This is a genomic window from Pseudomonas sp. FFUP_PS_473 (assembly GCF_002858665.1).
In the GTDB taxonomy this organism is placed as follows: domain Bacteria; phylum Pseudomonadota; class Gammaproteobacteria; order Pseudomonadales; family Pseudomonadaceae; genus Aquipseudomonas; species Aquipseudomonas defluvii.
In genome coordinates this window covers 55,876-96,707 of sequence record NZ_PJQQ01000021.1, presented here as the reverse complement: position 1 = coordinate 96,707, position 40,832 = coordinate 55,876, and the positions used below count along the sequence as shown (strand labels likewise).

Genomic DNA, 40,832 nt, shown 5'->3' with positions numbered 1-40,832 from the left:
TGCAGCTGTCTCCAGTAGAGTATGAGAAACGCTATTTCCTGAGCTTGGAGAGTGTCTAGAAAACCAGGGGCGATTCAATACAAGTCGAACGTGGTGAGTTTTAACAGGACAGACCGTGATCAGCGTGTACAGACAAGGGTCTTCGATTCGTCGGCTACCGAGACTGAGCGCACCCTACTGAGGCAGATCACCCAACCGGATGAGAACGCTCCGGTCAAAGCGCCTCGTCGTAAACCGCTTCCAAAGGCGACCGACGAAGACCTAGCACTAGCCTTCCATCGATACGTGGACTCACAGTCCCCGTCCTCACCTAAAAAGCCGAAGTAGCATGGCTGGTTTGGCTTTCAAATCAATGACCATCACGGAAGAAGTCATCCCTGGAAGCGAGGCCGAAGTCATCCTCGGGCTGCTGCGGATCACCTTCAAACATGTTGGCTGTGCGCCGCTCTTGCTTGAGGTAAGCGATGGTTTGGAAGAAGCAAGGTTCACATAGGTGTACCTCATAGCGCTCTCCGTCATGCAGTGCACCAAAGCCCCAGTGCGCCTGGAGCACCCCATACTGCAGGCTGCCGTTTTCCAAACGTGTGGAGGAGCCGCATACGTCGCAGCTCACGTCGACCACCGCTTCTGTTTCTACACGACCAGTGATTTTCATCATGAAGCCTCTGCCAACGTTGGGACAAATGATTACGCCAGAGTTGGGCCTTGGAGAGCATCAATATGCGCCGTATCGGTATTCCTGCGGCGAGAGTCGGCCGCCTGGGCCGAATAGCAAGTGGGAGGTATAACGCTCCAGAAAAGCTATGGCTTCCTTCTGAACGCATCCCTCGTAGTAGGCTCGCCGGGCTAGCGGAACTGTGGCCCGATTTTTCAGGCACAGCTTCACCAACTCTGATAACAAATAACCGCGAACGTCATATCGAGCATCAACCGCCTTGATCACCGTCGAATAGCAATCATGGAAGACGGGTCGCCAGTTACGATCGTTGCGGGGAGCTGGTTGACTGCTCATCTTTGATCCCCTGAGACACTATCCATCGGGCGCGTCACGGTATGCAATCTGAAGCCGTTCATCTAATCACACGTCTTCCTCTTGGCTTTTTCTTTGCCGCAGCTAGCACCCATTCTGGGGCGGATGACAGCAAGGCTTTGGGGGCGATACCGCCCAGAGACGAATTTTCTGATTGGAACCAAGCCGCCATAGACCACTCGTCCATGCGAGTCGAGAGAACGGACAATACGTCGCAAAGGCTGCTGATCGGTTGATAGCCGTTGCTACCGTCCAAAGCATAAGCGGGGAAGAAGTCGACCTTCCCAGGTCGAAGCGAGAAGATCTGACCATCAGCCAGTAGCTGGTCGGGGTCAACTCCACCCCCTGGGGTGGAGGTAGATGCGAGCTGAAGCCATTGCTTGCCTGATATCCAGTCTCCGCTTTGGAAGACCCTGGAGCGGATGAGCCCGGCTGAAACGCCACTCTTCAGGATGGATTGAGGCACCGACTCTGCGGGGAGAAAGCAGTCGATGATGAGATCTAGCGCTTCCTGGGGGTATTCATCCAGCCGCCACTCGAATAGATCGTTGTACATCTGCAGGCCACCAAGGTAAGCATCGATCGTCCGGTCTGAATTGGCTTCAATCGACAGGGTAGCAACCAAAGCGACCTTGCTTTTATTCAGGGCGGTTGAAGGCTCATGTCGGGTCTGGATGTGAGCAAAGGGAGTGGTCATATGCACCTCCCGCGATGGGGCTAGAGATAGCTGTAGGTCGGGTAGCTGAAATCCATTGGAGGTTTACTAGAGCGGTAGCAGCAGTATGCGGCACCCTGCGCTCTACGCTTGGTTTTCCGATCAAACGCGAGTGCTTTAGCTGGGATGTGCGGCCGTTACCGTGTTTACTGCAAGGGAGTCCCCGCTGCGGGGCTGAGGTGTGTCCAATGAGCAATTTGCAAAGAGCTGCTGAGGCTTTGCGCAGGTCCAAGAGGGTCGTTTTTTTCACGGGTGCTGGCATCTCTGCTGACAGCGGAATTCCGACCTTCCGCGACAAGCTGACAGGCCTCTGGGCGAAGCATGACCCTCAGCGTCTCGAAACAGCGGACGCCTTTCGCAAAAATCCAGCTCTCGTCTGGAGCTGGTATCTTTGGCGCCGGCAGCAGGTTGGCCAGGCCAAACCTAACTTGGCTCATCTATCTATTCCACGGATAGCTGATGCTGGCTGGAACGTATCTGTCGTTACCCAGAATATTGATGATCTGCATGAACGAGCCGGCTCCAGTTCGGTGATACACCTTCATGGCCGCTTGATGGACGTGAAATGCTTCGGATGCCACCGGCCAGCAGAGTTATCACCAGATCAACTGGCGGTTCCCCCGGCGGGACAGATGATCGAGCCTCCGCGGTGCACTCGATGCAACGGGAGGTTGCGCCCTGGGGTGGTCTGGTTCAGAGAGAATCTTCCAGAGGATGCGTGGCGTTCAGCAGTAAGGCTTGTGGAAGCCTGTGACTTGCTGATTTCGGTGGGTACATCTGGCGTAGTCATGCCGGCAGCCGGTATTCCAGATATGGCTCTGGCGGCCGGGGCAACCGTGATCCATGTGAACCTTGACGACGTGGGGATGGACGGGGCGGAAGAGATAATGCTCGTTGGGCCTGCAGGGGTGGTATTACCCGCTTTGCTTCAAGCCGCAGGAGTTGCAGGTCCGTTGCAGCTTGATGGTTTTACTTAAGGAGCCAAGCCAGCTCTCCAATCCGCAGATGCTGTGCACATTTTTTTGCACATATCTCACGCCACGATACCCCAGTAGATTCAGGCTTTTCGCAGCCTTTGCATAGGTGAGTCGCGATGGATTTCTACACATCTCAATGAGGAAACCTAAGCTCCGTTTTCCACGTATTCCTCCGCTACAGAACGCTTTTCTGCGGTGTGTCCCCTGACATTCGCTTTTCAGGGCGAGCTATGGGGGCCACTCAAGACGGCTATCTTTTGCCTGGCACCAATGAAAAGGCCCTCAATATTGAGGGCCTTAAATTCAATGCGGATCCGTCACGCGGGCATTTTTTGCAGCTGTCGAACTCGATCATGGACCACAAATTTAATGATTCCTTTGACATCGTTGGTGCAGTTTTCAAAGGCAAGGCGCGATACCACCTGGCGACCCTCCTTCAGAATCAGCGCCCCGATCAACTCGTCGACGAAGGACTGAGTGACATCGTTCCCAGCGAAATCTATGACAACGCTCTCACCACTGCTGAGCGAGCGTTCGATTTCGGTACGGTAGGGGATCGCTGAAGCTCGCATTCCGTACGTTCGGATAGAACTATCCCTACTTAATCGAATTTGAGTTTGCATGTCGTAACCCCTTGTATTGCATAATCCTTTTTTGCAGCCCGAGAGTTTCAGTTGACGCTGAATCTCCCATTTACCGCTCCTTGCATGATCGACTCTAGCCCTCGAGCTATCAAAAAGCCAGAGCTAGCGGAAATTCAGATCTAGGTCGAGATCGTCGTCAACCTGTCCTGCATCGTCCTTCGGCAGCAAGTCACTGATCGAAATGGTGGGCAGCAGCTCACGGGTACAGCTAAACGCGATCGATACACCATTCCACAGCGCATCATGCAGCTCCTGAGACTGCCGACGCTTTGTGTCATGTATGCCATTGCCGCTCACGATGATCAAACCACCGCCCGCCGCGTCTGCAATTTTTGCGGTAGTTGTTAACCCGATACCTTGGTTCTCGCTACCCAGGATCTGGGCCATCGCACCCCGGTTGCAGCTCACTCGCGGTTTGAGTGCCGCCTCGATCGCGTGCAAATGCGTGCGGTCATGAAGCTCAGGGTGATTCCTCAGTGTCGCGAGAAACCCACACCCATTATCGACGATGGCCATGCGTACAAGGTTCAATTTTGGATAAAACTGACAGGTCAGCCAAACGGCGGCGTCACCACGTCCCTCTCTGCGGGCGTGAGTAAGCGAGTTTTCCAATAGCTCCTTGAGCGAATACTCCAGAGGGCCCCGGTAGGAGTCAAACTCATTCCGTCCCGTGTGCTCGTCGACTGGGGCATCCGGGTCCGATTGAGTCAACCTTCCCGTAATAGCTCTAGCGAGGCGAGAGGCTGCAGCCTCTGCTTGATGGTGTTCGCTGATTTTGGTGATTTCCACCAACGAGGTGCTTCGGTCGTTTCGACGTCCTACCCCCGATAGATCTACACCCTCTACATCAATGTCCTTGAAAAAATCCATCCTGGCCAGGTAGGAGGTCAGGTCTCTGCTCAAAAACTGCATCGAAACTCGCTTCTGGACCAACTGGTTTTCAAACAACGCTCGCAGCGTGGCCATCCCTAACGGATCGATATACGAGAGGTTGCTAGCGTCTAAAACGATGTCACCAGGGCAGTTAATGATTTCTGCGCACACAGAAAACAGGTCATGGGGCGATCTTGAGCCAAGCCCCCAAGGAAGAACGATCGCGTTTTCAATATCGATGGCCTGCATGCAATTCCCTGGCAACGGAGCTAACCCTTTCGGATAGATATAGGGCTCGATAGTAGCCCATTGCCTGCCGGGTAAGCACTCACCTATTTTTTGACGAGTAGTGCCGGCATAGAATTGGCGCGCGGCAGTAGCGGCCTGTGGATGGTGGATCGCGCTCGCCTTGGGCTCAACACGCACGAAGAAAACACGGCCAACGCCCTGCCACGGGTCAGCCATTCAAGCAAAGATGGCCAGATCAAAGCCTTGTGCGAGAGCACTGGAGCAGGTTTGTGAGTCCGCCGAGCAGTTTCATCTCCGACGTCTGCTGTGGGCAAAGGCAAAGCTGGAAGGGGAACAGCGAAGAGTGACCCGATCAGCGCTGTACCGCACCGCATGTATCAGGTCTGGGGCTTGAGCTGTTAGATCGCATAAGGCTACCTTGGCCGGCAACTGGAGAACGAACTGCACCTCGTCTTCCAATGCGTTGGCGTGGAAGTAACTGAGGAAGTACTCGCTTTGACGGAACTGGTCAGAAGCGATCTCCTCCAGGCGTTACAGCCCACTGGGCAGGCCTTCCTGACAGGCCTGGTAGAAGGGGTCGAGCAAGTATAGGCCGTCCAGGCAGGAAAGCATGGACGGCGTTCCCCACCGGGAGCCGGCGTCGTACTCCTCCAGCGGCTTGGGCACTCCCTCGCCGGGGTACAAGGCAGCCAGCGCATTGTCGAAGGGCAACCACTGGTGCAGCAGCAGGATCAGCAACCTCCAGAAATGATCTATGCCATGACGCTACACCACAACAATAATCGACACGCTTACAGGAGCATTGATTGGCGTCACAGCTGTTCAAGGAGATGTTGTCTAGGCTGGACAATACGGCAGCGGCCGATATTTCCCACCCAGCTTGGGAGTTGATCATGACGGAGCCCATCGCCGTGGTACAGATCTGGCAATACCTTTTTGGCGGACTAAAGGCGGTATTGCACTGATCATGCTGGCCATATTTGGCCTGTTTTATGTGGCTCGTGCACTATGGCCACCTGTCACAGGCACTACAGTTATTTAATTTTGTTGCTCTGTCCGCTGACGCAACTCTTCGGGCACAACCATGGCGGGTATTCTCACCAGAAGGGTGAAAACTCGTCCAAACCGGACAACAAAGGGAACTACTTCATGCACACCGAATCGTGCCAGCATGACCATGACCATGACCATGACCACTCGCACCCGCATGAGCAACCGGATGGTAGTCAGCGCGATTTGGTATGCGGTATGACGGTGCCACCGGATAGTCGCTACTTCGAGCTATACGAGGGAAGGACATACCGCTTCTGCAGTGAAAAGTGCCTGACGAAATTCCGCGCAGCGCCTGTGCATTATCTTAGCCCTCCCCAGGACCAAGAACACGCGGGCCATCTCCACTCGGCTGCCCCGCAGCCAAGCAACGCGGCGGACGCCGAATACACTTGCCCGATGCATCCCCAAATCCGCCAGCGTGGGCCGGGCAGTTGCCCAATCTGTGGCATGGCCCTAGAGCCGGTAATACCGGAGCTTGAGGAAGACGAGAACCCGGAACTCAAGGACTTCTCCCGCCGCTTCTGGTGGACCTTGCCCCTGACGGTCATCGTGACCGTGTTGGCCATGACTGCCCACCAACTCCAATTGCTGCATGGTGCCACACAGAATTGGGTGGAGTTGATTCTGGCCACTCCCGTGACACTATGGGCTGGCTGGCCGTTTTTCGTGCGTGGGGTCGCATCGATTCGTAATCGCAGCCCGAATATGTGGACCCTGATAGGTTTGGGAACGGCTGCGGCGTACCTATACAGCGTTGCGGCCACAGTGTTCCCGCAGGTTTTCCCGACGACTTTCATGCAGGATGGCCGCATCGGTGTCTACTTCGAAGCGGCTGCAGTCATCATCTCATTAACGTTGCTCGGCCAAATGCTCGAGCTCAAGGCGCGCTCACAAACCTCCGCCGCCATCAAGTCGCTCCTGGGTCTTGCCCCCAAGACGGCCCGTCGCATCGGGGCCGATGGTCAGGAGGAAGATATTCCGCTCACCCACGTGCATACGGGCGACCACCTGCGCGTTCGCCCTGGCGAGAAGGTGCCGGTCGACGGGGTGGTCCTGGAAGGCGAAAGTGCTATCGATGAATCCATGCTGACAGGCGAGCCCGTGCCAGTGATGAAGAAAGCTGGGGATGCACTCATCGGTGCCACGCTGAATACCCACGGCAGCCTTGTGATGGCGGCGCAGAAGGTCGGCGCCGAGACAGTGCTCTCGCAAATCGTGCAGATGGTCGCGCGGGCTCAGCGCTCGAAAGCCCCGATGCAGCGGATGGCGGACACCGTGGCCGGCTATTTCGTCATGGGGGTGATTCTGGTCGCGCTGGTCACGCTCTTCGGCTGGGGGCTTTTCGGACCGGAGCCTGGCTGGGTCTTCGGCCTGATCAATGCGGTCGCGGTCCTGATCATTGCCTGCCCCTGCGCGCTCGGCCTAGCCACTCCCATGTCGATCATGGTCGCTACCGGGAAGGCTGCCAGCAGTGGCGTGCTCTTCCGAGACGCCAGTGCTATCGAGAACCTCTGCAAGATCGACACGCTGATCGTCGACAAGACCGGGACCCTCACCGAGGGCCGGCCAGTGTTTCATAGCGTGGTCGGTACCGGGCAGTTCATGCCACCCGAAGTCTTGCGCCTTGCCGCCAGCCTGGACCAAGGCAGCGAGCATCCGCTGGCACATGCGATTGTCGATCATGCGCGAGCGCATGGACACAGCTTGTCCAAGCCAGAGGCGTTTGAGTCGGGCTCTGGGATCGGTGTACGTGGCCAGGTGAACGGCAAACGGCTGCAGCTTGGCAACACGACCTTGATGGAAGAGGCTGGCCTCGACACCAGTCCGTTGCGAGACCGCGCCGAGCAGCTGCGTCTGGAAGGCATGAGTATCATGTACTTGGCCGTCGATGGCGTGCTCGCTGGCCTGCTAGCGGTGTCCGATCCGGTCAAACCCACCTCCAAGGAGGCGGTAACCCGGCTACAGGCAGAAGATGTGAAGGTCATCATGGCCACCGGCGACGGCCTGACTACGGCACGTGCGGTCGCGAAACAACTCGGCATCGAGGAAGTCCACGGAGAAGTGAAACCCGAGGACAAGGAGCAACTGGTGGCGCTCCTGCAGGGCGATAAGCGCCGGGTTGCCATGGCAGGAGATGGGATCAACGATGCCCCTGCGCTGGCCCGGGCTGATGTCGGGATCGCCATGGGAACTGGCACCGATGTTGCCATGAACAGCTCCCAGTTGACGCTGGTCAAGGGCGACCTGATGGGCATCCTGCGGGCCAGAACACTATCCGTGGCCACGGTGAAGAACATGCGTCAAAACTTGGGCTTCGCATTCTTCTACAACGCTATGGGCATACCGCTGGCGGCAGGTTTGTTCTACCCGCTTACCGGCCATCTATTGTCACCGATGATTGCGGCATTGGCCATGAGCGTAAGTTCGGCTTCCGTGGTATTCAACGCACTGCGGCTGAAGCGCGTAGTCACAGACTGAAATGGGCACACCGCAACCTATGAGAGGAAGTTCCGCCATCAGCGTTTCAACGCCTGATCCATATGACTGACTGTCTAGGGCTTTGGCCTTAGCGGGTATGTCCGCGAGTTCGGCGCCAATCTGGTCCTGATGGAGGACATCGGGCAACTGCGACGTCCGCCATCTTCTGCCAAGATCGTAAGGGACAATTGTGATGCAGCAGGGGCCGCCGCCAGAGGAGTTGGACAAGATTTCAGGGCGAAGATAAATCCTTTGACCGGGCCTTGACCTTGTCATCGTGTCAAGGTTGAAGCTGTAAATGCGGCGAGAAAAGCCGTACCAGCATGAGAGGCCCGCTATGTTCGTTTTGGAAGTTTCCGGTATGGGATGTGGCAGTTGTGTCAACAAGATCACCAAGGCCATCCAGGCTGCCGATGGCGACGCGAAGGTGATCGTTGATCGTGCTGCCGGTACAGTGAGTGTCCAAAGCAACATCGAGGCGGAACGCGTCGGTGCACTGGTCCAGGCGCTTGGTTACCCAACCAAAGTCAGTCGCTAAGTCTCGTTACCGCTCAGATGGCAAGCCGCCGTGCCATGTTTCATGGCGCGGTTTCTTCATATACAGCCTGATGTCGACTGACTCCGGGTCGGGATAGCCAGCAATACTCCCCAAGAAATGGACGGCCTTCGATCACCCAGTGCCGAGTCAAGCTGTGGACGTTGACGCTGATCAAGAAAATGCTTCGCGATTGGTGTTTATCTTGAGTAAATGTATAGGCCAGCCTGGCTCACATACCCCGGCCCCTCGTTGGAGCTCATTCACAATGATGACTGCCAAGCGGTTTAGTTCTATGGCCTTGGGGATATCCCTGCTCATCCCTCTGGGGCTGGTCATGGCAAACCCTACGGGTAACGTCTACACGGCCAATGAACGGTCCGCTTCCATTAGCCAGGTAAATCTTGCGACAGGTGATGTGAGCACGGTCGCCTTGCCGATCGCACCCCACAACCTACAGGTTTCGCCCGACGGCAGCTTGCTTCTGGTTGTTGGAGTGGCTGGACATGCGGGGCATTCGAGCGGTGAAAAGCCCGGTGGGCAGTTGCTGGTGTTCAGTACCAGCGCGCTGGACAGGCCACCGTTCAGCTTCCCGGCAGGCGATCACCCGGCTCATGTGGTCACCGACGTCACCGGGCTGCGAGCTTTTGTGACCGATTCCGCTGCCAACCAGGTGCGAGTATTTGACCTTGAGCAGCGAATCGAGTTGCCCGGTATTCCAACTGGGCGTTATCCCCATGGGCTGCGCTTGAGCCCTGATGGCCGGACACTCTATATCGCGAACATGAAGAGCGACAGCGTATCGCTTATCGATGTCGTCACACTCAAAGAAACCGCGCAGATTCCCGTGGGCAAAGGCCCTGTCCAGGTCGGCTTTGCCCCTGACGGTCGCCTGGCATTCGTCTCGCTCAGTGCGACAAATCAGCTTGGCATCATCGACACGGCCAGACGCAAGGTGATCAGCAAGGTTGATGTCGGCCGCACGCCAATCCAGATGATGGCCACCGTTGACGGTCGCCAGGTCTATGTCGCGAATCAGGGCAGTGGCCAGAATCCGGACGACCGAGTCTCCATCGTAGATCTCCAGACGCGTAGCAGCCTGGGCACCGTGACCACCGGCAAGGGTGCCCATGGTGTGGCCATCAGCAGCGACGGCGCTTATGTGTTTGTCAGCAATATTGAAGCGGGCACCGTATCTGTCATCGATACGAGCAGCCGAAAGGTCGTTGCTACCCATAAGGTTGGCGCCGGGCCAAACGGGATCAGCTTCGAGCCGCCGAGTGCCCAATAATAGCCCGTCGGTGTACAACCCGAGCACGACGCGAAAAATGAGCATTCACGCCGGCGCAGTAATTTGCTTGTCGTGCCAGGTGAGGCCTAGCGCCCAGACCAAGGCATCCGGCTTTAAAACAGTGCTAAGGAGATGATGATGAACAACGTTCGAAATTTACTGATCGGACTTTGTTTGGCCGCAGCGTCCGTGGGCGCCATGGCGCAAAACACCGATGAACACTCGACACATCACCCGGCCGATGCGCCAAGCGCGGCGGCTACCGAGAAGACGCCTTCTCAGCCAATGGACAAAGGGCAAATGGCGGCGATGGACCAGCAAATGAAGGCCATGCAAGCCATGCACGAAAAGATGGCTGCAGCCAAAACGCCGGAAGCCCGTCAGGCGTTGATGGCCGAGCATATGGCGCTGATGAAAAATGGCATGGCCATGATGAAGTCCATGGAGGGTGGCATGCCTGAAATGGGGGGCATGCATGGCGGCATGGGCGGGGATATGGCCGCCCGCCACCAGATGATGGAAAAGCGCATGGACATGATGGAGTCGATGATGCAGATGATGATGGACCGCATGCCATCTGCTGCATCGAAGTAACCCATCTCCTTTCCCAGGAGTCGCTATGAACCCTCACTTCGATGAAAACGGCTCACCACACAGTTTCTGGCGTTCACGCTATGCAATCGGCCTGGTGGTAATCGGTGGGATCGCCGTCTACTTCCTGCTCACCGAGCACCTTGCCCATGTCGTTGGAGCCCTGCCTTATCTGTTGTTGCTCGCCTGTCCGCTGATGCATGTCTTCATGCATCGAGGACATGGGGGACACCATCACCAGGGCCAGAGCAAACCGGCCCCCTCCGATAAGGCTGATATCCATAAGCCGGGAGATCCATCATGAATCATGGTGAAAGCGCGTATGGCCTCTGGTCGCTGGTTTTCATCAACTCCGCGATCTTCATCATGTTTGCCTTCAGTTTCTTCAAGCCGGCAACGGCGAGAGACTGGAGGAGCTTCGGTGCATTCTCGGCCTTCATCGTTGCCCTGTTTGTGGAAATGTATGGCTTCCCCCTGACGATCTATCTGTTGTCAGGCTGGTTGCAGGCCAGGTTCCCCAACCTCGATCTGCTTTCCCACGAATCCGGCCATCTGTGGTCGACGTTGCTCGGTGACCAGGGCAACCCACACTTCAGTGTTTTGCACATTGCCAGTTACCTATTCCTGGGTTTCGGCTTCTATTTGCTTTCTGCCGCCTGGAACGTGCTATATCACGCGCAACGCCGCCGTTCACTTGCAACGGTCGGGCCCTATGGCTGGATCAGACATCCGCAGTACGTGGCATTTGTGCTGATTCTTCTGGGCTTTCTCCTTCAGTGGCCGACGCTGCTGACGCTGGCAATGTTCCCGGTGTTGCTGGTGATGTACGGGCGTTTGGCGGTTTCCGAAGAGCGGGAAATGCACAAGCAGTTTGGCGCTGCCTACGAAGCTTATACCCGCGTTACGCCTAGGTTCGTTCCGCACCTGCGCGAAAGGTTGGGTGGGGGTCATAGAGGCTGAAGCGTAGGACGAAGGAGCTACATGCCAGGAGGGTTTCAGCGGCAGTGTTTCTAGCGGGAATAGGGTATCCAAAGTCTGTTTGCTCGGATAACACTCTGAGTTGTCGCGGGTTTTCTTGTCGACAAGCTCGGTGGAATCCTTGTTGGCGTTCGGATAACTCAGGCAGTTGGATGACTTTGCGATGCCCTGTCCGCTTTCGACCCATATAGATCGTGATGCACGAAGATCTCTGCTCAAACGTCAGCTACTACTCTGATCTGAATGCATCCCGGCTACAGAGCGCAAAGACCAACTAGCGTCCCGAGGCACAGAGCTGAAGGCGGCGCGGTCAGGAATTGCGGCAGCACTTTTTCCAAAGTTTGGCTAAATGACCCTGCCTATCAGCTCTAATAGGCAGGGTTAGAAGTCAATCCGTCACTGCTTGCGAATGCCTACGATCGTCGCTGTGCCCCCATTCATTCGGAAATCGAAGCTGACCTTGTCGCCTACCTTGAGTCCCTTGAGTTGCTGCTCGGTAGCGCTGAAGCCCATGGTCATTGCCGGCCATTTCAGGGCTGATACTGGTCCATGCGCCAAGGTAACTTTACCTGGTTCCAAAGCTTTGATGGTTCCCTCAGCCGATGCAGTCGGAGCCGCCTGGCTGCCTTGGGTCTCGTTGCCTTCCATGGGCATATTCTTCATATCCGTGCCATACATGTCTTGGGCCTGCACCGCCGCCGCAACGGCGAACACCAGGCCAGCGCTGATCAGTAGCTTCTTCATCGGGTTACTCCTGTTTGGGGGTTATCGTGTACAGCGAGTCCGCGGCGCCTGACGAGCCAGTAAGCCGCAGGGATTACAAATAGTGAGAGCAAAGGCGCGGTGAGCATGCCGCCGACCATGGGTACAGCGATCCGGCTCATGACTTCGCTGCCGGTACCGCTACTCCAGAGGATTGGCATCAAGCCTGCGACGATCACTGCTACGGTCATGGCTTTGGGGCGGATGCGCTGCACGGCCCCTTCGCGGATAGCATCCAGAAGCGCAGGTTGCCCCTGCGTACCGTTGCCGTTTCGTTCAGTCCAGGCATTGTTGAGGTAGATCAGCATGATGACTCCAAACTCTGCTGCGACCCCAGCCAAGGCGATAAAACCGACACCCGTGGCCACCGACAGGTTGTAGCCCATCATGTACAGCAGCCATACGCCGCCGGTTAGCGCAAATGGCAAGGTAGCCATGATCAGCAGCGCTTCACCGAGGCGGCCAAACGTGAGGTAGAGAAGGACGAAAATAATGGCCAGCGTCGCCGGTACTACCCATGCTAAGCGCGCATTGGCGCGCTCCAGGTATTCGAACTGCCCGGAATAGCTCAAGCTTATGCCAGGATCGAGCTTCACCTGCTGATCGACTAGCCGGCGCAGGTCGGCAACGACGGAGGACAGGTCCCGTCTCCGCACGTCGATATACACCCAGCCCGAGGGGCGCGCGTTTTCACTCTTGAGCATGGGTGGACCGTCCGCAATACGCACCCGTGCCACGGTTCCCAGTGTGATTCGCCCCCCTTGGCTGGTGTAAATCGGTAGCTGCCGCAGGGCATCAACAGAGTCACGCCACTCCCGTGGGTACCGAACACTGATGGGATATCGCGCCAGGCCTTCTACGGTTTCGCCGATGTTTTCGCCCCCAACGGCGCCGGCAACAATCGCTTGGACATCAGCAATGTTCAGGCCGTAACGCGCTGCGAATTGGCGGTCGATATCCAGATCGATGTAGCGTCCACCGGTTAATCGCTCGGCGAGGGCGGAAGTCACCCCTGGAACCGTTTTGGCCACCTTCTCGATAGCCAGAGTCACCCGGTCGATCTCATTCAAATTGCTGCCGGCAACCTTTACGCCGATCGGGCTTTTGATACCGGTTGCGAGCATGTCGATACGGTTTCGAATCGGTGGGATCCAGATATTGGTTAGCCCAGGTACCTGCACGGTACGGTCCAGCTCTTCGATCAGCTTCTCAGTGGTCATCCCTGCTCGCCACTGATCCTTCGGTTTAAGTCGGACAGTCGTCTCGAACATCTCCAGCGGGGCCGGGTCGGTCGCTGATTCAGCCCGGCCCGCTTTACCGAAGACACTGGCGACCTCCGGTACCGTTCGGATCAGCCGGTCCGTACGTTGCAAAAGCTCAGAGGCTTTCTGCGCCGAAAGACCTGGCAGGGCAGTCGGCATGTACAGCAAATCGCCTTCATCCAGTGGCGGCAAGAATTCGCCGCCGAGCTGGCTCAGGGGCCAGACACTGCTGAGCAAAATCAACAGTGCACCCGCCAACGTGAGCTTTGGCCGGCGTAGAACGATCTCCAATGCTGGGCGATAGAGCCGTATCAGGGTTCGATTGAGTGGGTTGCGCTCTTCTGCCGGTAAACGACCCCGAATCCAGTACCCCATCAGCACGGGTACCAGGGTAACCGAAAGGCCCGCTGCTGCTGCCATTGCATAAGTCTTGGTGAATGCGAGGGGCGCAAACAGCCTTCCCTCCTGAGCCTGCAAGGTGAATACCGGTATGAAGGACAGCGTAATGATCATGAGGCTGAAGAACAGCGCAGGCCCGACCTCGACTGCTGCCTCAGTCATCACTTTCCAATGATCTTCGCCACGCAACGACTTTCCAGGGTGCCACGTATGCCAAGCCTCAACCCGTTTGTGCGCGTTCTCAATCATCACCACAGCGGCGTCCACCATCGCACCGATTGCAATGGCTATGCCCCCAAGCGACATGATGTTGGCGTTGATGCCCTGGTGGCGCATGACGATCAGGGCAATGAGGACACCAACCGGAAGCGAGACGATGGCGACCAACGATGAGCGCAGATGCCAAAGAAATGCAGCGCACACCAGTGCGACCACGATGAACTCTTCAATCAGCTTCTGGCTCAGATTTTCCACAGCACGATCGATCAACTGGCTACGGTCGTAGGTAGTGACCAGCTCGACCCCGGCAGGCAGGCTTTTTTCCAGCGATTCAAGCTTGGATTTGACGTGAGCGATGGCATCTTTCGCATTCTTGCCACTGCGCAGAATTACTACGCCGCCCACCGCTTCGCCCTGTCCATCAAGCTCGCCGATGCCGCGACGTGCCTCAGGGCCCAGCTGTACAGTGGCTACATCGCCCAGTGTTACGGGTATACCCTTCGCAGCCAGGCGCAGGGGAATGGCTCGGAAATCATCGAGTGACTTCAGATAGCCGGAAGCCCTTACCATGAACTCAGCTTCGCCTTGTTCGAGCACGCCGCCACCGGTTTCCTGATTGGCCTTGGCGATGGCGTCCGAAACCTCAACTTGAGTGATTCCCAAGCTGGCCATGCGCAGCGGATCGAGCACTACCTGGTACTGCTTGACCATCCCGCCTATCGTCGCCACTTCGGCAACGTCCGGAAGAGTTTTCAACTCGAAGCGCAGGAACCAGTCCTGAAGGCTGCGCAGCTGTGCCAGGTCATGGGTACCACTGCGGTCCACCAGCGCATACTGGTAGATCCAGCCTACACCAGTGGCATCGGGTCCGAGCACTGGCTTAGCGGACGCCGGTAATCGAGACTGAACCTGGCTTAGGTATTCGAGCACCCTGGACCGCGCCCAATAGAGATCTGTGCCGTCCTCAAACAACACATATACGAAGCTGTCTCCAAATGCTGAAAAGCCCCGCACTGTCTTGGCTCCGGGTACGGAAAGCATTGTGGTGGTCAGGGGATATGTCACCTGATTTTCCACGATCTGCGGTGCCTGCCCTGGGTAGGAGGTGCGGATAATCACCTGCACATCTGACAGGTCAGGCAACGCGTCGATCGGCAAACTTCGCAGAGAGAAAACGCCCCAAGCTACGGCAAACAGTGTTGCCAGCAGGACCAGGACGCGGTTGCCAACCGACCAACGAATCAGGTTCGCGATCATGGCTGGTTCTCCTGCTGGGTTATTTGCTCGATGACCATGCCTTCATCGCGCTCGCGCACTCCAAACCGGATGCGTTCGCCAACCTTGAGTCCGGCAATCAAGCGGGGATCTGCCACAGGGAAAGTCATCGTCATACCAGGCATGCCCAGCGTCACGAACGGTCCATGAGCGATGGTCAGCTGATTACCTTCTATTTGAACGATGCGCCCATTGGCCTGATGTAGAGCCGGCTGTACAGGTTGCGCAAGTGGAGCATCGCCAGCAGTAACGGCCTCGATACCTTTCAAGCTCGCTTCGGAGTCCAGCAGAAACTGCCCGGACGCCACAACGCGCTGGCCCGCCTGAAGGCCTCGCAGCACGACCACCTGGCCAGCACTTTCCTGGCCGAGCACTACTTCCACCGGCCGGAATCGACCTCCGTCTTCTGACACCATTACGAGATCGCGTTTCCCCGTCCGAATGATCGCCTCGGCTGGCACCAGTAGGCTGTCATCCTGTTGCCCGGACGGATGGAGGGAAACCTGCGCGGTCATGCCTGGGCGCAACCGGCCGCCGGGGTTGGGCAGTTCTATACGAAGCCGCAAGGTGCGGCTTTGCAGATCCGCATCAGCCAGCAATGCGGTCAGCTTGCCGGGAACAGGTTCGCCTGGGAACGCTGCCAGATTCGCCTGCACTGCCTGTCCTTCCTGTAGGCCTTGGGCTTGCGCTTCAGGTACTGCGGCCTCAAGCCAGACGTTCGCGATACCATTGATCTTCGCCAACGTTGCACCCGGTGTCATTGTCATGCCTGGCCGCAATTCCAGAGCCTGAAGGACGCCTGCTGTTGGGGCCAAGAGCGTTACCGAATTCTGGACCCTTCCCGTACGGTCAATCCGGTTGATAAGATCGGCAGGCATACCCGCCAGCAGTAGTCGTTGCCGAGCTGCAGCGCGCAATTCATTGTCCCCAGATCGCTGAAGCGCCAGGTACTCTTCCTGCAAGCCCGCCCATTCAGGCGTCAACACATCTGCCAATGGGGCGCCCTTGGCAACCACGTCGCCTGTAGCGCGGCCATAGGTGCGTTCGACGTAGCCACCGGTACGAGCCTGCAGAACGCTAAAATCCCGCTCATCGAAGGTAAGCACGCCGCTCACCTGGAGGGTTCGAGCAAGCTGCCCTTTCGCTACGGTAGCCAGACGGACCCCCAGGTTTTGTTGGAGCCCCTGTGAAACTTGAACTGCGGGGCTCACCTCAGCAGCGGTGCTTTCCTGGTACTTCGGCACCAGTGGCATGTCCATGAAGGGCGACTTGCCCGGTGCTGGAAAGTGCTGCTGGGGGTACATCGGGTCATACCAATACAGCACCTTCTGTAGCGTTTCAGGGGAGGCAGTGGACACCTGCCCACGCTTTGCTAGCTGATAGCCAACGCCACCGCCGATAGCCAACGCGGCCAATACCACAAGGCTGATAGTTGAATTTCTCATGCGCGCACCTCTCCATACGCGAAGTGCAGCCGTGCAGCTGTCGCGGCCAACTGTCCTTGCAGATCGATGTCTTGCAGTCGTGTTTCAACCCGCTGACGTCGAGCGGTGAGAACCTCACTTAAGGGTGATTTACCGGCTCGATAGTCAGCAAGGGCGAGGCGGACTCGATCCTCCGCTAGCGGTAACAATGTTTCACGGCTGCGCTGCACTGCTCGCTGCAATCGCTGGTAATCCGCAAGATCTGTCTCCAGCTGCGCTTTATGCTCACGCAATGCCGCTTCCTGTTCGTCCTCCAGTTGCCGGACTTGTGCGCGACGTGCCGCGATCATCGGGTCCTGCCGTGAGCCAGCGAACAAGGGCAGTTGGAAACTTACCTGCAGGCTCACCATATTGCTGAATTCAGGCCCGCGCCGCTGGTAATCCACCTGCCACCCCCAGTCCGACTTCTTTTCTGCCAAGGCTTGGTGCACTTGAGCTTGTGCTTCCCGCGTAAGGGCGTTGTAGGTCGCCAATTCTGGATGTGCATGTATAGCGTGTAGATAGTCCGGCGCGCTCACTGGCCAGCGCGGAAATGCTTGAGCTTGCGGATCAGCATCCTCTCCAATCCATCGCTTGAGTGCAGCCCGTGCCTGAGCGGCCTGTGTGAGCAGAACATCTTTTTGCTCATCGAGTTGCGCAGCTTCCTGGTCAGGAGCAAGTGCGTCGGCCGTCGCGCCGGTACCGCCGGCCAGGCGTGCGCGGATTGCTGCGGCCAACAGACGGTTTTCTTTGTAGAAGTCCTCAAACTGCTGCAGTTTCCGTTGAACGGTGTACGCCGCGACCCAAGCTTGGGCTGTGGCAGCACGCACTTTTAAGCGCTCGAACACCGCCTCTGCATCGGCTCGCTCAACGCTCGCTCGTGCCGTCTCAACTCGTGCCTCCCGCTTGTCCCGGTTTGGTACTTCCTGGGAGAGGCCGACAACCTGCATCGTCATGAAATCGCGGTTCATGCTCCAACGATCACTGCCGTCAACAGGAAGGTTCTGCACTCCTAGGTTGAGACGTGGATCAGGCAGCTCGCCTGCTGGGATCACAGCGTGTCGAGCGGCCGTCATTTGCTCTTGCCTGGCCTGGAGGATGGGGGCATTGCGTTCGGCAAGTTGAAGCGCTTCCTCCAGAGACAACGGTGTAGCCTGAGCCGGTAACGTCGACAACAGGCTGATCAGAGCGGCCAGACATGCCATCCCTAATCGGTAACGTGGGGGAGTCATGGAAATGATTCCTCAAAAAATCAGCGCGCAAGCGCATGCCATCATCCGGCTGCAAAACAGGACGATGGGGTGAATTTAAGAGGTAATCAGGCGCGGGGTGGCCGCCAAGGGTCAGGAGGCGCCCTGTTTACGAGGCTCACCGCATAGGTATCTACTGGCCTAGGCGCAGAATAGGTGAGCGTGGGGTTAATTATTTCGACCTGAACTGTGCTCGCGGTTCTACACTCCTGGCCCACTTTGCAGGCTTTGGAGTGGTCGGCAGCTGATCCTGGATCAGTATCCTGGCAACAATCGTGATCCATCCCCGCCATCATCTCCATCCCCATGGTTTGCATGGGGCATGGTTCAATGGCTGAGTCGACTCCCGCCATGCCGTTGAGAGGAAGCGATGCGATTAGAAGCAGGATGGTGAACAGTCGTAGGAGCCGGTTCATGATGGCCGAGTATAGGTTACACGCATGAAATGAGCATTAAGCCGTTTGAGGCTTGGAAGTGGATTGTTTGGCGTGCGGCAGAACGATGTGAAAACTCGTCACGCCGTCAGCGGAGGTACACCAAATTCGCCCACCATGAGCCTCGATGATCGAACGCGTTATGGCCAGACCCAAGCCGGCGTTGCTTGGGCTTCCTTCCCGCCTTGCAGGGTCAGCGCGATAGAACCGGTCGAAGATTTTGTTGATATGTTCCGGATCAATCGTGGCCCCATTGTTCTGGACGGACAGGTTCACTTGATCAGCCGCCTCGACAATCCGGACGGCGATATCGTGGCCTTCGGGGGTATAGCGCAAAGCGTTGGATAGAATGTTGGAAACCGCCCGGTCAATCATTAGCCGGTCACCACGGATCGTACCTTCGCCTTGAAGGGCAAGCCGAATGCTTCGGTCTTCGGCTGCAAGCTGGTAGTACTCAATCAGTCTGGACACTAGCCCGACCAGATCGATATCAACCTGCTCGGGGATGATCAAGCCGTTATCAGCTTTTGCCAGGAACAGCATGTCATCGATCATGCGCGACATGCGCTTGAGGTCTTCAAGATTGGAGTAGAGGTTGTCTTCGTAGGCATCGAGGTCGCGTTTTTTGGTCAGAACGACTTCGGTATGCGTCAGAAGATTACTTACCGGAGTCCGCAGCTCATGTGCGATGTCGGCTGAGAAGTTTGATAGCCGGACGAACGCGTCTTCCAGGCGTGCAAGCATTCCGTTGAAGGAGAGGATCAGCTCCTGCAATTCAAGCGGCACGGGCTCCAATGGAATTCGCTCGCGAAGGGACCGGGCAGACATGGATGTCGCCACCTTGGTGATCTGCCCAACCGGCCGAAGACCGCTCTTGGCCACGATCCACCCCAATCCTGCACTAACCAGAGCGCTGATGACCAAGCCAATGCCGAACCACCATTGCAGCGTCTTGAAAAAGTGGGCATGGCTGGTGACATCCAGCATCAACATGACTGTTACCGGCGCCTGCGCCTGCGCTATAGCCAGTTGAGAGGTAATCCCCCGGAAGTTCCGCGAGTCGATTTGCCAGTCCCAAACGGCGCCAGAAGAGGCCTGCTTAAAGCGCTCAGGGATGCGGGATGCCTTGGAGTCCGAGAACAGGACAGTACCGTCAGCATCAAGAATCTCCGCAGAAAGGTCCTGATGAGCCCCCAACAAAGCACGCAGTTGAGGCTCCTGATCCTCAAGTTCATCACGTGCTGCTGAAAGTGAAAGGATGTGCCGGGTGGATTCGAGTTTCTCGGCCAGGGCTTGCTCATCCAGCATCTGGAAATGGTGCTGACTGAGCATGTAGAAGCTCACGCCGGCAACGACCAATACGGCGATGACCGCGAACATGAACATGAGGGTAAGGCGTTTAACGAGCGACGATTGGGCGCGCATTACTCGGGAACATCCATCAGATAGCCCATGCCACGAACTGTATGTATGAGCTTGGGGGCGAAATCGTCATCAATCTTGGCCCGCAACCTACGAACAGCAACCTCGATCACGTTAGTGTCGCTGTCGAAGTTCATATCCCACACCTGCGATGCGATCAGGGACTTCGGCAGTACCTCGCCGCGTCGGCGCATGAGTAGTTCCAGTAAGGAGAACTCCTTGGCTGTGAGGTCGATCCGCTTGCCATTTCGGGTGGCCCGGCGCTTAAGCAGGTCTACCTCCAGGTCAGCCATCTTCATAGTGGTCTGAGCATAGCCACTGCTGCCTCTTCGCAGCAAAGTGCGCACACGCGCTAGCAGTTCCGAGAATGCAAAGGGTTTGACCAGGTAATCGTCAGCCCCGAGTTCTAACCCTTTCACGCGATCGTCCACGCCATCACGGGCCGTCAAAAACAAGACTGGGACCTCTTTCCCTGCCGCACGTACCATCCGCAGCACCTCCCAGCCGTCTAGCCCCGGCATCATTACATCAAGAATCAGCAGGTCATACGCCTCGCTCAAAGCGTATTGCAGCGCGTCGGTCCCTGTGACCACACGATCGACGGTAAAGCCTGCCTCCGTCAGCCCTTGCTGCAGGTAGGCCCCGATTTTTGGCTCATCTTCGGCTACGAGTAATTTCATCTGCTGCGCCCCCTTGGATGCCCTTCAGTGTGCAGCAAAAAAGGCACCCAACCAGAAGCTGACGGAAAAGTAATGTCGGGCTCAGCTTGCTGACAGTGCCGGGTAGCTAGCTTGAGCACTGTGAACGGCGCCAATCAGGCGAAACTGACCCTTAGAGGAAACGCAAATGAACATGATCAAAGCGATTGTGATGGTAGTCACCTTCGGCATGGCGAGCCTCGCCCTGGCTGAAGGCGGCGCGGATCGCACCTTCGCCAGGATGGAAGCTGCACGTGCATCTTCCATGCAGGCTTACCAGGTTGCTCAGGAGAAAAAAGCAGAGGCTCCTGTTACCGCCCAAAGCCAAAAGCACCCCGGCCACGAGAGCTGCTGAGCTTAGCTTACAGAAATGTAATCACCCCGGAATCTGAACTATGTCAGCTTTCGGGGTATTGCCTCCCGCAATCCTTGTGCTTTGGCGAAAGTCTACGAGGCTTGGGGGAGCTCAATTGAAACCAGATGGCTGCGGATCCCGCAGTCTGGATATCAGCGATCTACCTGATTGGACGCAACGGCATGCAAAGCAAAACCACGAGACGTTCATTCGTCAAAGGCCTGGCTGCTACCGGACTACTGGGTGGGCTGGGCATGTGGCGCGCGCCGGTCTGGGCCGTAACCAGCCCTGGCCAGCCTAACGTACTGACCGGCACCGATTTTGACCTGTACATCGGGGAGCTCCCGGTGAACATTACCGGGGCAGCTCGAACGGCGATGGCCATCAACGGTTCGCTGCCAGGACCAATACTCCGTTGGCGCGAAGGCGACACGGTCACGCTACGGGTTCGCAACCGCTTGAAGCAGGACACGTCCATCCACTGGCACGGCATCATCCTGCCGGCGAATATGGACGGCGTGCCGGGTCTAAGCTTCCATGGCATCGCTCCCGACGGCATGTACGAGTACAAGTTCAAGGTCCACCAGAACGGCACCTACTGGTACCACAGCCATTCGGGCTTCCAGGAGCAGGTCGGTGTTTACGGTGCGCTGGTGATTGATGCCAAGGATCCAGAGCCTTTCACCTACGATCGTGACTATGTCGTCATGCTGAGTGATTGGACCGACGAAGACCCGGCGCGGGTTATGTCCAAGCTCAAAAAACAGTCGGACTATTACAACTTCCACAAGCGCACCGTTGGCGACTTCGTCGACGACGTGAGCGAGAAAGGTTGGTCTGCTGCTGTGGCCGATCGAAAGATGTGGGCCGAGATGAAGATGAGCCCAACCGATCTCGCTGACGTGAGCGGGCACACCTACACCTACCTCATGAACGGCCAGGCGCCAAATGGGAACTGGACGGGAATCTTCAAGCCAGGGGAGAAAATCCGGCTTCGCTTTATCAATGGCTCGGCGATGACCTATTTCGACGTGCGGATCCCCGGCTTGAAAATGACGGTTGTCGCAGCCGACGGTCAGTACGTTAAGCCAGTGTCGATCGATGAATTCCGGATTGCCGTTGCTGAAACCTACGATGTCATTGTCGAGCCTGAAAACGAGCAGGCTTACACCATCTTTGCTCAATCCATGGATCGCACCGGCTATTCAAGGGGTACCTTGGCTGTCCGTGAGGGCCTGCAGGCACCGGTGCCGGCTGTAGATCCAAGGCCTCTCATCTCCATGAGTGATATGGGGATGGACCACGGCAGCATGGGTGGCATGGATCACGGCAGCATGGCCGGTATGGACCACAGCAAGATGGCTGGCATGGACCACGGCAGCATGGCCGGTATGGACCATAGCAAGATGGCTGGCATGGACCACGGCAGCATGGCCGGTATGGACCATAGCAAGATGGCTGGCATGGACCACGGCAACATGACCGGTATGGACCAAAGCAATATGGCCGCCAGCGGTGCCATGCAGAACCATCCCGCCTCCGAAACAAACAACCCTCTGGTCGATATGCAGACCATGACCCCTACGCCAAAGCTGAGCGATCCGGGGATCGGGCTTCGCGATAACGGGCGTCGGGTTCTCACGTATTCGGATTTGCGTAGCACCTTCATCGACCCTGACGGCCGGGAACCTGGCCGGACAATCGAACTGCACCTTACCGGGCATATGGAAAAGTTCGCTTGGTCCTTCGATGGGATCAAGTTTTCTGACGCAGAGCCGCTGCGGCTCAAGTACGGCGAGCGCCTGCGTATTACCTTGGTCAACGACACCATGATGACTCACCCCATCCATCTGCACGGCATGTGGAGTGACCTGGAGGATGAGGACGGCAATTTCATGGTGCGAAAACACACGATCGATATGCCGCCTGGCTCGAAACGAAGCTATCGCGTAACCGCAGATGCACTCGGGCGCTGGGCCTATCACTGTCACCTCATGTACCACATGGAGATGGGCATGTTCCGAGAAGTCCGCGTGGACGAATGAACTGGAGATACGAGATGAGCAAACCAATGAAACGAAGCGCCTTTTTCCTCTCTGCCGCGATGGTTGGCCTGCTCGCGGTGTACGCCCCGTCTTCCTGGTCCAGTGACAACCATGATCAGCACTCTCAAAAGTCGTCCAACGCGGCGCAATCGAACGGCTCGAAGAGCAAGCAAGCCCAGGGCATGAACCATGAAGGCATGGATCACGGCTCCATGAAAGGCATGGATCATGGCTCTATGGAGGGCATGGATCATGGTTCCATGGAAGGAATGGATCACAGCAAAATGATGGAATCGCATGGCAGCGACAAAGCTAAGGCAGGGAAAAATGGCCAATAGCGTTGCACGACCATCGCTGCTGGCATTCGCCGTTTCTTTAGGTGTGCTGGGCGTTTCGCCCAGCTTCGCCGCTGAAATGGATCATTCCGGAATGGACCACTCGGCAATGGGCCACGGTGCCATGCAGATGGACCACGCCTCATCACAGGCTGCGATGCCGGGCATGGACCACAGCCAGATGGGCGCGAGCAAGCAACCCACGCAACCTGCACCCGTTGATCACAGCAAAATGGGCCATGGCCAGCCCAAAGCGAAACCCGCCTCGATGGACCACAGCAAGATGGACCATGGAAGCATGAAAGGCATGGATCACGGGTCCATGGAAGGCATGGATCATGGCGCGATGGGTCATTCCACGATGGGAAACGGGAACGCTGATTCGCCGACCCCGACCAGCCGTACGCCAATCCCGGTGCTGACTGATGCCGACCGGCAGGCTGCCTTCCCCCCGCTTGACGGGCACAAAATGGATGACAGCGGGTTCAACAGCTTTTTCTTGCTAGACCAACTGGAATACCAAGATGCCGATGAAGGTAGCACGCTTGCTTGGGATGCATCCGGCTGGGTGGGCGGCGATATCAATAGGCTCTGGATTCGCTCGGAAGGTGAACGAACCAATGGTGTGACTGAAGATGCTGAGCTGCAGCTCCTCTATGGCCGCTCGGTAAGCCCGTGGTGGGATGTTGTCGCCGGCGTCCGGCAGGATTTCAAACCGGAGGATCCGCAGACCTGGGCTGCGTTCGGTATTCAGGGCCTGGCCCTGTATGACTTCGAAGCTGAAGCCACCGCCTTTATCGGCGAGAACGGTCAAACCGCTGCCCGTCTGGAGGGCGAGTACGACATCTTGCTAACCAATCGTTTAATTCTTCAGCCAACCGCTGAGGCCAACTTTTATGGCAAGAACGACCCGGAACGCGGCGTCGGCTCTGGCCTGGCAAACACCGAAGTCGGGCTGCGGTTACGGTACGAGATTGTTCGCCAGTTCGCGCCATACATAGGTGTCACCTGGAGCCGTTCCTACGGCAAAACCGCCGATTTCATTCGGGATGAAGGCGGGGACGTGGACGAAGCTCGTTTTGTGGCCGGTATTCGGATGTGGTTTTGAGAACTCAACATGAAAAAAACAATTACAACGCTGGTGGCGGCAGGTGCTGTTACTAGCGCAGCAGTGCTAGGTGCTGCTTACTTCGGTCTCGTGAACGTTGGTGCGGACGACCCACACTTCCCCGCTGTGCATGCGTTTTTGGCCATGGCGCGGGATCGCTCGATTGAAGTCCGAGCAAGCGACATTGAGGTGCCAAACCTTAAAGATCCTGCTCTCATCCAAGCAGGGGCAGGCAACTACAACGCCATGTGTATCGGTTGCCACCTCGCGCCAGGGGTGGAGAAAACTGAACTCAGCCAAGCCCTATACCCATCCCCACCAAACCTCACCGAGATAGGTGTAAGCGGTGACCCTGCTGCTGCGTTTTGGACCATCAAGCACGGTATCAAAGCGACAGGCATGCCAGCCTGGGGTAAGAGCATGGACGACCAGTACATCTGGGGAATCGTCGCGTTCCTGGACCAGCTACCGCAACTCAATGCTGAGCAGTACCAGATGATGGTCGCTTCCAGTGGTGGTCACCAACATGGCGGTGGCGAAAGCGATATGCATAACCATGAAGGCCAACACGGTGGTGCGAAATCAGGTCATGGAAATCATGATGATTCCGCAGCAAACGGCGTGGCTGAGGAAAGTCATGATCATGGCAGTTCGCATTCGGAGTCTTCATCAGTAGCGGAGCACCACGGTGAACACGAGTCCGGCGAGGCGCACTCGGACCACCACACAGGTTCTACTCCCAAAACCCATGTGCACAAAGACGGGAAGGAGCACACTCATGACAAGTAAGCGCCGCTTCCTCGGTTTAAGTACCGCAGCGTCACTTCTAATCGCCTCAGCCGCCTTTGCTGCGGAGCCCCTGACTATCGATGTGCACCGGGACGCTAATTGCGGTTGCTGTAAGAAATGGATAGCGCACTTGGAGGCAAACGGCTTCAAGGTCGTCGACCACGTTGAAACGGACATGAGGGCGGTGAAGCAAGAGCTAGGAGTAGCTCCGAGGCTGGCTTCGTGTCACACCGCGGTTATCGATGGCAAGTTTGTGGAAGGTCACGTCCCCGCAGCCCAGGTGCAGGAGCTCATAAAGCGCAACGACCTGGCAGGCGTCGCGGTACCTGGCATGCCCGCTGGCTCACCAGGTATGGAGGTTGATGGCATGAAACACGCCTATCAAGTCATCGGCCTCACCAAGAGTGGGGACGATCAAGTAGTTGCCAGTTATCCTGACACGTAATGCAAGATGCCCCGGGGGAAGGGCTTCTGCCGGCCAGCCGACCAGCTGCAGCGCTGGTCGTGGTCAGCTTACTCCAAGACTTACCCTGTCCCTTCGGTCAGTTTTGACCTCTACAGTTAATTCCAGCAGAGCGATATTCGAGGATTTTCAACTCACCTGTTGAGTCCTCGTAATTCATCTGTGTCGGCATCACGTCGCAGCTACCTTTGAGCGAAGTCATACTGATAACTCTCGCCACATCCAGTTTCATTCCGTAGCGATAATGGATCACTTCAGGTGGTTTTTTTCCATTGGCAGCGGCGTAGGCACGCATTGCTTGCTCATTTGCCTGAATCATCTTTCCGTGTAAGCGATCAGATCCTCCTTCAGCTAAAGCGGATGAGGAGGCGATTACGAGCATGAGGGCGGCAATGCTTTTAGCGGTGTTCATTTCTGTTACTCCATGAAGACATGAGTGAAGCTTACCGACTGGGAGCTGTCATCCACGTGATCCAGGAATTACATGTTTGTAAGCAGGCTATCGATAATGATGGCTCTGAATACACGTGAAAGCCGCGTCGTTTCAGGCTGCGACAGTTTTAATTCTCTAGCGAATCAGTCTGAACCGGCGTTTTGGGTGATTGCGACAGTTTTGCGTTTCCTCTCCAAATGGCTGCAGGCCGCGAAAGACGGGACCCTCTAGCGACAGTTTTAATTCTCTAAATCCACCACCCGCAGAAAATTTCGTCACGCCCCAGAATGGGAATTTGCATTCGGGGCGCACCACGATTCATCTCGTGCCAGAAGCCGCCTGCAGTGCAATCAATTGGCGAGCCAAGACTCGACTACCTCAGCGCCATACTCGTTTTTCCAGGCCTTAAGCGTACGCTGATTACCACCCTTGGTCTCAACAACCTCTCCGCTGTGTGGATTCTTGTAGACCTTCACTTCGCGTGGTTTCCGAGAGGTTTTTGGGGCCATATCAGTGGAAGCCACCGCTTGCGGATCGAGGATCAGCACCACTTGGCGCAGGCCGTAGCCATACTCGTTGAGCAAACTGCGCAGCTTCGTTTCAAATTCCATTTCCTGCTTCAGGGCAGAGTCATTTTTCAGCGCTTCCAGCTCCGCCAGTTGGGCTGCGAGCTGTTGTTCGAGCAGGCGGAATTCAGCGAGACGGGACATAAGATTCTCCAAAATGGGTTCGATGATTTTAGCAATCAAGAAAGAAAGCGTGCTAACTATCTTGATCCCACATGCCTGAATCGGCAATCACGAGGCTGAGCGATCGGTGTGGATAAAAACGTGATGGCTTCAGGATCGTCGATCTGGGCGGCTTCACTTGCGAGGTAATCGATCAGCTTTTTGCTTCTTACCCAAACGTACTGCCGGCAAGCCGCGTTTGGAATGGATGGCCCCGCAACGGGGCGAAACCTGGCCTCCCAAAGGTGCTTGAACGCCTCCCTGGTCGACTTCCCCAAATACACCGCAATCTCCGGTCCCAAGATATAGCCACGCCTGAATCTGTCGATGGCTTGAGGCTTAACCATCAATTGCGTACGCCGGCCTCGTTCGACAGCAGTGCTCCATAGCAGACCCAGTCGAACGAACGCGTATGCGCATTGTTCTTTGACGCCTAACAGCGCAGCAGCCTTGACTACCGACAGGCCGGGAAAGACCGGACTCTTGTTCTCAGCTCGGGCTTGTTGCCACGCTGCAAAATCTTGCGGCTTGAGTAACCACGCCCCTACCGCAACCGAGCCATTCTCAGCTGGGCCGTAAGCGCGAAGTTCACCTGCACGTATTGCCTGAACCAACTCGACCAACCCACCCCCCTTGGGCAGAGAATGCTTGGCCAAGTAGTTGATCGACACCAGGCTCTGGTCAGAGCTGGTAGGCAGCTTCTCATCAATCAATTCGTTGATCGAGCGGCAGTCAATCAGCCACCTTTCGCCTGGGCGCGGTTCTCCACCAAAGAACTGGAGGGTACCACCAGCTAGCAGCTGCCTAACCCGATTGCGACAGAGGCTTAGCAAAGTCGAGGTTTCTTTCATATCAGCCACGCCCTGGAGATGCTGCGAGATTGCCTTCAAATGATCCAGGTCCACGACCGTAAAGACTCGATCTTCATGGACCTTCTCCCGATAGGCGATTTGTCCCTCCTGATGAAGGCGTTTTATGACTGATACCCCGAGACCACAAGCTTCAGCAGCAGAATCGAACGACACCCAACGATGTCTCTCAATCGTCTCCTCACTCAAATTGCGATTTCGCTTCGCTAACGGTGCTTCCCACGCATGCTGCAGAAATGATTCGAACTCTCGACGAAGAAAGTCAAAACAAGAGTCATCCAGATCACGGTGGATGTCGTGGTATATCGGGCCGAACGATCTGCTGAGCGTCCAATGTTCGTTATCGGAATGGACTGCCTTGAGGCCACTCAGCAGTTCTCTGAATGCGAGAGGCCAGTTCATGAGAACCACGCCCGCCGCGTTTGCCATAAGCCGCGATATCTCTAGCGAACCCGAATCAGCAACCTTCAGCGGCTGGGTTCTTTCCGTAGGCAAACTTCTGACAGCGAGACGCGATGACAACTCGTGAAACTGTTCGTAGGTGAGGGCCGCCAATCCCGCGTCAGCTGGCAACGAGTCGGCGTAAAACCTATCTTCAAAGCCAGAGGTGAGCCAGGCGGCCGTATCACTCGCCGGCGCGATCTCAAAATTGGTCCCACTCAATGAGGTGCCACACGCTTGGCAACTATTCGCACTCATTGCGCTTGGATCGGTTTCCTTCAGACAGTTGGGGCACCGCCCGTGGAGTTCAGTGCCGTGGACAGAACACGTCGTAACCAGGGTCAAGCCCCAGCTTTCTCTCCAATAACCGGCTTCGCCCAAACAGATCGGACAGTAACGAGCGTGATGAGTCGTCCATAACTTGACCCCCTTGGGCCTTGGATCACGAAACTCAGCAGATACCGCAGGCCAGCTCAGTGGTCCTTCCATCATCTGCAGCCAGTCCGCAACATCGGTCTCGTCGGCTCGTGCAAAGGCGGTGAGCAGTTCCTTTCTGGGTAATCCGTTGGCTTTCGCCAGGCGCTGCAGGTACCCCAAAAGACTTTCGTCTTGGTGTGGTCGTGGGTTGATTAAAAGACCAAACATTCCTACACATCCATGAAATCGAAGACATAAAAATCAGGGGAGTAGAGCCGGGCCGATAAGCCCGGCCCTTGGCCGTCAGGTACTGCTCTCTTCGAACGTCTCAAACGGCTCCCGCTTCCCGAACAGAGGCTGGAAATTGAAGCTCGCACTGAAGGGGTTTCGATCCTCGGTGGCGTAGCTCCAAACCTCGTCTTCAAAAGCCTGGGCCAGCACAGGAAGTTCAATCCCGACAAGGTCCTGGACTTGAACCAGCCAAACAGCCCTGTCCACAATCTTGATGAGGTAGTCGATCAATCCATAGGAAGCCAGGTAGAAGCGTTTAATCATCGCTGGCTCTACAAAACTGATGGTTTGAACAGGCAGTTCGCCCTCGATTGCCTGCAACAACATCACGAAATGAAGAGACGTATTAGCGGAGAAGGTGAAGCGATCGTATGCCACCGTGGCCGAAAACCTGCGTCGCAGTTGCTCGTTTGCTAGCAGGAGATTTTCGGTGCGCTTCAGCCCAATCAGAACAAACGCGATACTGGTTTCATTCATCAGACTCTTGATCCAGTCTGCTGCCTCATACGCACCATTACGACGATAATCGACCAGGTGCTGCGCCTCATCGAGGACCAACATCTCCACGCCAAGGTTCTTCAGCAGCAGGACTACTCGCGCAAATTTAACCTCTGCCGAATGTCCTCGTGCCTCTGCGAAGGGATCCTTCAGCTCTGCCAAAATGGCTGCTGCCAGGTTCTTTTTGGTTGGAGACGAAGGCATCTCGACGAACAGAACTGTCCGCTTCTGTGGGTCATGGCTCTCCAATTCCTCCAATGACCGAATGTACTCCTTGACCAATGTGCTCTTGCCCACTCCGCTTGGACCTTGGATCAGCAACCCTTTACTTGCTCTGGTACGCCGACTATCGCCGTGGATATCGCCTAGTCGCGTCAACGCTCGCTCGACTTGAGGGCTGTGAATAAAACGATCGCGGAGCGTAAAGCTGTATTCACCATGCTCGTAGCATTCGTACAGATTGATGGCGTTCATGGCTTAGAACTCCCAGCAGGGCGACGAACCGAGACCTTGAAGGCTGCTGGCGGAATGTTAGGAATAGAGTCACCGGTCCATTCCACTTCAGCGAGTACCTTGGGTGGAGGCGTGCTTTCGGTCACTCGACCCTCCTTGTCGATTTTCGCTATGGCAGCTGCGCGTCGTTTTCTGAGCGTCTGCGAACGGCGGGCCTCGTCTGCATCTTCCATAATTTCCTGGTAGCACCTGTGCGTAGCCTCGAAGCTAGGCTGCTCATTATATTTTTCTCGCAGCGCTTTCTCGGCAGCCTTCCACACCTCCCTGCTCTTACCGGCCATTCGCTCATCTTTGGCGGGCACTTTGAAGAACAAGTTTCTGAAGCGGTCGTGAACCCAAACGTGCCCGGCTTCGTCTCGATAGCGGACGTTTACCTTTTCTCCGTCTGCCAAACGCATACGGAGCTCAGCAAGTTCCGTAGAGTGGTAGCCCACTTTGGCAACCTCGATGCCGTAATGGTGAACCTTCACCGAGGCCCGCTTGGCCAGAATGCACTCCAACGAGTCCAGGTCGACGGGAAGGCTGATGACATGGTTCGCCTCGCTAGTCCCCCAGACTTGAGCCGGTGTTCTGTTGTCCAGCCCCCGATGAGGAGTCTGGTGGTAACCATCGACGATCCATTTCACTACCACCGCCTCCAATTGAGGGAGCGTGAAACATGCATTCTTCTCCGAGTCGTAATCGCCACGCTGCTGGATATTCGAGAAGGTGGTACCCGGGAGGTTGTGGATAAGCCCCAGGTTCTGTGTGCTGAAAAAGCGTTCGACGGCACCTTTCCTTTGAGGGGCCCTTGAAGCGGGATACATGATCTCGATACCCAACTCGTTGAATCCCATGATGAGATCGCCCGCGTGAAATTCCGCTGCGTTGTCTGGGACTATTCGAGCCGGCAGCCCACGTGCCCACCATTCATTTCTCACTTTCGGAAAGCGCTTCAGCAATTCGGCTTTTGGACGGATTGAGCGTTCGATCACACGAAGCACGGTTTCCGTATTTGGCGCCGACAGGTGGAGCAAATATCCCATCACCATTCGAGAGAAGCGGTCGAGGACGATCGTCAGATAGGGGCGCCCAATGCACAGCCCCGAGGTTTCATCCACAAGCTGGACGTCCAACAAGGTGTGATCAATTTCCCAACGTTCCAAAATCTCATGGACACGTAGGACACCCGCCGCAACACGGTGCTTCTTGTCTGCTGCGTGTTTTCCGAGCCTCTCCTTATCCACAAGGTACGGATCCAGCTTGGCGATGTACCTTCGGACAGTCATTCCGCTTGGGATCTTGAGCTGATCCGAAGGCAAACGACTTTTGTTCCTCTCTTTTATCTGATCCTCGAATTCTGAAACGACCACGCTGACCGCTGGAATCGTATCCTGCAGGTAGGTTTTATTAATCACCCCTTCAAGAATAACTTCGAGCTCTCCCTGTATCGCGGCAGCCCGACCCTTTTTGGCATGCTGAGGGATAAGCTTTACTACGTTCTGGCCAATGTATTTGGCTGCCCAACGTCGAATAGTGGAAACCGAGGGTGCGCACGCATCCCCAATCTTTTTGGCGATATCTCTAAGCTTCTTGATCATGTCTTCGTCACCCGGTAGCTTGTATTTACCGCGCTTAGTTAGGTCGTCCAGATACTTGCGTCGACGCAATGCCTCATCTCCATGTTTTTTGGGGAAGCATGAAATATCTGGAGGGACGTTCCGCACATACGGAACCCTCCCAAGGTATGGCTGATCAGCGGAGATCTCGATCTCGCGCTTCTCGTAGGCCTCATAGAACTCCTTCTCGGATAGCTTCGTGGGCTCACCAAGCTCATCGAAAAAGAGCAGCTTCCGGTCAATAAGCCTCTTCTCAAGCACCATCAGTACGCCACGAACGATGACGACCAATTTCACCCTAAGGGAAAAGGTTTGCATGACGGTGCCCCCCTTGCAGGAAGACCGGGGAGTCAGTGTCAATTGACCTATCAAGGTCAATGCCCACCACCCCAAGGCCTAACAAGCGCCAGGCTTTCCCCTCACCAACCACGTAGAGCAGATCTGCAACGGTCATAGGCGGCCATTCGTTGAAGGTCGCCATTACCTCCTCCAACGCCTGATGCGAAAGCTCTGGACCGCGCCGGTGATACATCAGCCTTCTAAGATTGGTAGCCAGGGGTTCAGCTTCAATTAACTTTTCAGTGATCACCGAAAAGTTACGGGCAGTGGCGTTGAAGTAGCGCTCAGCGGCATCCAGTCGCTGCCTGACGCTGGCAATCTTCAGTCGGTCGTGAGGCTTCACTTCAAACCACCACTCGCGCCCATCCGCGAGGAAAACCTGTACGTCTGGGTAATATTTGAAGTAGCCCTGGAGCGATGGAACACGTTCCTCACTGGGCTGCGGGACGTAGCCGATGACCGCAGGAGACAGCTCAAGAAGCCGAAAAAGAGCGCCTTCGAGCTGGGACTCCCAGGGCACAGGCTTTTTATTTTTGAGCGATGGGAAGTAGCCGCGGTAATGGTTGGACCGCCGCGTGACCACCTTTCGTACTGTCATGAAACACCTCCGAAAATCTCGAAACGAGCGCCGACGCTGCGCCAAAAAATCAAGGCGCAGGGCGGGCGAAGTGAGGCCTTTCGACAGGCAACACTGTGCCGTCGAGTAACCTCGCTAAGGTCGAAAAAATGGGAGAGGATTGACAGTCGCTTCGAAAAAGCAGACATTGCGGGTTCTGAGGACGCAAGTCTGCTTCGCTAAGCGCGGTCAGTCCTCTCGGGATTGATCGCGTTTTTCTACATTTTCAGGTCTCCTTTTCTCTCATTGGTCATGACTCTCATGACTGATCAGAATCTAAAGCAATCGGCTTGCTCTCTTTATTTCTAAACGGCCACTTCGTGATCGCTGGAGCAATTTGGATCAGGTCTGAAGCTCTCGCTTCAAACAGCTGATTTGGCTGAAAATCTTCAGTGCAAAGCGGAAAAGTTGGTCATAGATCTTATTCCAACATCCCTTCGAAATCTACAAAAAATCCAAAATGGCAACTTCCACCAAATTCCATTTCCATACTAAATTGTTCAAATTAATACTTAACACGTACGCTTAATTAACTATTAAGGTGTTCAAATATTAGTTTTAAAGTCCTCTCAATCTCTCTGCTGCTCAGATCCGCCCGCCGACCCTCTCAGCACTTCCAGCGCCCCATCAAATCACTTCCTCAAATCCCCCCATCTGCATCATTTTCCAATGAGCGGAGTAGGGCGCCCCGGCAGGAATTCCAGGCAAAAAAAAGCCCGCGAAGGCGGGCTTGATGGTGACCGACAGGGGCCATGGTTGAAGCCCGGCCGGTCATCTATTTGTGAAAGCGTGCAGCTTTTCTGTGAACCTACAAGCTAATCAGAAGTCCAGGTTGGACACTGCCAGTGCGTTGCTCTCGATGAACTCACGACGCGGCTCGACCGCATCGCCCATCAAGGTGTTGAAGATCTGATCGGCAGCGATCGCGTCTTCAATGGTCACCCTGAGCATGCGACGCACGCTTGGGTCCATGGTGGTTTCCCACAGTTGGTCCGGGTTCATCTCACCCAGCCCTTTGTAGCGCTGGATGGTGTGGCGCTTGGTGCTTTCAGTCATCAGCCAGTCAAGGGCTTCCTTGAACTCGGTGACGGCCTTCTTGCGCTCGCCACGTTGAACATAGGCGCCGTCGTCCAGCAGAGTGACCAACTGCGAACCCAGAGCGGTAACGGTCCGGTAGTCGTTACTGCCAAAGAAGTCACGGTTGAAGGTCACGTAGCTGGCCAAGCCGTGAGAGGTGATTTCCACTTCTGGCAGCCAGACATTACGCTCGCGGTCTTCACGCAGGCTGGCCTTGTAGACCAGGCCGGACTTCTCGCTGGTGCGCAGGCGCTCGTCGAACTTGGCCAGCCAGGCTTGCATCCCGGCATGGTCAGACAGTTGTTCAAGCGATACCGCCGGCAGGTAGATGAAGTGCTCGGTCAGCTCCTGTGGGTACAGGCGCGACAGACGCTTGAGGGTCTTCATCACGGTGCGGAACTCGTTGACCAGACGCTCCAGCGCCTCACCGGAAATCCCCGGGGCCGAGTCGTTCAGGTGCAGGCTTGCGTCTTCAAGGGCCGACTGGGTCATGTACTCTTCCATGGCCTCGTCGTCCTTGATGTACTGCTCCTGCTTGCCTTTCTTCACCTTGTACAGCGGTGGCTGGGCAATGTAGATATAGCCGCGCTCAACCAGTTCCGGCAACTGACGGAAGAAGAAGGTCAGCAGCAGGGTACGAATGTGCGAACCGTCAACGTCAGCATCGGTCATGATGATGATGTTGTGATAACGCAGTTTTTCGATGTTGTACTCGTCGCGCCCGATACCACAACCCAACGCGGTGATCAGCGTGCCGACTTCCTGGGAAGAGATCATCTTGTCGAAACGTGCTTTCTCGACGTTGAGGATCTTACCTTTGAGCGGCAGGATTGCCTGGGTCTTGCGGTTACGGCCTTGCTTGGCCGAACCACCTGCGGAGTCACCCTCCACCAGGTACAGTTCGGAAAGGGCAGGGTCCTTCTCCTGGCAGTCAGCCAGTTTGCCCGGCAGGCCGGCGATATCCAGCGCACCTTTGCGGCGGGTCATTTCCCGAGCCTTGCGCGCTGCTTCACGAGCACGCGCCGCGTCGATCATCTTGCCAACAACGGCCTTGGCTTCGTTCGGGTTCTCCAGCAGGAAGTCGGAGAAGTACTTGCCCATCTCCTGTTCCACTGCCGTCTTCACTTCAGAAGAAACCAGTTTGTCTTTGGTCTGGGAACTGAACTTCGGATCTGGAACCTTGACCGAGATGATCGCGGTCAGACCTTCACGGGCGTCGTCGCCAGTGGTCGAGACCTTGTTCTTCTTGGCCAGACCTTCCTGCTCGATGTAGTTGTTCAGGTTACGGGTCAGCGCCGAGCGGAAACCAACCAGGTGAGTACCGCCATCACGCTGTGGAATGTTGTTGGTAAAGCACAACAGGTTCTCGTTGAAGCTGTCGTTCCACTGCAGGGCAATCTCGACACCCACACCGTCTTCACGCTGGACATTGAAGTGGAACACCTGGTTGACCGGCGTCTTGTTGGTGTTCAGGTACTCAACGAATGCGCGCAGACCACCTTCGTACTTGAAGTGTTCGTCCTTACCGGAGCGCTCATCCTTCAGCAGGATGCCGACGCCCGAGTTGAGGAACGACAGTTCGCGAATACGCTTGGCCAGGATGTCCCAGCTGAAGTGGATATTCTTGAAGGTCTCAGCCGATGGCTTGAAGTGGATCTGGGTACCAGTCGTTTCACTTTCACCAACGATTTTCATCGGTGCCTGTGGAACACCGTGAACGTAGATCTGTTCCCAGATCTTGCCGCTGCGGCGAACGGTCAATACCAGTTGCTCAGAAAGGGCGTTTACTACAGAAACACCCACACCGTGCAGACCACCGGAGACTTTATAGGAGTTGTCGTCGAATTTACCGCCAGCGTGCAGAACGGTCATGATGACCTCTGCGGCGGAGACGCCTTCTTCTTTATGCACATCGACCGGGATACCACGGCCGTTGTCGCGGACGGTGATGGACTCGTCCGGGTGAATGATTACGGTGATGTCGTCACAGTGGCCAGCGAGGGCTTCGTCGATCGAGTTATCGACCACCTCGAACACCATGTGGTGCAGGCCGCTACCATCATCGGTGTCGCCAATGTACATACCGGGACGCTTGCGCACGGCATCCAGCCCTTTCAGCACTTTAATGCTGGAGGAGTCGTACGTTTGATTTTCGCTCATGCCTTCACTCCCGATGGTCGTGGGTCTGGGTGATACGGCCCTGTTCCACGTGGAACAAGGCAACTGGCGTTTCCGTCTGCCAGCCTTCCCTCAATAATTCGTGATCTACACAGGTGATAAATACCTGGCAGCGTAATTCTTCCAACAAACGACAAAGTGCGTGGCGGTGCTGCTCATCCAACTCGGACGGCAAGTCATCCACCAGATAAATACACTGACCTCGCCGAGCCTGGCTGACCAGATGGCCTTGGGCGATACGTAATGCGCACACCACTAGCTTTTGCTGGCCCCGGGAGAGAATCTCCGCGGCGTTATGCCCGCCTAGCCTCAAGCGCAGATCCGCACGTTGCGGCCCGGCCTGGGTGTGGCCCATTTGCTGATCCCGCTGCAGGGAGCTGGCGAGAACTTCACTAAGCTCCCGATCCTTGTCCCAACCGCGGTAATAGCTGAGGGTCAATCCTTCAAGCTCGACCAACTCACTCAAGGTTTGCTCGAAAACCGGCTTCAAGGCTTTGATGTAAGTACGGCGGTATTCATCCAATTCCGCACTGGCCAGGCACAATTCCCGGTCCCATGCCGCTTGCGAAACCGGATCAAGTGTACCATGCCGCAACCATGAGTTCCGCTGCCGAAGGGCCTTCTGCAGTCGCTGCCAGGTTCCCATGAAGCGAGGTTCCACGTGGAACACCCCCCAATCGAGAAACTGCCGGCGGATTTTCGGAGCGCCCTCAAGGAGGCGAAAGCTGTCCGGATTGATCAATTGCAACGGCAGAATTTCAGCCAATTGAGCCGTGCTACGGGCATTCTGCCCGTCGATACGAATAGTGAACTCCCCTTGGCGATCCCGGGAAATACCCAGGTTACTTGAACCACCCTCGGCCAATTCAACCTGACCGAACACGGTACAGGCCAACTGTTCATACTGAATAACCGGGTTCAAACGTGTGCTGCGGAAGGAGCGGGCAAGACCCAACAAATGGATCGCTTCAAGAACGCTGGTTTTTCCGCTGCCGTTGGCGCCATGCAGAATGTTGATGCGGGGGGAGGGGGAGAATGTCACCGGGTGCAGGTTACGCACCGCGGTGACAGAAACGCGACTGAGGGACATCTAGACTATGCGAGACAAGGTTACAGACGCATCGGCATGACGACGTATGCGGAATCGTCATTGCCTGCTTCCTGCAGCAGGGCACTGCTGTTGGAGTCAGACAGAATCAGACGAACCTGCTCGGTGGTCATGACACCCAGTACGTCCAACAGGTAGCTGACGTTGAAACCGATTTCCAACGAGCTGCCGTTGTAGTCGACGCTGATTTCCTCTTCCGCTTCTTCCTGCTCCGGGTTGTTCGCCTGAATCTTCAGCTGGGCATTGGCCAGTTGCAGACGAATACCACGGTACTTTTCGTTGGACAGAATTGCGGTACGGCTGAATGCCTCACGCAGTGCCTGACGGTCGCCCACTACCAGCTTGTCGCCGCCCTTGGGCAGCACGCGCTCGTAGTCCGGGAACTTGCCATCGACCAGCTTCGAGGTGAACGTGAACTCGCCAGTGGTTGCACGGATATGGTGTTGGCCAAGCACAATGCTGACAGTACCTTCAGGCTCGGTCAGCAGACGCGCCAGCTCAAGAATGCCCTTGCGTGGCACGATCACCTGATGACGATCCGCTTGATCGATGTTTGCGCTCATCGAGCACATTGCCAGGCGATGGCCATCGGTAGCAACGGCTCGCAGTGTGCCTGTGGATACTTCCAGCAGCATACCGTTGAGGTAGTAACGAACATCCTGTTGCGCCATGGCAAAGCTGGTGCGCTCGATCAATCGGCGCAGCTTGCTTTGCTCCAGGGTGCAGGTCAGCGAACCCGGGCCTTCCTCGACTGTCGGGAAATCGTTGGCAGGCAGGGTCGACAGGGTGAAGCGGCTGCGACCCGCCTTGACCAGCAGCTTTTGCTCATCGACCTTGATGTCGATCAGCGCATCGCTCGGCAGGCTTTTGCAGATGTCCATCAGCTTGCGCGCAGGTACCGTGATCTCGCCTGGTTCGGCAGGCTCTTCCAATTGCACACGGCCAACCAGTTCCACTTCCAGGTCGGTACCGGTAAGCGACAGTTGTTGGCCTTGGACAACCAGCAGCACGTTGGACAATACCGGCAAGGTCTGACGGCGCTCGACGACGCCTGCGACCAGTTGCAGGGGTTTCAACAGGGCTTCGCGTTGAATGGTGAAATGCATGGTCTAGTCCCTTGCCTTTAATAAGCTGCACTGACAGTCATCACGTTGTCAGCGTCCGCAGCAGGTTCTTGTAGTCCTCGCGGATATCCGCGTCGGATTCCTTGAGTTCGTTAATCTTGCGGCACGCGTGCAACACTGTGGTGTGGTCACGACCGCCAAATACGTCGCCAATTTCAGGCAAGCTGTGGTTGGTCAGTTCCTTGGACAACGCCATCGCTACTTGTCGTGGTCGCGCGACCGAGCGGGAACGCCGCTTGGACAACAGATCGGAGATCTTGATCTTGTAATACTCGGCAACGGTGCGCTGGATGTTATCCACACTCACCAGTTTGTCCTGCAGCGCCAGAAGATCCTTGAGCGACTCCCGAATCAGTTCAATGGTGATGTCACGCCCCATGAAGTGCGAGTGGGCAATGACCCGCTTGAGCGCACCTTCAAGTTCACGGACGTTGGAACGAATACGCTGAGCGATAAAGAACGCCGCATCGTGCGGGAGATCGACCTTGGCCTGATCGGCCTTCTTCATCAGGATCGCCACCCGCGTCTCCAGCTCCGGTGGCTCGACGGCAACCGTCAATCCCCAACCGAAACGAGACTTCAGGCGTTCTTCCAGGCCTTCGATTTCCTTCGGGTAACGGTCACTGGTGAGAATGACCTGCTGACCGCCCTCAAGCAAGGCGTTGAAGGTGTGGAAAAACTCTTCCTGCGAACGCTCTTTACGGGCAAAGAACTGAATGTCATCGATCAGCAGCGCATCGACCGAACGGTAGAAACGCTTGAATTCGTTGATGGCATTGAGCTGCAGTGCCTTCACCATATCCGCAACAAAACGCTCGGAATGCAGGTAGACAACCTTGGCATTCGGATTTTTCTTGAGCAGGTGGTTACCCACAGCATGCATCAAGTGCGTTTTACCCAGGCCAACACCCCCATAAAGGAAGAGGGGGTTATAGCCATGTTTCGGGTTGTCGGCCACTTGCCAGGCAGCCGCACGGGCCAACTGGTTGGATTTACCTTCGACAAAGTTCTCGAAGGTAAAGGTACGGTTCAGGTAGCTGGTGTGTTTCAACGCACCTTCAACCTGCACGGTTCGTTGTTCGGCCCGGCCGCCAGAAGCAGGGGGGGCGTTGTTTTCCCCCATGGCATCGAAGCTATCGCGTGAAGGCGCATCCTCGATTTGAGCCACAACTGGCGCAGCGATCGGTTCAACGACCGGCGGGGCGACTTGAGCGGCTTGCGCCTGGGAAGCGGCAACAGCGGCCGCCAGCGGCGCATTGGGCGCAGCGCGAGGCGCAGAGCTGCGTCTGCTGCCTATTAATAAGGAAAGCGCTGGCGCAATGCCGTTGCCCTGTTCGCCTAGCAGTTCGAGCAGACGCCCAAGGTACTTCTCATTGACCCAATCGAGAACGAAACGGTTGGGCGCATACACGCGCAACTCGTCGCCTTCGGCTTCGACCTGTAGCGGACGGATCCAGGTGTTGAATTGCTGGGCAGGCAGTTCATCGCGCAGAAGCTCTACGCACTGCTGCCAAAGTTCCACTGACACGGATATCCCCTGAGTTTGAAAGCCGGTGAGGCAAAAACAAGCAGCCATTGTACCCGACCGGCCGCGCAGTTATCCACATGCCGATGCGATGAGCGTGGTGATAGATCAGCGACTTAGTGAACAAAATGATGCCGGAGGGGTGTGAATAAGCCCTGTGGATAACCGCGCCTGAGGTCTTTGCACAAGTCCGGGTCGAAATCTGTTGATAACTCGCGTGTTGATAACTCGCTTTTTTATCCACAGATTTTCCGAGCGTTCGGCACAGCCAGAGCACCGCTTCCCGACAAGGTTTAAATTCTCTGTACGCCATGAAAATAAAGGCCTGTAGAACCTTATCCACAGAATTCTTCTACATAAGCTTTATAAGATTTACAGAAAAGCTTTAAATAATTCCTCTCTCTTTTTTTATGTTTAGGTCTGAACGCTGTACCTCGACACGTTCACACCCAACCCCCACCCACGTGACCACCTATAAGGAAAAGCTGGTTGGAAATTGACCTATGGCCTTGCTTTCTCTAGAATCGCCGATCTCTTAAAACGGGGGCCATTCCGGCCCGTAGTCGACGAACCAGGTAACACGCCATGAAACGTACTTTCCAACCAAGCACCATCAAGCGCGCTCGCACTCACGGTTTCCGTGCCCGTATGGCCACCAAGAACGGTCGTGCCGTTCTGTCGCGTCGTCGTGCCAAAGGCCGTAAGCGTCTGGCCGTTTGATCATTCGGCACAGGTGGTGAGTCAGGACTTCAGTCGGGAAAAGCGTCTGCTGACCCCCCGACATTTCAAAGCGGTCTTCGACTCCCCAACCGGCAAGGTTCCAGGCAAGAATCTTTTGCTCCTTGCCCGCGAGAACGGTCTGGATCATCCCCGCTTGGGGCTTGTGATCGGGAAAAAGAGCGTCAAGCTCTCCGTTCAGCGAAATCGACTCAAGCGATTGATGCGCGACTCATTCCGCCTTCACCAAGATCTATTGGCAGGTTGGGATATCGTTATCGTTGCGCGCAAAGGCCTGGGCGAGATCGAAAACCCAGAATTGCACCAACATTTTGGCAAGCTCTGGAAGCGTCTTGCGCGTAATCGGCCCGCTCCAGCGCCAACCGAATCCGTAGGGGTAGACAGTCCAGATGCGTAAACTGGCACTCGTTCCGATCCAGTTTTACCGTTACGCCATTAGTCCTCTGATGGCCAATCACTGTCGTTTCTACCCCTCCTGCTCCTGCTACGCACTCGAAGCCATTGAGTCTCATGGTCTTCTGCGTGGCAGTTGGCTGACCGTTCGTCGACTGGGGCGTTGCCATCCGTGGAACCCTGGTGGATACGACCCGGTTCCGCCCGCTTCTTCTTCCCGTACTTCTTCGATAGCCGAGTAATCATGGATATT

General features: G+C 56.1%; 37 protein-coding genes and 1 pseudogene (1 of these 38 running past the window's edge). 17 read left to right on the top strand and 21 right to left on the bottom strand.

Going from position 1 to position 40,832, the window contains the following annotated elements; translation table 11 throughout:
• Nucleotides 1-349: 349 nt before the first annotated feature.
• Nucleotides 350-658, bottom strand: a complete 309-nt coding sequence (locus CYD26_RS15945; protein WP_012312015.1) for a hypothetical protein — start codon at nt 656-658, stop codon at nt 350-352.
• Between the two features lie 412 nt (nt 659-1,070).
• Complete coding sequence (locus CYD26_RS15935; RefSeq protein WP_012312014.1) at nt 1,071-1,727, bottom strand: hypothetical protein; 657 nt, start codon at nt 1,725-1,727, stop codon at nt 1,071-1,073.
• Between the two features lie 206 nt (nt 1,728-1,933).
• Here CYD26_RS15935 and CYD26_RS15930 point away from each other — a divergent pair, with 206 nt between their 5' ends.
• The gene (locus CYD26_RS15930) at nt 1,934-2,722 is read left to right on the top strand and encodes an NAD-dependent deacylase (protein ID WP_012312013.1); all 789 of its coding nucleotides are present in this window, start codon (nt 1,934-1,936) and stop codon (nt 2,720-2,722) included.
• Nucleotides 2,723-3,039: 317 nt separating this feature from the next.
• Here the strand turns inward: CYD26_RS15930 and CYD26_RS25955 are convergent, their stop codons facing one another.
• The 3 genes and pseudogenes from CYD26_RS25955 to CYD26_RS25245 form a co-directional block, all read right to left on the bottom strand.
• Nucleotides 3,040-3,294 carry an STAS-like domain-containing protein gene (locus CYD26_RS25955; RefSeq protein WP_128337688.1) on the bottom strand — a complete coding sequence of 85 codons (255 nt, stop codon included), beginning with the start codon at nt 3,292-3,294 and terminating at the stop codon, nt 3,040-3,042.
• A gap of 174 nt (nt 3,295-3,468) precedes the next feature.
• The gene (locus CYD26_RS25320; protein WP_015268415.1) at nt 3,469-4,488 is read right to left on the bottom strand and encodes an ATP-binding protein; all 1,020 of its coding nucleotides are present in this window, start codon (nt 4,486-4,488) and stop codon (nt 3,469-3,471) included.
• A 423-nt stretch (nt 4,489-4,911) separates the two neighbouring features.
• A pseudogene (locus CYD26_RS25245) lies at nt 4,912-5,247 on the bottom strand (helix-turn-helix transcriptional regulator); the annotation flags it as partial.
• A 249-nt stretch (nt 5,248-5,496) separates the two neighbouring features.
• On the opposite strand from CYD26_RS25245, the gene CYD26_RS15910 reads away from it, so the two are divergent.
• The 6 genes from CYD26_RS15910 (at nt 5,497) to CYD26_RS15885 (ending at nt 11,396) form a co-directional block, all read left to right on the top strand.
• On the top strand, nt 5,497-8,019 hold the full coding sequence (locus CYD26_RS15910) for a heavy metal translocating P-type ATPase (protein ID WP_135198622.1): 2,523 nt from the start codon (nt 5,497-5,499) through the stop codon (nt 8,017-8,019).
• Nucleotides 8,020-8,356: 337 nt separating this feature from the next.
• Nucleotides 8,357-8,557, top strand: coding sequence for a heavy-metal-associated domain-containing protein (locus CYD26_RS15905; RefSeq protein WP_004575963.1), 201 nt, complete (start codon nt 8,357-8,359; stop codon nt 8,555-8,557).
• Nucleotides 8,558-9,050: 493 nt separating this feature from the next.
• Nucleotides 9,051-9,845 (top strand): cytochrome D1 domain-containing protein, encoded by a 795-nt coding sequence (locus CYD26_RS15900; protein WP_256588035.1) that lies wholly within the window; start codon nt 9,051-9,053, stop codon nt 9,843-9,845.
• 138 nt (nt 9,846-9,983) lie between these two features.
• Nucleotides 9,984-10,439 (top strand): hypothetical protein, encoded by a 456-nt coding sequence (locus CYD26_RS15895; RefSeq protein WP_011953095.1) that lies wholly within the window; start codon nt 9,984-9,986, stop codon nt 10,437-10,439.
• A 25-nt stretch (nt 10,440-10,464) separates the two neighbouring features.
• Nucleotides 10,465-10,740 (top strand): DUF2933 domain-containing protein, encoded by a 276-nt coding sequence (locus tag CYD26_RS15890; protein WP_011953094.1) that lies wholly within the window; start codon nt 10,465-10,467, stop codon nt 10,738-10,740.
• Nucleotides 10,737-11,396, top strand: coding sequence for an isoprenylcysteine carboxylmethyltransferase family protein (locus CYD26_RS15885; RefSeq protein WP_011953093.1), 660 nt, complete (start codon nt 10,737-10,739; stop codon nt 11,394-11,396). The genes CYD26_RS15890 and CYD26_RS15885 overlap by 4 nt, the downstream gene beginning before the upstream one ends.
• Nucleotides 11,397-11,810: 414 nt before the next feature.
• On the opposite strand, the gene CYD26_RS15875 is transcribed toward CYD26_RS15885, so the two are convergent.
• The 6 genes from CYD26_RS15875 to CYD26_RS15845 all read right to left on the bottom strand — a co-directional run bounded on the left by CYD26_RS15875 (nt 11,811) and on the right by CYD26_RS15845 (nt 20,580).
• Complete coding sequence (locus CYD26_RS15875; RefSeq protein WP_011953092.1) at nt 11,811-12,158, bottom strand: copper-binding protein; 348 nt, start codon at nt 12,156-12,158, stop codon at nt 11,811-11,813.
• Nucleotides 12,155-15,313: an efflux RND transporter permease subunit gene (locus CYD26_RS15870; protein WP_011953091.1), complete on the bottom strand. Its 3,159-nt coding sequence runs from the start codon at nt 15,311-15,313 to the stop codon at nt 12,155-12,157. Before CYD26_RS15870 ends, CYD26_RS15875 begins: the two co-directional genes overlap by 4 nt.
• Nucleotides 15,310-16,776, bottom strand: coding sequence for an efflux RND transporter periplasmic adaptor subunit (locus tag CYD26_RS15865; protein ID WP_011953090.1), 1,467 nt, complete (start codon nt 16,774-16,776; stop codon nt 15,310-15,312). Before CYD26_RS15865 ends, CYD26_RS15870 begins: the two co-directional genes overlap by 4 nt.
• The gene (locus tag CYD26_RS15860) at nt 16,773-18,026 is read right to left on the bottom strand and encodes a TolC family protein (RefSeq protein ID WP_011953089.1); all 1,254 of its coding nucleotides are present in this window, start codon (nt 18,024-18,026) and stop codon (nt 16,773-16,775) included. The genes CYD26_RS15865 and CYD26_RS15860 overlap by 4 nt, the downstream gene beginning before the upstream one ends.
• A 470-nt stretch (nt 18,027-18,496) precedes the next feature.
• Complete coding sequence (locus CYD26_RS15850) at nt 18,497-19,903, bottom strand: heavy metal sensor histidine kinase (RefSeq protein WP_102053045.1); 1,407 nt, start codon at nt 19,901-19,903, stop codon at nt 18,497-18,499.
• On the bottom strand, nt 19,903-20,580 hold the full coding sequence (locus CYD26_RS15845; RefSeq protein WP_011953086.1) for a heavy metal response regulator transcription factor: 678 nt from the start codon (nt 20,578-20,580) through the stop codon (nt 19,903-19,905). The genes CYD26_RS15850 and CYD26_RS15845 overlap by 1 nt, the downstream gene beginning before the upstream one ends.
• Nucleotides 20,581-20,746: 166 nt before the next feature.
• On the opposite strand from CYD26_RS15845, the gene CYD26_RS15840 reads away from it, so the two are divergent.
• The 6 genes from CYD26_RS15840 (at nt 20,747) to CYD26_RS15815 (ending at nt 25,675) form a co-directional block, all read left to right on the top strand.
• Entirely contained in the window at nt 20,747-20,953 is a 207-nt protein-coding gene (locus CYD26_RS15840; protein WP_011953085.1) for a co-regulatory protein PtrA N-terminal domain-containing protein, read from the top strand.
• A gap of 182 nt (nt 20,954-21,135) precedes the next feature.
• Nucleotides 21,136-22,998 carry a copper resistance system multicopper oxidase gene (locus tag CYD26_RS15835; RefSeq protein ID WP_031314465.1) on the top strand — a complete coding sequence of 621 codons (1,863 nt, stop codon included), beginning with the start codon at nt 21,136-21,138 and terminating at the stop codon, nt 22,996-22,998.
• Nucleotides 22,999-23,012: 14 nt separating this feature from the next.
• A complete protein-coding gene (locus CYD26_RS15830) occupies nt 23,013-23,336 on the top strand; it encodes a hypothetical protein (protein ID WP_012269845.1) in 324 nt (107 codons plus the stop codon).
• Nucleotides 23,326-24,441, top strand: a complete 1,116-nt coding sequence (locus CYD26_RS15825) for a copper resistance protein B (RefSeq protein WP_011953082.1) — start codon at nt 23,326-23,328, stop codon at nt 24,439-24,441. The genes CYD26_RS15830 and CYD26_RS15825 overlap by 11 nt, the downstream gene beginning before the upstream one ends.
• Before the next feature lie 9 nt (nt 24,442-24,450).
• Nucleotides 24,451-25,230: a cytochrome c gene (locus tag CYD26_RS15820; protein WP_011953081.1), complete on the top strand. Its 780-nt coding sequence runs from the start codon at nt 24,451-24,453 to the stop codon at nt 25,228-25,230.
• Nucleotides 25,220-25,675 carry a DUF411 domain-containing protein gene (locus tag CYD26_RS15815; RefSeq protein WP_011953080.1) on the top strand — a complete coding sequence of 152 codons (456 nt, stop codon included), beginning with the start codon at nt 25,220-25,222 and terminating at the stop codon, nt 25,673-25,675. The genes CYD26_RS15820 and CYD26_RS15815 overlap by 11 nt, the downstream gene beginning before the upstream one ends.
• Before the next feature lie 97 nt (nt 25,676-25,772).
• Here CYD26_RS15815 and CYD26_RS15810 read toward each other — a convergent pair whose 3' ends face one another.
• The 10 genes from CYD26_RS15810 to dnaA all read right to left on the bottom strand — a co-directional run bounded on the left by CYD26_RS15810 (nt 25,773) and on the right by dnaA (nt 39,451).
• A complete protein-coding gene (locus CYD26_RS15810; protein WP_011953079.1) occupies nt 25,773-26,105 on the bottom strand; it encodes a DUF2790 domain-containing protein in 333 nt (110 codons plus the stop codon).
• Nucleotides 26,106-26,476: 371 nt separating this feature from the next.
• A complete protein-coding gene (locus CYD26_RS15805) occupies nt 26,477-26,836 on the bottom strand; it encodes a histone-like nucleoid-structuring protein, MvaT/MvaU family (RefSeq protein WP_010951431.1) in 360 nt (119 codons plus the stop codon).
• Nucleotides 26,837-26,892: 56 nt separating this feature from the next.
• Nucleotides 26,893-28,809: a TniQ family protein gene (locus CYD26_RS15800; protein WP_010951430.1), complete on the bottom strand. Its 1,917-nt coding sequence runs from the start codon at nt 28,807-28,809 to the stop codon at nt 26,893-26,895.
• 75 nt (nt 28,810-28,884) lie between these two features.
• Entirely contained in the window at nt 28,885-29,844 is a 960-nt protein-coding gene (locus CYD26_RS15795; protein ID WP_010951429.1) for a TniB family NTP-binding protein, read from the bottom strand.
• Entirely contained in the window at nt 29,841-31,799 is a 1,959-nt protein-coding gene (locus tag CYD26_RS15790; protein ID WP_011953078.1) for a DDE-type integrase/transposase/recombinase, read from the bottom strand. Before CYD26_RS15790 ends, CYD26_RS15795 begins: the two co-directional genes overlap by 4 nt.
• Nucleotides 31,780-32,418: a TnsA endonuclease N-terminal domain-containing protein gene (locus tag CYD26_RS15785; protein ID WP_011953077.1), complete on the bottom strand. Its 639-nt coding sequence runs from the start codon at nt 32,416-32,418 to the stop codon at nt 31,780-31,782. Before CYD26_RS15785 ends, CYD26_RS15790 begins: the two co-directional genes overlap by 20 nt.
• Before the next feature lie 837 nt (nt 32,419-33,255).
• Complete coding sequence (gyrB, locus tag CYD26_RS15780) at nt 33,256-35,673, bottom strand: DNA topoisomerase (ATP-hydrolyzing) subunit B (protein ID WP_065759559.1); 2,418 nt, start codon at nt 35,671-35,673, stop codon at nt 33,256-33,258.
• Nucleotides 35,674-35,677: 4 nt separating this feature from the next.
• Nucleotides 35,678-36,781: a DNA replication/repair protein RecF gene (gene recF / locus CYD26_RS15775; protein WP_065759560.1), complete on the bottom strand. Its 1,104-nt coding sequence runs from the start codon at nt 36,779-36,781 to the stop codon at nt 35,678-35,680.
• A 20-nt stretch (nt 36,782-36,801) separates the two neighbouring features.
• Nucleotides 36,802-37,905 (bottom strand): DNA polymerase III subunit beta, encoded by a 1,104-nt coding sequence (gene dnaN, locus CYD26_RS15770; protein ID WP_065759561.1) that lies wholly within the window; start codon nt 37,903-37,905, stop codon nt 36,802-36,804.
• A gap of 40 nt (nt 37,906-37,945) precedes the next feature.
• Nucleotides 37,946-39,451: a chromosomal replication initiator protein DnaA gene (gene dnaA, locus CYD26_RS15765; RefSeq protein WP_065759562.1), complete on the bottom strand. Its 1,506-nt coding sequence runs from the start codon at nt 39,449-39,451 to the stop codon at nt 37,946-37,948.
• A 582-nt stretch (nt 39,452-40,033) separates the two neighbouring features.
• Here dnaA and rpmH point away from each other — a divergent pair.
• The 4 genes in view from rpmH to yidC are tightly spaced (at most 13 nt apart) and all read left to right on the top strand, a layout consistent with a single transcriptional unit that may run on beyond the window.
• Entirely contained in the window at nt 40,034-40,168 is a 135-nt protein-coding gene (gene rpmH / locus CYD26_RS15760) for a 50S ribosomal protein L34 (RefSeq protein ID WP_002551315.1), read from the top strand.
• 13 nt (nt 40,169-40,181) lie between these two features.
• Nucleotides 40,182-40,583, top strand: a complete 402-nt coding sequence (gene rnpA / locus CYD26_RS15755; RefSeq protein ID WP_065759563.1) for a ribonuclease P protein component — start codon at nt 40,182-40,184, stop codon at nt 40,581-40,583.
• A complete protein-coding gene (yidD, locus tag CYD26_RS15750) occupies nt 40,576-40,821 on the top strand; it encodes a membrane protein insertion efficiency factor YidD (protein WP_099776493.1) in 246 nt (81 codons plus the stop codon). Before rnpA ends, yidD begins: the two co-directional genes overlap by 8 nt.
• A gap of 2 nt (nt 40,822-40,823) precedes the next feature.
• Nucleotides 40,824-40,832, top strand: partial view of a membrane protein insertase YidC gene (gene yidC, locus CYD26_RS15745; protein WP_065759564.1) — the beginning only. Its footprint extends 1,665 nt past the window's final position; only the first 9 of its 1,674 coding nucleotides appear in the window; the start codon lies at nt 40,824-40,826; its stop codon lies off the right edge, out of view.

Coding starts and splice junctions, on each gene's coding strand:
- CYD26_RS15945 (WP_012312015.1), bottom strand. CDS start 658: ATGATGAAAATCACTGGTCGTGTAGAAACAGAAGCGGTGGTCGACGTG.
- CYD26_RS15935 (WP_012312014.1), bottom strand. CDS start 1,727: ATGACCACTCCCTTTGCTCACATCCAGACCCGACATGAGCCTTCAACC.
- CYD26_RS15930 (WP_012312013.1), top strand. CDS start 1,934: ATGAGCAATTTGCAAAGAGCTGCTGAGGCTTTGCGCAGGTCCAAGAGG.
- CYD26_RS25955 (WP_128337688.1), bottom strand. CDS start 3,294: ATGCGAGCTTCAGCGATCCCCTACCGTACCGAAATCGAACGCTCGCTC.
- CYD26_RS25320 (WP_015268415.1), bottom strand. CDS start 4,488: ATGCAGGCCATCGATATTGAAAACGCGATCGTTCTTCCTTGGGGGCTT.
- CYD26_RS15910 (WP_135198622.1), top strand. CDS start 5,497: ATGGCCACCTGTCACAGGCACTACAGTTATTTAATTTTGTTGCTCTGT.
- CYD26_RS15905 (WP_004575963.1), top strand. CDS start 8,357: ATGTTCGTTTTGGAAGTTTCCGGTATGGGATGTGGCAGTTGTGTCAAC.
- CYD26_RS15895 (WP_011953095.1), top strand. CDS start 9,984: ATGAACAACGTTCGAAATTTACTGATCGGACTTTGTTTGGCCGCAGCG.
- CYD26_RS15890 (WP_011953094.1), top strand. CDS start 10,465: ATGAACCCTCACTTCGATGAAAACGGCTCACCACACAGTTTCTGGCGT.
- CYD26_RS15885 (WP_011953093.1), top strand. CDS start 10,737: ATGAATCATGGTGAAAGCGCGTATGGCCTCTGGTCGCTGGTTTTCATC.
- CYD26_RS15875 (WP_011953092.1), bottom strand. CDS start 12,158: ATGAAGAAGCTACTGATCAGCGCTGGCCTGGTGTTCGCCGTTGCGGCG.
- CYD26_RS15870 (WP_011953091.1), bottom strand. CDS start 15,313: ATGATCGCGAACCTGATTCGTTGGTCGGTTGGCAACCGCGTCCTGGTC.
- CYD26_RS15865 (WP_011953090.1), bottom strand. CDS start 16,776: ATGAGAAATTCAACTATCAGCCTTGTGGTATTGGCCGCGTTGGCTATC.
- CYD26_RS15860 (WP_011953089.1), bottom strand. CDS start 18,026: ATGACTCCCCCACGTTACCGATTAGGGATGGCATGTCTGGCCGCTCTG.
- CYD26_RS15850 (WP_102053045.1), bottom strand. CDS start 19,903: ATGCGCGCCCAATCGTCGCTCGTTAAACGCCTTACCCTCATGTTCATG.
- CYD26_RS15845 (WP_011953086.1), bottom strand. CDS start 20,580: ATGAAATTACTCGTAGCCGAAGATGAGCCAAAAATCGGGGCCTACCTG.
- CYD26_RS15840 (WP_011953085.1), top strand. CDS start 20,747: ATGAACATGATCAAAGCGATTGTGATGGTAGTCACCTTCGGCATGGCG.
- CYD26_RS15835 (WP_031314465.1), top strand. CDS start 21,136: ATGCAAAGCAAAACCACGAGACGTTCATTCGTCAAAGGCCTGGCTGCT.
- CYD26_RS15830 (WP_012269845.1), top strand. CDS start 23,013: ATGAGCAAACCAATGAAACGAAGCGCCTTTTTCCTCTCTGCCGCGATG.
- CYD26_RS15825 (WP_011953082.1), top strand. CDS start 23,326: ATGGCCAATAGCGTTGCACGACCATCGCTGCTGGCATTCGCCGTTTCT.
- CYD26_RS15820 (WP_011953081.1), top strand. CDS start 24,451: ATGAAAAAAACAATTACAACGCTGGTGGCGGCAGGTGCTGTTACTAGC.
- CYD26_RS15815 (WP_011953080.1), top strand. CDS start 25,220: ATGACAAGTAAGCGCCGCTTCCTCGGTTTAAGTACCGCAGCGTCACTT.
- CYD26_RS15810 (WP_011953079.1), bottom strand. CDS start 26,105: ATGAACACCGCTAAAAGCATTGCCGCCCTCATGCTCGTAATCGCCTCC.
- CYD26_RS15805 (WP_010951431.1), bottom strand. CDS start 26,836: ATGTCCCGTCTCGCTGAATTCCGCCTGCTCGAACAACAGCTCGCAGCC.
- CYD26_RS15800 (WP_010951430.1), bottom strand. CDS start 28,809: ATGTTTGGTCTTTTAATCAACCCACGACCACACCAAGACGAAAGTCTT.
- CYD26_RS15795 (WP_010951429.1), bottom strand. CDS start 29,844: ATGAACGCCATCAATCTGTACGAATGCTACGAGCATGGTGAATACAGC.
- CYD26_RS15790 (WP_011953078.1), bottom strand. CDS start 31,799: ATGCAAACCTTTTCCCTTAGGGTGAAATTGGTCGTCATCGTTCGTGGC.
- CYD26_RS15785 (WP_011953077.1), bottom strand. CDS start 32,418: ATGACAGTACGAAAGGTGGTCACGCGGCGGTCCAACCATTACCGCGGC.
- gyrB (WP_065759559.1), bottom strand. CDS start 35,673: ATGAGCGAAAATCAAACGTACGACTCCTCCAGCATTAAAGTGCTGAAA.
- recF (WP_065759560.1), bottom strand. CDS start 36,781: ATGTCCCTCAGTCGCGTTTCTGTCACCGCGGTGCGTAACCTGCACCCG.
- dnaN (WP_065759561.1), bottom strand. CDS start 37,905: ATGCATTTCACCATTCAACGCGAAGCCCTGTTGAAACCCCTGCAACTG.
- rpmH (WP_002551315.1), top strand. CDS start 40,034: ATGAAACGTACTTTCCAACCAAGCACCATCAAGCGCGCTCGCACTCAC.
- yidD (WP_099776493.1), top strand. CDS start 40,576: ATGCGTAAACTGGCACTCGTTCCGATCCAGTTTTACCGTTACGCCATT.